This window comes from Streptomyces sp. NPDC048636 (assembly GCF_040650655.1).
In the GTDB taxonomy this organism is placed as follows: Bacteria; Actinomycetota; Actinomycetes; order Streptomycetales; family Streptomycetaceae; genus Streptomyces.
Genome location: NZ_JBEZHR010000015.1, coordinates 1 through 55635 on the forward strand (window position 1 = coordinate 1; position 55635 = coordinate 55635).

At 71.2% G+C, this 55635-nt stretch carries 51 protein-coding genes, 1 tRNA gene and 2 pseudogenes (1 of these 54 only partly in view); 23 read left to right on the forward strand and 31 right to left on the reverse strand.

The genetic code is table 11. The features are described 5' to 3' along the window. Nucleotides 1–91: 91 nt before the first annotated feature. A complete protein-coding gene (locus AB0C66_RS29730) occupies nucleotides 92–1321 on the reverse strand; it encodes a geranylgeranyl reductase family protein (protein WP_362445340.1) in 1230 nt (409 codons plus the stop codon). Nucleotides 1322–1475: 154 nt separating this feature from the next. Here AB0C66_RS29730 and AB0C66_RS29735 point away from each other — a divergent pair, with 154 nt between their 5' ends. Next, the gene (locus tag AB0C66_RS29735) at nucleotides 1476–2882 is read left to right on the forward strand and encodes a dipeptidase (protein WP_362445342.1); all 1407 of its coding nucleotides are present in this window, start codon (nucleotides 1476–1478) and stop codon (nucleotides 2880–2882) included. Between the two features lie 674 nt (nucleotides 2883–3556). On the opposite strand, the pseudogene AB0C66_RS29740 reads toward AB0C66_RS29735, so the two are convergent. The 4 genes and pseudogenes from AB0C66_RS29740 to AB0C66_RS29755 form a co-directional block, all read right to left on the reverse strand. Beyond that, nucleotides 3557–4588: pseudogene (locus AB0C66_RS29740) on the reverse strand (NUDIX domain-containing protein); the annotation flags it as partial. Between the two features lie 183 nt (nucleotides 4589–4771). Next, a complete protein-coding gene (locus AB0C66_RS29745; RefSeq protein WP_362445345.1) occupies nucleotides 4772–5698 on the reverse strand; it encodes a carbohydrate ABC transporter permease in 927 nt (308 codons plus the stop codon). Continuing rightward, nucleotides 5695–6609, reverse strand: a complete 915-nt coding sequence (locus AB0C66_RS29750) for a sugar ABC transporter permease (RefSeq protein WP_362445347.1) — start codon at nucleotides 6607–6609, stop codon at nucleotides 5695–5697. Before AB0C66_RS29750 ends, AB0C66_RS29745 begins: the two co-directional genes overlap by 4 nt. A gap of 12 nt (nucleotides 6610–6621) precedes the next feature. Further along, complete coding sequence (locus AB0C66_RS29755) at nucleotides 6622–7905, reverse strand: ABC transporter substrate-binding protein (protein WP_362445350.1); 1284 nt, start codon at nucleotides 7903–7905, stop codon at nucleotides 6622–6624. A gap of 386 nt (nucleotides 7906–8291) precedes the next feature. Here AB0C66_RS29755 and AB0C66_RS29760 point away from each other — a divergent pair, with 386 nt between their 5' ends. Further along, nucleotides 8292–10166: an NPCBM/NEW2 domain-containing protein gene (locus AB0C66_RS29760; RefSeq protein ID WP_362445353.1), complete on the forward strand. Its 1875-nt coding sequence runs from the start codon at nucleotides 8292–8294 to the stop codon at nucleotides 10164–10166. A 134-nt stretch (nucleotides 10167–10300) separates the two neighbouring features. Here the strand turns inward: AB0C66_RS29760 and AB0C66_RS29765 are convergent, their stop codons facing one another. Next, the gene (locus AB0C66_RS29765) at nucleotides 10301–11275 is read right to left on the reverse strand and encodes an ROK family protein (protein WP_362445356.1); all 975 of its coding nucleotides are present in this window, start codon (nucleotides 11273–11275) and stop codon (nucleotides 10301–10303) included. Between the two features lie 133 nt (nucleotides 11276–11408). On the opposite strand from AB0C66_RS29765, the gene AB0C66_RS29770 reads away from it, so the two are divergent. After that, nucleotides 11409–12473, forward strand: a complete 1065-nt coding sequence (locus tag AB0C66_RS29770; protein WP_362445359.1) for a LacI family DNA-binding transcriptional regulator — start codon at nucleotides 11409–11411, stop codon at nucleotides 12471–12473. A gap of 186 nt (nucleotides 12474–12659) precedes the next feature. Beyond that, nucleotides 12660–13112, forward strand: coding sequence for a hypothetical protein (locus AB0C66_RS29775; RefSeq protein ID WP_362445362.1), 453 nt, complete (start codon nucleotides 12660–12662; stop codon nucleotides 13110–13112). Between the two features lie 6 nt (nucleotides 13113–13118). On the opposite strand, the gene AB0C66_RS29780 is transcribed toward AB0C66_RS29775, so the two are convergent. Continuing rightward, nucleotides 13119–13502, reverse strand: a complete 384-nt coding sequence (locus tag AB0C66_RS29780; RefSeq protein ID WP_362445365.1) for an SHOCT domain-containing protein — start codon at nucleotides 13500–13502, stop codon at nucleotides 13119–13121. Nucleotides 13503–13685: 183 nt separating this feature from the next. Between AB0C66_RS29780 and AB0C66_RS29785 the strand changes: the two genes are divergently transcribed. After that, nucleotides 13686–14315, forward strand: a complete 630-nt coding sequence (locus AB0C66_RS29785) for a GAP family protein (protein WP_362445368.1) — start codon at nucleotides 13686–13688, stop codon at nucleotides 14313–14315. 44 nt (nucleotides 14316–14359) lie between these two features. On the opposite strand, the gene AB0C66_RS29790 is transcribed toward AB0C66_RS29785, so the two are convergent. The 6 genes from AB0C66_RS29790 to AB0C66_RS29815 all read right to left on the reverse strand — a co-directional run bounded on the left by AB0C66_RS29790 (nucleotide 14360) and on the right by AB0C66_RS29815 (nucleotide 20633). Then, nucleotides 14360–15682, reverse strand: a complete 1323-nt coding sequence (locus AB0C66_RS29790) for a hypothetical protein (RefSeq protein ID WP_362445371.1) — start codon at nucleotides 15680–15682, stop codon at nucleotides 14360–14362. A gap of 408 nt (nucleotides 15683–16090) precedes the next feature. Continuing rightward, on the reverse strand, nucleotides 16091–17380 hold the full coding sequence (locus tag AB0C66_RS29795; RefSeq protein ID WP_362445374.1) for an aldolase/citrate lyase family protein: 1290 nt from the start codon (nucleotides 17378–17380) through the stop codon (nucleotides 16091–16093). A 181-nt stretch (nucleotides 17381–17561) separates the two neighbouring features. Beyond that, nucleotides 17562–18524, reverse strand: coding sequence for an electron transfer flavoprotein subunit alpha/FixB family protein (locus AB0C66_RS29800; RefSeq protein WP_362445376.1), 963 nt, complete (start codon nucleotides 18522–18524; stop codon nucleotides 17562–17564). 54 nt (nucleotides 18525–18578) lie between these two features. Then, nucleotides 18579–19364 (reverse strand): electron transfer flavoprotein subunit beta/FixA family protein, encoded by a 786-nt coding sequence (locus AB0C66_RS29805; protein ID WP_362445379.1) that lies wholly within the window; start codon nucleotides 19362–19364, stop codon nucleotides 18579–18581. 200 nt (nucleotides 19365–19564) lie between these two features. Continuing rightward, entirely contained in the window at nucleotides 19565–20110 is a 546-nt protein-coding gene (locus AB0C66_RS29810) for a flavin reductase family protein (protein ID WP_362445382.1), read from the reverse strand. A 196-nt stretch (nucleotides 20111–20306) separates the two neighbouring features. Next, the gene (locus AB0C66_RS29815) at nucleotides 20307–20633 is read right to left on the reverse strand and encodes a thioredoxin family protein (RefSeq protein WP_362445385.1); all 327 of its coding nucleotides are present in this window, start codon (nucleotides 20631–20633) and stop codon (nucleotides 20307–20309) included. 219 nt (nucleotides 20634–20852) lie between these two features. On the opposite strand from AB0C66_RS29815, the gene AB0C66_RS29820 reads away from it, so the two are divergent. Next, a complete protein-coding gene (locus tag AB0C66_RS29820) occupies nucleotides 20853–21584 on the forward strand; it encodes a lysophospholipid acyltransferase family protein (RefSeq protein ID WP_362445388.1) in 732 nt (243 codons plus the stop codon). A gap of 72 nt (nucleotides 21585–21656) precedes the next feature. Here the strand turns inward: AB0C66_RS29820 and AB0C66_RS29825 are convergent, their stop codons facing one another. The 3 genes from AB0C66_RS29825 to AB0C66_RS29835 are packed head-to-tail and all read right to left on the reverse strand — an operon-like array spanning nucleotide 21657 to nucleotide 24960. Next, entirely contained in the window at nucleotides 21657–22721 is a 1065-nt protein-coding gene (locus AB0C66_RS29825) for a low specificity L-threonine aldolase (RefSeq protein ID WP_362445818.1), read from the reverse strand. Beyond that, nucleotides 22718–23503, reverse strand: coding sequence for an SDR family NAD(P)-dependent oxidoreductase (locus AB0C66_RS29830; RefSeq protein ID WP_362445391.1), 786 nt, complete (start codon nucleotides 23501–23503; stop codon nucleotides 22718–22720). Before AB0C66_RS29830 ends, AB0C66_RS29825 begins: the two co-directional genes overlap by 4 nt. A gap of 59 nt (nucleotides 23504–23562) precedes the next feature. Then, on the reverse strand, nucleotides 23563–24960 hold the full coding sequence (locus AB0C66_RS29835) for a DUF6421 family protein (protein WP_362445394.1): 1398 nt from the start codon (nucleotides 24958–24960) through the stop codon (nucleotides 23563–23565). 252 nt (nucleotides 24961–25212) lie between these two features. Between AB0C66_RS29835 and AB0C66_RS29840 the strand changes: the two genes are divergently transcribed. Both AB0C66_RS29840 and AB0C66_RS29845 read left to right on the forward strand, forming a co-directional pair. Next, on the forward strand, nucleotides 25213–25896 hold the full coding sequence (locus AB0C66_RS29840) for a glycerophosphodiester phosphodiesterase family protein (protein WP_362445397.1): 684 nt from the start codon (nucleotides 25213–25215) through the stop codon (nucleotides 25894–25896). A gap of 51 nt (nucleotides 25897–25947) precedes the next feature. Continuing rightward, nucleotides 25948–26340: a VOC family protein gene (locus AB0C66_RS29845; RefSeq protein WP_362445400.1), complete on the forward strand. Its 393-nt coding sequence runs from the start codon at nucleotides 25948–25950 to the stop codon at nucleotides 26338–26340. A gap of 338 nt (nucleotides 26341–26678) precedes the next feature. Here the strand turns inward: AB0C66_RS29845 and AB0C66_RS29850 are convergent, their stop codons facing one another. The 3 genes from AB0C66_RS29850 to AB0C66_RS29860 form a co-directional block, all read right to left on the reverse strand. Continuing rightward, entirely contained in the window at nucleotides 26679–27155 is a 477-nt protein-coding gene (locus tag AB0C66_RS29850; RefSeq protein ID WP_362445403.1) for a hypothetical protein, read from the reverse strand. A gap of 320 nt (nucleotides 27156–27475) precedes the next feature. After that, a complete protein-coding gene (locus AB0C66_RS29855; RefSeq protein ID WP_362445405.1) occupies nucleotides 27476–27697 on the reverse strand; it encodes a hypothetical protein in 222 nt (73 codons plus the stop codon). Beyond that, nucleotides 27690–28073, reverse strand: coding sequence for a recombinase family protein (locus AB0C66_RS29860; RefSeq protein ID WP_362445408.1), 384 nt, complete (start codon nucleotides 28071–28073; stop codon nucleotides 27690–27692). Before AB0C66_RS29860 ends, AB0C66_RS29855 begins: the two co-directional genes overlap by 8 nt. A 108-nt stretch (nucleotides 28074–28181) precedes the next feature. On the opposite strand from AB0C66_RS29860, the gene AB0C66_RS29865 reads away from it, so the two are divergent. Further along, complete coding sequence (locus tag AB0C66_RS29865) at nucleotides 28182–28922, forward strand: DUF5919 domain-containing protein (RefSeq protein ID WP_362445411.1); 741 nt, start codon at nucleotides 28182–28184, stop codon at nucleotides 28920–28922. Nucleotides 28923–29763: 841 nt separating this feature from the next. Here the strand turns inward: AB0C66_RS29865 and AB0C66_RS29870 are convergent. Further along, nucleotides 29764–29836, reverse strand: a tRNA-Pro gene (locus AB0C66_RS29870). 72 nt (nucleotides 29837–29908) lie between these two features. Between AB0C66_RS29870 and AB0C66_RS29875 the strand changes: the two genes are divergently transcribed. Further along, nucleotides 29909–30523, forward strand: coding sequence for a DUF4352 domain-containing protein (locus AB0C66_RS29875; RefSeq protein WP_362445414.1), 615 nt, complete (start codon nucleotides 29909–29911; stop codon nucleotides 30521–30523). A gap of 803 nt (nucleotides 30524–31326) precedes the next feature. On the opposite strand, the gene AB0C66_RS29880 is transcribed toward AB0C66_RS29875, so the two are convergent. After that, a complete protein-coding gene (locus AB0C66_RS29880; protein ID WP_362445417.1) occupies nucleotides 31327–31920 on the reverse strand; it encodes a recombinase family protein in 594 nt (197 codons plus the stop codon). A gap of 27 nt (nucleotides 31921–31947) precedes the next feature. On the opposite strand from AB0C66_RS29880, the pseudogene AB0C66_RS29885 reads away from it, so the two are divergent. Next, a pseudogene (locus tag AB0C66_RS29885) lies at nucleotides 31948–32028 on the forward strand (VOC family protein); the annotation flags it as partial. A 47-nt stretch (nucleotides 32029–32075) separates the two neighbouring features. On the opposite strand, the gene AB0C66_RS29890 reads toward AB0C66_RS29885, so the two are convergent. Continuing rightward, a complete protein-coding gene (locus AB0C66_RS29890) occupies nucleotides 32076–32495 on the reverse strand; it encodes a PPOX class F420-dependent oxidoreductase (RefSeq protein WP_362445420.1) in 420 nt (139 codons plus the stop codon). A 238-nt stretch (nucleotides 32496–32733) separates the two neighbouring features. Here AB0C66_RS29890 and AB0C66_RS29895 point away from each other — a divergent pair, with 238 nt between their 5' ends. From AB0C66_RS29895 to AB0C66_RS29925, 7 genes are all read left to right on the forward strand, one after another. Beyond that, nucleotides 32734–33327: a DUF5134 domain-containing protein gene (locus AB0C66_RS29895; RefSeq protein ID WP_362445423.1), complete on the forward strand. Its 594-nt coding sequence runs from the start codon at nucleotides 32734–32736 to the stop codon at nucleotides 33325–33327. Between the two features lie 86 nt (nucleotides 33328–33413). After that, nucleotides 33414–34349 (forward strand): M56 family metallopeptidase, encoded by a 936-nt coding sequence (locus AB0C66_RS29900; RefSeq protein ID WP_362445426.1) that lies wholly within the window; start codon nucleotides 33414–33416, stop codon nucleotides 34347–34349. Nucleotides 34350–34527: 178 nt separating this feature from the next. After that, a complete protein-coding gene (locus AB0C66_RS29905) occupies nucleotides 34528–35211 on the forward strand; it encodes a phosphatase PAP2 family protein (RefSeq protein ID WP_362445429.1) in 684 nt (227 codons plus the stop codon). Nucleotides 35212–35501: 290 nt separating this feature from the next. Continuing rightward, nucleotides 35502–35873, forward strand: a complete 372-nt coding sequence (locus AB0C66_RS29910; protein WP_362445432.1) for an STAS domain-containing protein — start codon at nucleotides 35502–35504, stop codon at nucleotides 35871–35873. Nucleotides 35874–36207: 334 nt separating this feature from the next. Continuing rightward, on the forward strand, nucleotides 36208–37758 hold the full coding sequence (locus tag AB0C66_RS29915) for a GAF domain-containing SpoIIE family protein phosphatase (RefSeq protein WP_362445821.1): 1551 nt from the start codon (nucleotides 36208–36210) through the stop codon (nucleotides 37756–37758). Next, complete coding sequence (locus AB0C66_RS29920; RefSeq protein WP_362445434.1) at nucleotides 37755–38156, forward strand: STAS domain-containing protein; 402 nt, start codon at nucleotides 37755–37757, stop codon at nucleotides 38154–38156. The genes AB0C66_RS29915 and AB0C66_RS29920 overlap by 4 nt, the downstream gene beginning before the upstream one ends. A 259-nt stretch (nucleotides 38157–38415) precedes the next feature. Then, nucleotides 38416–39042, forward strand: coding sequence for a helix-turn-helix domain-containing protein (locus tag AB0C66_RS29925; RefSeq protein WP_362445437.1), 627 nt, complete (start codon nucleotides 38416–38418; stop codon nucleotides 39040–39042). Nucleotides 39043–39058: 16 nt separating this feature from the next. On the opposite strand, the gene AB0C66_RS29930 is transcribed toward AB0C66_RS29925, so the two are convergent. After that, a complete protein-coding gene (locus tag AB0C66_RS29930; RefSeq protein ID WP_362445440.1) occupies nucleotides 39059–40540 on the reverse strand; it encodes a hypothetical protein in 1482 nt (493 codons plus the stop codon). Nucleotides 40541–40706: 166 nt separating this feature from the next. Here AB0C66_RS29930 and AB0C66_RS29935 point away from each other — a divergent pair, with 166 nt between their 5' ends. The 3 genes from AB0C66_RS29935 (at nucleotide 40707) to AB0C66_RS29945 (ending at nucleotide 44904) form a co-directional block, all read left to right on the forward strand. After that, on the forward strand, nucleotides 40707–41381 hold the full coding sequence (locus AB0C66_RS29935) for a DUF305 domain-containing protein (RefSeq protein ID WP_362445443.1): 675 nt from the start codon (nucleotides 40707–40709) through the stop codon (nucleotides 41379–41381). 183 nt (nucleotides 41382–41564) lie between these two features. Beyond that, the gene (locus AB0C66_RS29940) at nucleotides 41565–42923 is read left to right on the forward strand and encodes an FAD-dependent oxidoreductase (protein WP_362445446.1); all 1359 of its coding nucleotides are present in this window, start codon (nucleotides 41565–41567) and stop codon (nucleotides 42921–42923) included. A gap of 550 nt (nucleotides 42924–43473) precedes the next feature. After that, complete coding sequence (locus tag AB0C66_RS29945; RefSeq protein ID WP_362445449.1) at nucleotides 43474–44904, forward strand: nucleobase:cation symporter-2 family protein; 1431 nt, start codon at nucleotides 43474–43476, stop codon at nucleotides 44902–44904. On the opposite strand, the gene AB0C66_RS29950 is transcribed toward AB0C66_RS29945, so the two are convergent. From AB0C66_RS29950 to AB0C66_RS29970, 5 genes are all read right to left on the reverse strand, one after another. Further along, nucleotides 44815–45192: a helix-turn-helix domain-containing protein gene (locus tag AB0C66_RS29950; protein WP_362445452.1), complete on the reverse strand. Its 378-nt coding sequence runs from the start codon at nucleotides 45190–45192 to the stop codon at nucleotides 44815–44817. The two genes, AB0C66_RS29945 and AB0C66_RS29950, sit on opposite strands and share 90 nt — an antisense overlap. Nucleotides 45193–45329: 137 nt before the next feature. Further along, nucleotides 45330–45590 (reverse strand): hypothetical protein, encoded by a 261-nt coding sequence (locus tag AB0C66_RS29955; RefSeq protein WP_362445455.1) that lies wholly within the window; start codon nucleotides 45588–45590, stop codon nucleotides 45330–45332. Further along, the gene (locus AB0C66_RS29960) at nucleotides 45587–46843 is read right to left on the reverse strand and encodes an ATP-grasp domain-containing protein (RefSeq protein ID WP_362445458.1); all 1257 of its coding nucleotides are present in this window, start codon (nucleotides 46841–46843) and stop codon (nucleotides 45587–45589) included. The genes AB0C66_RS29955 and AB0C66_RS29960 overlap by 4 nt, the downstream gene beginning before the upstream one ends. Before the next feature lie 20 nt (nucleotides 46844–46863). Next, nucleotides 46864–48081 carry a hypothetical protein gene (locus tag AB0C66_RS29965; RefSeq protein ID WP_362445461.1) on the reverse strand — a complete coding sequence of 406 codons (1218 nt, stop codon included), beginning with the start codon at nucleotides 48079–48081 and terminating at the stop codon, nucleotides 46864–46866. A 15-nt stretch (nucleotides 48082–48096) separates the two neighbouring features. Further along, the gene (locus tag AB0C66_RS29970) at nucleotides 48097–49332 is read right to left on the reverse strand and encodes an ATP-grasp domain-containing protein (protein ID WP_362445463.1); all 1236 of its coding nucleotides are present in this window, start codon (nucleotides 49330–49332) and stop codon (nucleotides 48097–48099) included. Nucleotides 49333–49719: 387 nt separating this feature from the next. On the opposite strand from AB0C66_RS29970, the gene AB0C66_RS29975 reads away from it, so the two are divergent. Further along, a complete protein-coding gene (locus tag AB0C66_RS29975) occupies nucleotides 49720–50487 on the forward strand; it encodes a class II aldolase/adducin family protein (protein ID WP_362445824.1) in 768 nt (255 codons plus the stop codon). 42 nt (nucleotides 50488–50529) lie between these two features. Here AB0C66_RS29975 and AB0C66_RS29980 read toward each other — a convergent pair whose 3' ends face one another. Beyond that, the gene (locus AB0C66_RS29980; RefSeq protein WP_362445466.1) at nucleotides 50530–51753 is read right to left on the reverse strand and encodes an MFS transporter; all 1224 of its coding nucleotides are present in this window, start codon (nucleotides 51751–51753) and stop codon (nucleotides 50530–50532) included. 47 nt (nucleotides 51754–51800) lie between these two features. On the opposite strand from AB0C66_RS29980, the gene AB0C66_RS29985 reads away from it, so the two are divergent. Further along, nucleotides 51801–53222, forward strand: coding sequence for a PLP-dependent aminotransferase family protein (locus AB0C66_RS29985; RefSeq protein WP_362445469.1), 1422 nt, complete (start codon nucleotides 51801–51803; stop codon nucleotides 53220–53222). On the opposite strand, the gene AB0C66_RS29990 is transcribed toward AB0C66_RS29985, so the two are convergent. Continuing rightward, nucleotides 53205–54503 (reverse strand): ATP-grasp domain-containing protein, encoded by a 1299-nt coding sequence (locus AB0C66_RS29990; RefSeq protein WP_362445472.1) that lies wholly within the window; start codon nucleotides 54501–54503, stop codon nucleotides 53205–53207. The two genes, AB0C66_RS29985 and AB0C66_RS29990, sit on opposite strands and share 18 nt — an antisense overlap. Further along, on the reverse strand, nucleotides 54500–55635 hold the 3' portion of the coding sequence (locus AB0C66_RS29995; protein ID WP_362445475.1) for a methylaspartate mutase. 232 nt of this gene lie beyond the right edge of the window; 1136 of the gene's 1368 nt are visible here — the last part of the coding sequence; its start codon lies beyond the right edge, outside the window — the gene reads right to left on this strand; the stop codon is at nucleotides 54500–54502. The genes AB0C66_RS29990 and AB0C66_RS29995 overlap by 4 nt, the downstream gene beginning before the upstream one ends.

The following is a 55635-nucleotide window of genomic DNA, read 5'->3' on the forward strand; positions in this document are numbered from 1 at the left end:
CCGCGAGGACGACCCTCCGCCTTGCGATCGCACGCCCCAGACGCCGCGGGGCCCGCCCTCCGGGCGAACGGCGCTACTTTCGAAACACGCCCTAGCCGCGGTCCATGGCCGCCAGGGCGCGGCGGGCGGCCGGATGGGTGCGGACGAGGTCGGCGAGGGTGGCGGTGCCGCGCGTGATCTTGGTGAACGCGCGCCATGCCGGGCGGAATCCGGTGATCGCGGCGTGGAACATCCCGGGGCGGCGGGCGAAGGCCGCGTACATCCGGCGTCCGACGCCCATCTCCACGCCCAGCCCCGCCTTGATCGCGAAGGCGTAGTTGAGGGCCTGGCGGCGGGCGTCGACCGCGTCATGGGCCTCCGCGACGCGGACCGCCCACTCCCCCGCCAGACGTCCCGAGCGCAGGGCGAAGGAGATGCCCTCACGGGTCCACGGCTCCAGCAGCCCGGCCGCGTCCCCGCACACCAGCACCCGGCCCCGGGAGAGCGGGGAGTCGTCGGAGCGGCAGCGGGTGAGGTGGCCCGAGGAGATGCTCGGCTCGAATCCGGCGAGGCCGAGCCGGGCGATGAAGTCCTCGAGGTAGCGCTTGGTCCCGGCGCCCTCGCCGCGCGCGGAGATGACACCGACCGTCAGGGTGTCGCCCTTGGGGAAGACCCATCCGTAACTCCCCGGCATGGGGCCCCAGTCGATGAGCACCCGGCCCGCCCAGTCCTCCGCGACCGTCGCCGGTACCGGGATCTCGGCCTCGAGACCGAGGTCCACCTGGTCCAGCTTCACACCGACATGGGCTCCTATGCGGCTGGCGCTGCCGTCCGCGCCGATCACGGCGCGGGCGAGCACCGTCTCGCCGTCGGCGAGCACCACGGCGACGGTGCGGCGGTCCGGTACCGAGGGGCCGTGCTGTTCGACGCGGGTGACGGCGACGCCGGTACGCACCCGGGCGCCCGCGTCCTTGGCCGCCTCGACCAGACCGGCGTCGAACTCCGGCCGGTTGATGAGACCGAAGAGCACCTGCTTGGACCGGCGGGTGCGGGTGAGCTTGCCGTTCATCGAGAAGGTCACCGCGTGCACCCGCTCGCGCAGCGGCAGTTCGAAGCCGGGCGGCAGCGCTTCCCGGGACGGACCGATGATGCCACCGCCGCAGGTCTTGTAGCGGGGCAGTTCGGCCTTCTCCAGCAGCAGCACCCGGCGGCCCGCGCAGGCGGCGGCGTGGGCGGCGGAGGCGCCCGCGGGGCCCGCGCCGACCACCACCACGTCCCACACCGACTCGTCGCCTGGCGCTGCCGGGGACTCTCCGTTCCGGTCCGTGTTGTCGCTGCTCACGTGTGCTTCCGCTCCCAGTCGGCCGACCTGATCACCCTGCGTCCCCCCACCGTCCGCATCCTACGGCGCGGTGGTGGGTGACCCCGCTGTGGGATGATCGCGGCACCGGATCAAGCCGTACACACGTGCCCATCACAGCACAGGAGTGTCCCCCATGGAGCAGGCACCACACGTCCCGGCCACGGACCGCGCCGACCGCGCCGAGCACACGGCCCTCGCCGCGACCGTCGCCGCCCTTCAGCCGCGTGCCAAGCGGGAACTGGCCGAATTGGTGGCGTTCAAGTCGGTCGCGGACCCGGCGCAGTTTCCGCGCAGTGAGTGCGAGGCGGCGGCGCGATGGGTGGTGCAGGCCCTGGAAGCCGAGGGTTTCCGGGATGTCGCGGCGCTGGACACCCCGGACGGCACCCAGTCCGTCTACGGGCTGCTCCCCGGCCCGGCGGACGCGCCGACCGTGCTGCTCTACGCGCATTACGACGTGCAGCCGCCGCTGGACGAGGACGCCTGGATCTCCCCGCCGTTCGAGCTGACCGACCGCGGCGGCCGCTGGTACGGACGTGGCGCGGCGGACTGCAAAGGTGGCTTGATCATGCACCTCACCGCCCTCCGTGCGCTCAAGGAACACGGCGGTGTCCCGGTCAACGTCAAGGTGATCGTGGAGGGTTCGGAGGAGCAGGGCACCGGCGGCCTCGAGCGCTACGCGGAGGCCCATCCTGAACTGCTGGCCGCCGACGCGATCGTGATCGGTGACGCGGGGAACTTCCGGGTCGGGCTGCCGACGGTGACGGCCACGCTGCGCGGGATGACACTGCTGCGGGTGTCGGTGGACACCCTCGAAGGCAATCTGCACTCCGGCCAGTTCGGCGGGGCGGCGCCGGACGCGCTCGCCGCGCTGATCCGGATGCTGGACTCGCTGCGCACCGAGGACGGTTCGACGGCGGTCGAGGGCCTCGCGTCGGACGCGGTGTGGGAGGGGTTGCAGTACGCGGAGGAGGACTTCCGCAAGGACGCCAAGGTGCTGGACGGGGTCGAGCTGATCGGCTCGGGCACGGTCGCGGACCGCATCTGGGTGCGCCCGGCCGTCACGGTACTCGGCATCGACTGCCCGCCGGTGATCGGCGCGACCCCGTCGGTACAGGCGAGCGCGCGGGCGCTGGTGAGCCTGCGCGTGCCGCCGGGGGTGGCCGCGGGCGAGGCGAACCGACTGCTGACCGAGCACCTCCGGGCGGCGGCGCCGTGGGGGGCCAGGGTCGCGGTGGAACAGATCGGCGAGGGCCAGCCGTTCCGCGCGGACACCGGCAGCCCGGCGTACGAGGCCATGCGGTCGGCGATGCGCGTGGCGTACGACGGCCAGGAGATGGCGACCGCGGGTCAGGGCGGCTCGATTCCGCTGTGCAACACGCTCTCCTCGCTCTATCCGGAGGCGGAGATCCTGCTGATCGGGCTGAGCGAGCCCGAGGCGCAGATCCACGCGGTCAACGAGAGTGTCTCGCCGGAGGAGTTGGAGAAGCTCTCGCTCACCGAGGCGCTCTTCCTGACCTCCTACGCGGCGGGCAAGGGCTAGGGCGGGTCCGCAGAGTACCGCCGGGCCCGCGACGCCTGGCACGCACGCTCGCCGCGTTGTGGGGATCATCCGCGGAGCCCCTCCCCGGACTCCGTCCGGGGGTGCCCCCGCGAGAACGACCCTCCGCCTTGCGATCGCACGCGCCCCCGGCCACCGCCGGGAGGTGCCTCCGCGCCGGACACCGCGGACCGCCCCACAAAGATCCACACCCCACCGGCCGGGCCCGGCCGCGCCCTTCAGCGAGCGGCCGGGCCCGCCGGACCCGCCGAGGGCCGGGCCCCGGCACTCAGCGGATCCCGGCGCTCGGCCCACCCCGGGGCTCGCGCGGGCGCAGGCGCTCGGCCCGCCCCGGCACTCGACGGGCCGCGGCGCTCAGCCCGCCCTGGCGCTCGCCGGACCCGCCGCTCGTCCGGCCCCGCACTCGTCCGACCGGGCCGCCCCTCCGGGCGGTCCGGGCCGGGAGGCGGCCGGGGCGAGGGCCCGCCGGGGACCGGCACTCGGCCCGCCCCCGCACACGGCGGACCCCGCCGCTCGTCGGCCCGGCCGGGCCGATGGGCGGCTGGAGCGAGGGGCGGGGGCGGTCAGTCGTCCGGGGGGCCGCCGCCCACACCGCCCGCCGCGGCGGTCCGGCGGTCGGACAGCGTGGCTTCCAGGGCGTCCGCGTCCAGGGGGCGGCCCGCGGGGACGCCCGCCTCGAGGTAGAGGGGGCGGCCCTGTTCCCGGGCGCGCAGCGCCCAGCGCAGCCGGTGCAGCCGTACCGGGGGCAGCAGCCCGGCGGCCTCGGCCTCGGTGACGAAGCGCCAGCCGCGCAGTTCCGAGCCGGGCAGCAGCAGATCGCGCGCGGCCTCCGTGGTGAGGCGGCCACCGTCGAAGAGCAGGCGCAGACCGCCGAAACCGGGCGGCTGGGGCCGTTCCCAGTCGGCGACCAGCAGCCGCAGCGGGGCGTCGAGCCGGAGCCCGAGTTCCTCGGTGACCTCCCGCACCCCGGCGTACATCGGAGCCTCTCCCGGCTCGACCACTCCGCCGGGGAACTCCCAACCGGGTTTGTAGGTGGGGTCGACGAGCAGCACCCGGTCGTCCTCGTCGAAGAGCAGCACCCCCGCCGCCAGCGTCGCGGCCGTCGGCTCGGGTGTCTGCACGATGTCGCAGTGCCCGGCGCCGTCGCGGACGGCGTCCGCGATATGCGCGGCCGTCTGGCGCGGGGTGAGCCCGGTGGTGTCCACGACATGGGCGTCGGTGGTCAGCCAGCCCAGGGCGGCACGGTAGGGCGCGAGGTGATCCAGGCACCAGCGGCGTACGGACTCATTGGCGTCCGCGTCGCCGGGGATCTCCTCGCGCTCGGCTATTCGCTCGCGAAGGATCGTTTCATCGGTGTGCAGCAGAACATGCCGGACCGGTATCCGACGGGCGGCGAAGCCACCGAAGATCTCATCCCGGTACTCCTGTCTGAGGACTGTCATCGGGACCACCAACGCGCCCCCGACCTCCGCGATCAGGGCCGCCCCGGTGTCCACGACCAGCCGTCTCCAGGAGGGCAGGTCCTGATAGTCGGACACCTCCTCCAGACGCTTGCGCGGCAGCAGCCTCCGCAGACCGTCGCCGACCAGCACCGGGTCGTAGAAGGTGCTGCCGGGCATGACGTCCACCAACTCGCGGGCCGCGGCGGTCTTGCCCGCGCCGAACGCACCGTTCAGCCAGACGATCACATTTCCCCCTATTCCATCGCCTCCTGACAGTTGCCCGCATCACCCTGCCATGGAAACGCGCGATCGCACCGGAGTGCGGGATCCCGCCGGATCCCGCCCGATCCGGCCGTACCCCGCCCCCTCGCACACCACACACGCTTCGCGCCGCCGCGGGACCCGCGGCGGCGCGAAGGGGGTACCGGCTCAGCCCTTGCTGGCGCCGAGGGTCAGTCCGGCGATGAAGTGCCGCTGGAGCAGCAGGAAGACCAGCACCGTGGGCAGTGCCACGATCACCGAACCCGCCGCCAGCAGGTTGTAGTCGGTGAAGAACTGCCCGCGGAGGTTGTTCAGGGCGGAGGTGACCGGCAGCTTGTCCCCGTTGGAGATGAAGACCAGCGCCCAGAGGAAGTCGTTGTACATCCAGGTGAACTGCAAGGTCGCCAGGGCCGCGAGCGCCGGCCGGCACAGCGGGAGGGTGATCCGCCAGTACTGCGTCCACACCCCGGCGCCGTCCACCCGTGCCGCCTCGACGATCTCCATCGGCAGTGTGCGCATGAAGTTGGCGAGGACGAAGACGCAGAAGCCGACCTGGAAGGCCACCTGGACGGCGAGCACCGCCCAGTAGGAGTCGTACATCGTCATCGAGTCCGACATCCAGTACGGCAGGTCGATCTTGTTGAAGAACACATAGAGCGGGGTGACGATGACCTGCTGCGGCAGCAGATTGCCCGCCGTGAACACCATCAGCAGTACCAGTCCGCCGCGCATCTGGAGCCGGGTGACCGCGAAGGCCACGAACGAGGCCAGGAAGAGCGTCACCACCACCCCGGGCACCGCGATGATGAGCGAGTTGACGAAGTACTTGCCCATACCGGAGTCGCTGAACGCCTGCTGGTAGTAGTCGAACGACAGATGGCGCGGCAGCGAGAAGTAGCCATGTTCGGCGGTCTCCTCGTACGGGCGCAGCGAGGCGTAGACGGCGAGCAGCAGCGGCGCGAGGAAGGCCAGCGAGACGGTCATCAGAAAGGCGTGCACACCGAGCCTGCCGAGGCGCACCCGGGGACGTGTGCGCTTGGCGGGTTCCATGGGGGCGGTGGGCCGTACGGCGGCCGACCGCGTGGTGACGGTCATCCCTTCTTCTCCCCTCGCAGCTCCTGGACCAGATAGGTCACGATGAATCCCAGGGACACGGTGAGCAGGACGACGGCGATGGCGGATCCGAATCCGATTCTGCTGGCCTCACCGATGATGTTGTCGGTGACCAGGACGGAGAGGAGTTCAAGTCCGTTGCGGCCGTGGTTGATGGCGTAGACGATGTCGAAGGCGCGCAGCGCCTCGATGACGGTGATGACCAGGACGATCACATTGACCGGCCGCAGGGTGGGCAGCACGATCCGGAAGAACGTCTGGACCTCATTCGCCCCGTCGATCGCGGCGGCCTCCTTGAGTGAGGCGTCCACGGATTTCAGCCCGGCCAGGTAGAGGATCATCACATACCCGGTGTGCCGCCACGCCGCGGCGATCAGCACCATCCAGATATTGAGGTCGGGGTCGCCGAGCCAGTCCACCGGAGCGTCCTCGTTACCGAGTACGGCGTTGAGCGCGCCCTGGTCCCGTGAGAAGACCAGCTGCGCCATAAAGCCCACGATGGCGAGCGAGAGCACCACCGGCATATAGATGGTGGACTGGTAGAACCTGCTGAAGCGGACGCCGCGGTCGATGAGGACCGCGAGCAGCAGCCCGAAGGGCGTGGCGACGAGACCGAGGAAGGCCAGCCAGAGCAGATTGTTGCGGACGGCGGGCCAGAACGGCGGATAGTCGCTGAAGAGAGCCTGGTAATTGTCCGCGCCCACCCACTTGATATCGCCGATCCCGTCCCAACTGGTGAAGGACAGGCCGATGGAGGCCAGGGTCGGGCCCCAGATGAGGGCCAGATCGATCAGGACGGGTATGCCCAGCAGCACACCGATGACGGCGAGGTCGCGGCCCGTGAACTTCCGCGGCCCCGTCCGTCCGGCACGCCGCGCGGTCTTGAGCGGCACTGCGTGACTCCCCTAGCTGGCGGCGAAGATGGTCTTCTTCTGGGACTCGATGTCCTTGGTGAGACCGTCGATGTCGTCGGGCTTGTTGATGAACTGCTGAATGGCCCGGATCATGACCTGGGAGGCGAAGTCGGGGCGGGTGTCACGGTCCATGAACTGCGATATCTGCTTGGCGCCGGAGACCAGTTCCGCCGCCTTCTTCTGGAGCGCGTTGTAGGAGTCCGTGGACGCGCCCTTGTGGACCGCGACATTGTTCGGGTCCCGCATCAGGTACTTCTCCTCGGCGGCCGGAGTCGCGAGGTACTTCAGCAACTCCTTGGCGTCCTTCTGCCGCTTGGACTTCTTGGAGAGCAGAAAGCCGTCGATCGGGGCCTCGACCGCGTCCTGGCCGTAGGCGGAGTCGATCTCCGGGAACGGGAAGAAGTCCAGATCGCTGCGGTCGGCGTCGGAGAACTGCTGACCGGGGTGGGGCAGTCCGAACACCGCCATCCCGGACTTCTTCTGCGCCAGGCTCTGCGCCGCCTCCTGCCAGGTCCGTCCGTTGGCGCCCTGCTGGTGGTACGGCATCAGCCCGCGCCACAGGTCGAAGACCTGCTTGACCTTGGGATCGGTCCACGACTCCTTGCCGCTCATCAGGGAGATGTGGAAGTCGTAGCCGTTGGCACGCATGTTGAGGTAGTCGAAGGTGCCCATGGCCGGCCAGCCGTCCTTGTCGCCGAAGGCGAAGGCGTCGAGGCCGTCCTTGTCCATGCGCTTGGCGAGGGCCCGGTACTCGTCGAAGGTCTTGGGTATCTCGTAGCCGCGCTGCTCGAAGACGCTCTTCCGGTAGAAGACCGCCCACGGGTAGTAGTAGTACGGCACGAAGTACTGCTTGCCGTCCTTGCCCGTGGACTGCGCCTTGAGCGCCCCGGAGAACCCGTCGAAGCCCTCCCAGAGGTCGCTGATGTCGGCGAGCAGACCCTGCTGGGCGAAGAACTGCATGCGGTATCCGGCGAACCACATGAAGACGTCGTCCGGAGTGCCCTTGAGGTAGCGGTTGATGTTCTCCTGGAACGACTCGTGGTCAACGGTGTTGACCTTGACGCTCTTGTCGGACTTCTTCTCGTAGGCCTTGAACACCTCGGCGAACGCCTTGCGCGGTACGGCGTCCGAGGCGTTGGAGCCGATCTTCACTTCCTTGCTCGGACCACCGCAGGCGGCGAGCAGCGTCGGGAGGGCGACCGCCCCGGCTCCGGCCGCGGTGCCCCGCAGCAGCGCACGGCGGGAGATCCGATGTTCTGACGATGACTGTGCCATGTCCCCCTCCACAGAGGTTAAATCCAACACAAACGCACGTGAGTGAATGGATCACACTCCCCAGAAGCCCCACCGTCAAGGGTTTTGCCGAGCTATCGCACAACTGTTATCAGTTCGCTTCCAACAGACTCCAACATGCTCTACCGTAAACGCTCGTAGCTGTTGCGGCCATGACAGGCCGGAACAGACGCCGAGAGCAGAGGAGTCGCACGGTGCGCCATTCGTCTCTTCGTACGGCCCGGTCAAGATTCCTAGGATGTCTGGGAGCAGCCCTCCTCGCCGCGGTGGGCCTGACCGTCCCCGCCGCCGCAGATACATCCCCTGCCACCAAGGACACGGCCTCAACGTCCGCACCAACCAAGGGCGGGCTCGCACTCACCCCTCCGATGGGTTTCAACAACTGGAACTCCACCCAATGCGGGGCGGAGTTCAACGAGGACATGGTCAAGGGCATGGCCGACCTCTTCGTCTCCAAGGGGCTGAAGGAGGCGGGCTATGAGTATGTGAACCTCGACGACTGCTGGGCGCGGCCCGAGCGTGACACCGAGGGAAAGCTGGTCCCGCACCCCGAGCGCTTCCCGCACGGCATCAAGGCCGTCGCCGACTACGTCCACTCCAAGGGCCTGAAGATCGGCATCTACACCAGCGCGGGCACCAAGACCTGCGATCGGATCGGCTTTCCCGGGGCGCTCGGCCATGAGGAGTCCGACGCCCGGCAGTTCGCCGGCTGGGGCATCGACTACCTCAAGTACGACAACTGCAATAACCAGGGCATCGACGCCAAGCAGCGCTACCGGACCATGCGCGACGCACTGAAGAAGGCGTCCGGGGCCACCGGCCGCGAGATCGTCTACAGCATCTGCGAATGGGGCGAGAACAAGCCATGGGAGTGGGCCGAGGGCGTCGGCCAGCTCTGGCGCACCACCGGCGATATCAGCGACACCTGGGGCAGCATGCTGAACATCGCCAAGCAGAACCTGCCGCTGGCGAGGTACGCGGGCCCCGGCCACTGGAACGACCCCGATATGCTCGAGGTCGGCAACGGCGGGATGACGGACACCGAGTACCGCAGCCACTTCTCCCTCTGGTCGATCATGGCCGCGCCGCTGCTGATCGGCACCGATCTGCGCAAGGCCACCCCCGAGACCTACGAGATCCTCGAGAACCGCGAGGTCATCGCGGTCGACCAGGACCCGCTGGGCAAACAGGGCGAGGTGCTCTCCACCAAGGACGGGCGCTGGGTCATCGCCAAGGAGATGAAGGACGGCAGCCGGGCCATCGCGCTGTTCAACGAGACCGACCAGCCACAGCACATCTCCACCACCGCGGCCGCGGCCGGGCTGCCCGAGGCCGAGGCGTACCGGCTGCGCGATCTGTGGCAGCACCGCAGCTACCAGACCGCCGGTGCCGTCTCGGCCACCGTCCCGGCCCACGGCACCGTGCTCTACCGCGTCTCCGCCGACCGGAAGTGGGCCTCCTACCCGCCCGCCGCCGACCTCGGCCTCAAGGGCACCTCGATGACCGAGGCGACGTCCCCGGCCACGCTGGACACCGCCTTCACCAACCTCGGCCGCGGCGCGGCCCGTTCGGTCAAGGTACAGCTCACCGGGGCGGCGGGCTGGAGCGTCGGGGCCACCTCACCGTCCCGCGCCACCTCGCTCGGCTCCGGCCGGACGCTGACCACGCACTGGCGGCTGACCCCGCCCGCCGACGCCGAGCCCGGGGCGTACGACCTGAAGGTGGGCGCCGACTACCGCTCTCCGCGTGGCGCCAAGGCCCGTACGGCGCTGTCCTCGACCGTCCATGTGGTGGTGGCCCCGCCCGCCGGGGGCTCCTCCGCGGGCGATGTGCCATGGGTGAGCGCCAGCAACGGCTGGGGGCCGGTGGAGCGGAACACCAGCGTCGGTGAGGAGGCGGCGGGCGACGGCCATCCGCTGACCATCGGCGGCACGACCTACGCCAAGGGCCTGGGCGCCCATGCCCCCAGTGAGGTCACGTACTACACCGGCGGCCGGTGCGAGACGTTCACGGCACAGGTGGGCGTGGACGACGAGAAGGCCGCGGTCGGCACCGTCACCTTCGAGGTGTGGGCCGACGGCCGGAAGGTGGCCTCGACCGCCACCCTGACGACCGCCGACTCCGCCGAGACGGTCTCCGCCAAGATCGACGGTGCCATGTCCGTACGGCTCGTGGTGACCGACGCCGGGGACGGCAACAACAGCGATCACGCCGACTGGGCCGACGCGGGGTTCAGCTGCTGACGTCACCCCCACCGGACGGGCCCCTCCCCGCCCCTGCCCCGTCTCCGCACCCGGGCAGCACGGGAAGGGGCCCGTCGTTCTCGTCAGCTGGCAGAAGCAGTGGATCCGGGCGGCTGACGGCGGGGCTGTGGGCCTCAACTCCCCGTCGGAGTCGGACTGGTGAGGCGGAATCCCTCCAGTGGCAGTGCCTGCGCCGCCGCGGCGGCCGCGCCGACCAGTCCCGCGTCCGTGCCCATCTGCGCCGGGACCACTTCGAGGCCCTGGACGTACGACAGGGTCGCGTAGGAACGCAGGGCGCGCCGCAGGGGCGCGAACAACACCTCGCCCGCGCCCGCCACTCCGCCGCCGACCACCGCGAGCTCGATCTCGACCAGGGTGGCGGTCGCGGCGATCCCGGCGGCCAGGGCCTGTGCCGCGCGCGCGAACGAGCCCTGCGCGACCGGGTCCCCGGCCCGCGCGGCCACGGCGACGGCCTCGGCGGTGGTGTCCCCGTCCGGGCCCGGGCGCCAGCCGCCGTCCAGCGCCCGGCGGGCGATATTGGGGCCGCTGGCGATGCGCTCGACACAGCCGCGCGCCCCGCACGGACACAGGTCCCCGTCGAGGTCGACGCTGATGTGGCCGATATGCCCGGCGTTGCCGGTGGGGCCGGGGTGCACCCGGCCGCCCAGCACCAGCCCGCCGCCGACACCGGTGGACACCACCATGCACAGGGCCGCGGTCCGGCCGCGGGCCGCGCCCTGCCAGTGCTCGGCGGCGGTCATCGCCACCCCGTCCCCGACGAGGGTCACCGGCAGCTCACCGGTGGTCTCCCGGACCCCGGCGACCAGCGGGAAGTCACGCCAGCCGGGGATGTTGACCGGGCTGACGGTCCCCACGGAGGCGTCCACCGGGCCCGCGCTGCCGATCCCGACGGCGGCGACCCGGGCCCAGTGCCCGCCAGCCGACAGCTCCCGCAGCACCGCGGAGACCTCCCGCATCACCGTGGCGCCGTCCTCCCGCGCGGGGGTGGCGCGGCGGGCCCGTACGACCGGGTTGCCGCCGCCGTCCACCAGTGCGCCCGCGATCTTGGTGCCGCCGATGTCCAGTGCGGCGATGAGGTCACATGGCATGGATGTCGACTCTCCTGGTGGGCCCGGCGCCTAGGGTGTGTGCGGGACCAGTCTTCCTGCCGCTGACAACGTTGTCCAGAGGCTATGCTCGACACCCCTCCGCCACCACGACCAGCGACGGGACGAGCGCACCGTGACCGACACCGCCCCGGGCTCCGCCGACCGCACCACCGCACACCGCTACGGCACCCGGCCCACGATGAAGGATGTCGCCGCCCGGGCCGGGGTAGGGCTGAAAACCGTCTCACGCGTGGTGAACGGCGAACCGGGGGTCACCCCGGACACCGAGCGGCGCGTCCGGGAGGCCATCACCGCGCTCGGCTTCCGCCGGAACGACAGCGCCCGCATCCTCCGTAAGGGCCGTACCGCCAGCATCGGCCTGGTCCTGGAGGACCTGGCCGACCCCTTCTACGGACCGCTGAGCCGCGCGGTGGAGGAGGTCGCCCGCGCCCACGGGGCGCTGCTGATCAACGGCTCCAGCGCCGAGGACCCGGACCGGGAGCAGGAGTTGGTGCTCGCCCTGTGCGCCCGGCGGGTCGACGGTCTGGTGGTCATCCCGGCCGGGCACGACCACCGCTATCTGGCTCCCGAGATAGCGGCGGGGGTCGCCACGGTCTTCGTCGACCGCCCGGCGGGCCGGATCGACGCCGACGCCGTGGTCTCCGACAGCTTCGGCGGGGCGCGGGAGGCGGTCGCCCATCTGATCGCCCACGGCCACCGCAGGATCGGATTCCTCGGTGACCAGCCGAGCATCCACACCGCCGCCGAGCGGTTGCGCGGCTATCGCGCCGCGATGGCCGAGGCCGGGCTGCCGGTCAAGGACTCCTGGGTCTCGCTCGGGCCGACCGATCCGGTACGGGTGCGGGCGGCGGCCACCGCGGCGCTGGAGGCCGCGGAACCGGTCACCGCGCTCTTCGCGGGCAACAACCGGGTGACCGTCACCGTCGTCCGGGTGTTGGCGGAACGGCCCGCGCCCGCGCCCCCGGTGGCCCTCGTCGGCTTCGACGACTTCGAGCTGGCCGATCTGCTCTCCCCCGCCGTCACCGTCGTCGCCCAGGACGCCGCCCAGCTCGGCCGTACCGCCGCCGATCTGCTCTTCCGGCGGCTGGACGGTGCGGGTGGCGAGCCCCGACGGGTGGTGCTGCCGACCCGGCTGATCCCGCGTGGCTCCGGCGAGCTGCCCCCGGCCGCGTCCTGAGCCCGGCCGTACGCCGCACTCGCCCGCACCCTGGACCCCGGCCGTACGCTCCCCCGCCCGCGCGCTGCACCCCGGCCGTTTCCTCTCCTCTCCTGAACGGACCCGCCCCGGTTGCCCCGTCCCCGGGCCGCCCGCAGGGTGATTGCGGAGGACCGGGACCCCGGCCGCCGGGACGAGGGAGACGCGATGAGCGGGCGCCGAACGCGGACGATCTGCGCGGTGAGCCTCATGGCCGCGCTGGCGCCGGCCCTCGCCGGCTGCTCGGACGAGAGCGGCACCCCGTCGTCCGCGGTGTCCCGGGCCTCCGCCGCCGTGGCGTCCTCGACCGCGTCGGCCAAGGCCCAGCTGGACAAGATCAAGGGCGGGTCGAAGGCCACCCGGGACGTGACGGCGGGCCCCGTGTCGTTCAACGGCCAGGGCCGGGCCGTCGCCCGGCTGACCGTGACCAACTCCGCGAAGCGGACGGCCTCGTACACGATCCTGGTCAACTTCCGCGACGCGCACAAGGACCTGGTCGACGCCGTGGTGGTCAACGTCCGCTCGGTCGCGCCGCGCACCCCTGTGAAGGCCACCGCGCGCAGCCACCGTGAACTCTCCGGCAAGGTCACCGCGCAGATCGGCACCGCGGTACGGTACTGAGCTCTTTCAGGCGGCGAGCACCTTGGCCTTCGCCTTCTCGTACTCCTCGGTCGTGATGTCACCGTGGTCCTTGAGCTCCACCAGCCGTGACAGCTCCTCCGCGCGGCCCGTTCCGGCCGTCGTGCGCACGAACTCCCGGAAGTCCTCCTCGGCCTTCTCCGCACGGGCCATCTGGCGGCTGCCCATGCCCCGGCCCCGCGCCATCAGGTACACGAAGACGCCCAGGAAGGGCAGCACCACCACGAAGACGGACCAGCCCGCCTTGGCCCAGCCGCTCAGCGAGTCATCGCGGAAGACATCCCCGAAGACGTGGAACAGCAGCATCAGCCACAGCACCCAGAGAAAGATCCACATCGTGGTCCAGAACACATTCAGCAGTGGGTAGTCCATCGTCTGCCTCCCGTCGGACACGCCCGGCGGGACCCATGTGAGGGGCCCACCCGGGCCCACGTCCCAAGCCTACGTCCGCGGACCGGACCGCCCCGGTCGGCGCAAGCCCGCGTGCCGGACGGACGCGGGTGCGCGGCAATGGAGCCAGGGAGAAGAAGAGGACGGACGGCGCGAAGGGCGGCCATGGAGCTCCAGATCCTTCCGCTCGCCGTCACCATGATGGCGGGCCCGCAGATCGTGGCCGACGTGATCCTCGTGACCACGCGGCGGCCGGTCCGTACCTCGCTGGCGTTCCTGCTGGGCGTGGCGGTCGCCACGACGGCCGGAGTCGCCCTCACCCGGGGGATCTTCGCGCTGCTGGGCGCCGCGGTCTCCCCGGGCAGTCCCGGGGACCGCGGCGCGGCCGCGACCGTGCTCCAACTGGTGCTGGTCGGGCTGCTGGTGGCGGTCGCGGTGAAGAACTATGTGCAGCGCGAGACGGTGGAACCGCCGAAGTGGCTGGGCTCGCTGATGGAGGCGGGCCCCGGCAAGGCGCTGGTCACCGGGGTCCTGATCGTCCTGCTGATGCCGTCGGACATCCTGGTCATGCTGACCGTGGGGGCCTCGCTGGAACAGCATGGCGCGGGGCTGGTGGAGGCGTTGCCGTTCATCGGGCTCACCGTGCTGATCGCCGCGCTGCCGCTGCTGGTCTATCTGCTGTTCGGCAGCCGGGCGCGGCAGGCCATGCCCCGGTTGCGGGAGTGGCTGAACAGCCATAGCTGGGTGGTCAATATCGCGGCCTGCCTGATCTTCATCGTGCTGATCCTCACCTGAGCCGGGGGCGAGCCGGAGCCGGGTCGTGGCCGGGGGCCGGGGTATCAGCCCTTGAGGCGACCGCGGTCCGCGGGGCCGGTGCGGCCCGTCGCGGCCAGCAGGGCGATCACCGCGAGCGCGGCCAGCAGGATCAGCGCCAGGAACACCACGGTGAGCACGGTGGGGTGGTTCCACAGGGCGAACACCGCGACCGGCACCAGCAGCGCGGCTACGGTCAGCCCGCGCCGGTGGTCCGCCGTCCAGGTACCGGCCCGCCCGGTGCGCATCCCGTGCGCGGCGCCCCAGCGGGCGGCCGTGTCGGCGGCGCGGTCGGCGGCGCCGCGCGCCGCGCGCGGCAGCCGTCCGGGCCCGGAGAGGTACGCGCCGAGGGCGACCACGAGGGAGAGCACCAGCACGGTGACCACGGTGACCCGCAGGAAGCGCACCACCGTGTCGAAGATGACCGAGGCGGCGGTGCGGGAGAGCACGCTCGGCGGTACGTGGTCCAGGTAGTAACGGCGGCCCACGACCAGGGCGAGCGCGAGCAGGACCGAGGCGGCCGCGGCACCCAGGGCGGCCCGCGCCAGGGCGCGGCGGCGCCGGTGGGCCAGCAGGACACCGGCGCCGCCGAGGACGAAGGTCAGCAGTGGGAGCCAGTTCCCGGCCAGGTCCAGCAGCCGGGCGGAGCGCCGGATGGTGTCCAGTTGGTCGGAGTGGAAGAGGATCAGCTTCTGGTTGAAGTCGGGGATGCCGTCGGCGGACGGGAACCCGGCGGCCACCAGCTGGTGTTTGACCCGTTCCACGGCGGGGCCGACGTTGAGGACGACGGTGTCGCCCTCGACGCCGACCGGGCCCTGGCGCTTGCCCGTCAGGGCGTCCACGACGGCGGTGTGGGCGGCCCGGTTGGCGCCGGTCCACACCGCGGCGAACTGCTCGCTGTGCACGATGTGCGCGGCGACCTTCCGCACCGCCTGGTCGAGGGCGGAGTCCAGCTGCGGGGCCAGCCCCTCGACGGTGTCGGCGGCCTTCGGCGGAAGGCCCTGGGCGCGCATCCAGTCGGCGATGTCGGCGGTGAACCTCCGGCTGTCGCGGCGCATATCGACGGCCTCACCGACCCGCTGTACGGCGGTGTCCTGGATGGCCGGGTCGTTGGCGAGCGGGGCGACGGTCGCCACGAAGCGGTCGGTGTTCAGGACGTTGTCGTGGACCCACACGGTCAGCACGGACACCGGGACGAGCAGACAGGCCAGCACGATCAGCAGGGCCGAGAGGGCGCTTCTGACAAGCCGTCCGGGCCCGCCCGGCCACGCCCCATGGCCGTCCCGCCCGGCCGGGGCGAACGGCTGTGGCGGGGGCGTACCCGGCGGCTCGTCATGGGCGCTCGCCATGCCACCATCTCCCGCCCTCCCCGGCCCCACCGCATCCCGGGTGACACGTCCGGGTGAGCCGATGTGACCGCCCGGCTCAGGCACCCACCGGGACGCCCCCGGCGAGCGCGTGGAGCCCGGCCCGTCCCGCCCGCGACGGCGGGCGCCGCACCCCGGGCAACCCGTCCCGGTAAGCGGATACGCCCCAGCGGGTCAGACACCCGGACAACGAACAGACGGGGCGCGCGGAAGCATGCCGGGGCCGGACAGCGGGACGGCCGGACGGCGAGCGGCCGGGACGCGCGGACAGCGGGCGTGCGGCGGGGCCCCGGACACAGCGCGCCGAACCCGCCGGGGCGCCCCCCGGCGAACGCGTCGAGCCCGGCCGCGGGTCAGCCCCTTCGGTGGGAAGGCGGGCTCCCCCCGGGCTCAGTTCGGGGGGCCGGCCGGGGGGCGGCCGGCCAGGGCGTCGAGCTGGGTGCGGGGGACGCCGGTGAGGTGTTCCACCTCGGCGGGGTCCAGCGCTCCGCAGTCCAGACCGCGCAGCAGATGGCCGCTGAGCGCCCGCGCGGTGGCGGGCTCGTCCATGACGGCGCCGCCCGCGCGCCGTACGTAGGCGGACAGCCGGGCCGCGGCCGTCTCCAGGCCCTCGCGGTAGAAGCCGTAGACGGCGGCGTAGCGGGTGGGGAGATGGCCCGGGTGCATATCCCAGCCCTGGTAGTAAGCGCGGGCCAAGGAGCGCCGGACGAGGCGGTGGTGGAGCCGCCAGGCGTCGTGGACACGCTCGGTGGGGCCGACGGGGAGGACGTTGGTGGAGCCGTCGGAGAGCCGGACACCGGTACCCGCGGCGGCCACCTGCATCACCGCCTTGGCGTGGTCGGCCACGGGGTGGTCGAGGGACTGGTGGGCGGGGCTGACACCGCACGCCGCGCTGTAGTCGAAGGTGCCGTAGTGCAGCCCGGTGGCGCGGCCCTGGGCGGCGTCGATCATCCGGGCGACGGTGGCGCGGCCGTCGGGGCCGAGGACGGCCTGGGTGGTCTCGATCTGGATCTCGAAGCCGAGCCGGCCCGGTGCCAGCCCGCGGGCCCGCTCGAACTCCTCGCACAGCCGCACCATGGCGGTGATCTGCTCGGGATGGCTGACCTTGGGCAGGGTGAGCACCAGGCCGTCGGGGAGACCGCCGGAGTCCAGCAGCCCGGTGAGGAAGATGTCCAGGGTGCGGATGCCGCGGTCGCGGACGGCGGCTTCCATGCACTTCATACGGATGCCGACGGATGGCGGCGCGGTGCCCTCCGCGTGGGCGGCGGCGACGAGGGAGGCGGCGCGGGCGGCCGCCGCGTCCTCCTCGGCGTCGGGGCGCGGCCCGTAGCCGTCCTCGAAATCGATGCGCAGATCCTCGACCGGTTCGCGCTCCAGCTTGGCGCGCATCCGCCGGTGGACGGGCTCGGCGAGGTCGTCGGGAAGGCCGAGGACCGCGGCGAGGGAGGCGGCGTCCGGGGCGTGCTCGTCCAGGGCCGCCAACGCCTGGTCGCCCCAGGAGCGGACGGTGTCGGCGGTGAAGGCGTCGGCCGGGACGTAGACGGTGTGCACCGGCTGCCGGGTGCCGGGGTCGCCGGGGTAGCGGCGGGCGAGTTCGGCGTCGACGGCGGCGAGGGAGGCGGCGATACCGTCGCGCACGGCTCCCGGAAGGCTGGTCTCCACCGTTTCGCGCCGGACCATTCCCGCACCTCCACGTCATGTACCGACCGCGCCGGATCCAATTTCAACAATTCGTTGAATGAACGTATCCGGGCGCCGGGGGCGGGTCAACACCCGCGCCCGGCGGGCGGGAAGGCGCCATGACGGCCGTGGGGCCCGTACGCGGTGTGCGTACGGGCCCCACGGACGGGCTCGGCGGAGATCAGCCCTTGCGGGTCTTGACCTCTTCGGTGAGCTGCGGGACGACCTCGAAGAGGTCTCCGACCACGCCGTAGTCGACCAGGTCGAAGATCGGGGCCTCGGCGTCCTTGTTGATGGCCACGATGGTCTTCGAGGTCTGCATACCGGCGCGGTGCTGGATCGCGCCGGAGATGCCCGCCGCGATGTACAGCTGCGGGGAGACCGACTTACCGGTCTGGCCCACCTGGTTGGTGTGCGGGTACCAGCCCGCGTCCACCGCGGCGCGCGAGGCACCCACGGCGGCACCCAGCGAGTCGGCGAGCGCCTCGACGACGGGGAAGTTCTCCGCGCCGCCGACACCGCGGCCGCCGGAGACCACGATCGCGGCCTCGGTCAGCTCCGGGCGGCCGGTCGACTCGCGCGGGGTGCGCGAGGTGACCTTGGTGCCGGTGGCCTGGTCGCCGAAGGAGACGCTGAGCGGCTCCACGGTGCCCGCGGCCGGAGCGGCCTCCGGGGCGGCCGAGTTGGGCTTCACGGTGATGACCGGCGTGCCCTTGGAGACCCGGGACTTGGTGGCGAACGCGGCGGCGAAGACCGACTGGCTCGCCACCGGACCCTCGTCACCCGCCTCCAGGTCGACGGCGTCGGTGATGATGCCGGAGCCGATGCGCAGCGCGAGCCGCGCCGCGATCTCCTTGCCCTCCGCGGAGGACGGCACCAGCACGGCGGCCGGGGACACTGCCTGGTACGCGGCCTCCAGCGCGTCCACCTTCGGGACCACCAGGTAGTCGGCGAACTCGGGGGCGTCGGCGGTGAGGACCTTGACCGCGCCGTACTCGGCGGCGGTGGCGGCGGTGGCCTCGGCACCGGAGCCGAGGGCCACGGCCACGGGCTCGCCGATCCGGCGGGCCAGGGTCAGCAGCTCCAGGGTGGGCTTGCGGACGGCACCGTCCACATGGTCGACATAGACGAGGACTTCAGCCATGGGAATCGCTCTCCTGCGAAATGCGAGATGTCGGGGGCGGTAGGACGGCGCGGCTCAGATGAACTTCTGGCCGGCCAGGAACTCGGCGAGCTGCTTACCGCCCTCGCCCTCGTCCTTGACGATCGTGCCCGCGGTACGGGCCGGGCGCTCCGTGGCGGAGTCGACCGCGGTCCAGGCACCCTCGAGACCGACCTCGTCCCCGTCGATCTCCAGGTCGTCCAGGTCCCAGGAGGTCACCGGCTTCTTCTTGGCGGCCATGATGCCCTTGAAGGAGGGGTAGCGGGCCTCGCCCGACTGGTCGGTCACCGACACCACCGCCGGGAGCGACGCCTCCAGCTGCTCGGTGGCCGTGTCACCGTCGCGGCGGCCCTTGACGGTGCCGTCCTCGACCGAGACCTCCGACAGCAGGGTCACCTGCGGCACGCCCAGCCGCTCGGCCAGCAGCGCCGGCAGCACGCCCATGGTGCCGTCCGTGGACGCCATGCCGCAGATCACCAGGTCGTAACCGGTCTTCTCGACCGCCTTGGCCAGCACCAGCGAGGTGCCCAGCACGTCGGTGCCGTGCAGATCGTCGTCCTCGACATGGACGGCCTTGTCCGCCCCCATGGACAGCGCCTTGCGCAGCGCGTCCTTGGCGTCCTCCGGGCCCACGGTCAGCACCGTGATCTCGGCCTCGTCGGCCTCGTCGGCGATTTGCAGCGCCTGCTCGACCGCGTACTCATCCAGCTCCGAGAGCAGGCCGTCCACATCGTCGCGGTCGACAGTCAGGTCTTCGGCGAAGTGCCGGTCGCCGGTGGCGTCGGGCACGTACTTCACACAGACAACGATCCTCAAGCTCACGCCGGCTCTCCTACTGCATCGTCTCTTCCGAGCTGCCTTGTGCTGGCAGCATAGGCGCCCTCGGGGGCGGTATCCGTTCGGTTCCCGGTCGGGGCGGCCCATGCACCGAACCAAATATTACTCGCCAGTACACCCACCACTTTCCCCGTTCGCAACCCACGTGAACTGTGACGTTGCCAACGGCGGCGCGGCGGGACTTCTCAGTCGCGCAGCGCGTTGAAGCGCCCCTGGTGGTACAGGAGCGGGCGGCCCGCCGCCGCCGGGTCTCCCGCGGTCACCTCGCCGATGACCACATGATGGTCCCCCGCCGGTATCCGTGCCACCACCCGGCACACCAGCCACCCCAGCACCCCGTCCAGCAGCGGCACTCCCTCCGGCCCCGAGCGCCAGCCGGTGCCCGGTCCGAAGCGGTCCGCACCGCTGCGGGCGAAGGTCGCGGCCAGCTCGCGCTGGTGCTCCCCCAGGACATGCACCCCGACATGGGCGGCCTCGGCGATCACAGGCCAGCTCGAGGAGGCGGTGCCCACACCGAAGGAGAGCAGCGGGGGCTCGGCGGCGACGGAGACGAGCGAGGTCGCGGTGAACCCCACGGGCCGCTCGCCCTGCGCGGTGATCACGGCGACCCCGGCCGCGTGCCGCCGGAAGACCGAGCGGAGCAGGGCGGAGGGGTCGACGGCGGCGGAGGGGCGGGAGGAGGGTTCGGACGCGGCGAGCCGGGGGGTGCCCAGTTCGGGCGATGCCGTCATGGAGGTGCCCTTCTGCGGGAGAGTACGAGCGGGGGGAGCCATGGGGTCGTCGTCGCTCACCCGCCCGGACAGCGTGCGCTCGCGGTCCGCACCGGATCCACGTGCACGCGTCCGTAGAGAAGGAGTCCAGGCCGCATGCCGTTCACCCTGACGAGGCCCGGAGCACACCGTCAAGTCCGGGCGGGGATGGGGGTCGTCACACCGCATCACCCAGCGCGGCGATGACATCGGCCCGGCGGGGCTGTCCGGCGGCGCGGCGGACGATCCGGCCGGAGCCGTCCAGCACCAGCACGGTGGGGGTCCGGTCGATCTCCAGCGCCCGCACCAGCTCCAGCCGCGCCTCGGCGTCAACCTCCAGATGGGCGACACCGTCCACCATCGCGGCGACCTCGTGCAGGGTGCGCCGGGTGGCCCGGCAGGGCTGACAGAAGGCGCTGGAGAACTGTACGAGCGTGGCCCGCCGCCCCAGCTCCCCGCCCAGGTCGGCGGCGCTCAGCCGGCCGCTCCGCTCACCGTCGCGCACGCGTGTCCCCCTGCCTTTCGCCGTCCTTCAGTCATCCTTCGTACAGCGTTCCCGGAGCCGTGGGGATTCCCGACGTGATGAGGATCTCCCGGCACGGGGGTGTCGGGCGGTAGCCCCAGGTGCCGACATCGGGCAGCATCTGGCAGAAGCCGCATACCTACGGCCGCGTAACTTCCGCCGGGAGAGCCCTCCCCGGGAACATCGACGAAGGGTCCCTCTATGGCAGAGCTCGTCTACCCGCCGGTCATCGGCGTCGCCCGCACCATGTTCAAGGCGCTGGATCTGCGCTTCGACATCAAGGGCACCGAGAATGTCCCGCAGCGGGGCGGCGCGGTTCTGGTCAGCAATCACATCGGCTATCTCGACTTCGTCTTCTGCGGGCTGACCGCCCTTCCGGCGAAGCGGCTGGTGCGGTTCATGGCGAAGGAGTCGGTCTTCCGGCACAAGATGTCCGGGCCGCTGATGCGCGCGATGAAGCACATCCCGGTGGACCGGGCGGCGGGCATGGACGCGTACAAGCACGCCCTGAAGGCGCTGCGCTCCGGCGAGATCATCGGGGTCTTCCCGGAGGCCACCATCTCGCGCTCGTTCGCCCTGAAGAACTTCAAGTCGGGCGCGGCCCGGCTGGCCCAGGAGGCGGGCGTTCCGCTGCTGCCGATGGCGCTGTGGGGCACCCAGCGGCTGTGGACCAAGGGCCATAAGCGGGCGCTGGGCCGCAACCACTTCCCGATCACCATGCGGGTCGGCGAGCCGATGGAGGCCGACCCCGCCGAGCCGTCGGACTCCCTGACCGAGCGGCTGCGGGGCCGGGTCCAGGAGCTGCTGGAGGCGGCGCAGCGGGCGTATCCGGTGCGGCCGAAGGGTCCGGAGGACACCTGGTGGGTCCCGGCCCACCTCGGCGGTACGGCGCCCACCCCGGCGGAGGCACTGGCCCTGGACCGCGGCCGTTAGCCACCCACACACGACGACGGACGGGGGCGGGCCGCCTGAGCGGTCCGCCCCCGTCCGTCGGTCGGCCTCCGGCTACGCCTTGCCGAGCTCTTCCTTCAGCGCCGCGATGAAGCCGTCGACGTCCTCCTCCGTGGTGTCGTAGGAGCACATCCAGCGCACATCTCCGGCCGTCTCGTCCCAGAAGTAGAAGCGGTACCGCTTCTGGAGGCGTTCGCTCACGTCGTGCGGCAGCCGGGCGAAGACCGCGTTGGCCTGGACCGGGTAGAGGATCTCCACCCCGTCCACCCCGCGGACGCCGTCGGCCAGCCGCCGGGCCATGGCGTTGGCCTGGCGGGCGTTGCGCAGCCACAGATCGCGCGCGAGCAGCGCCTCGAGCTGGACGGAGACGAACCGCATCTTGGAGGCGAGCTGCATGGACAGCTTGCGCAGATGCTTCATGGCGCGCCCGGCGTCCGGGTCGAGCACCACCACGGCCTCGCCGAACAGCATGCCGTTCTTGGTGCCGCCGAACGACACGATGTCCACGCCCGCCACATTGGTGAACGACCGCATCGGCACATCCAGGGACGCGGCCGCGTTGGATATCCGCGCCCCGTCCAGGTGGACCTTCATCCCCCGCTCATGGGCGTGGTCGCAGATGGCCCGGATCTCGTCCACCGTGTAGACGGTGCCCAGCTCGGTGTTCTGGGCGATCGAGACGACCTGCGGCATCGCCCGGTGCTCGTCGTCCCAGCCCCACGCCTGGCGGTCGATGAGGTCGGGGGTGAGCTTGCCGTCCTCGGTGGGGACGGTGAGCAGCTTGAGCCCGCCGACGCGCTCGGGGGCACCACACTCGTCGACGTTGATATGCGCGGTCTCGGCGCAGATGACGGCGCCCCAGCGGTCGGTGAGGGCCTGGAGCGCGACGACGTTGGAGCCGGTGCCGTTGAACACCGGGAACGCCTGGGCGTCGGGGCCGAAATGGCTACGCATGATGAACTGGAGGTGCGCCGTGTAGTCGTCCTCGCCGTAGGAGACCTGATGGCCTTCGTTGGCGAGGGCGAGCGCGGCGAGGATCTCCGGATGCGCGCCCGCGTAGTTGTCGCTGGCGAATCCGCGTATCTCGGGGTCGTGATGGCGACGGGCGTCGGTCCTCACGGCTTGGGGGTCAGCCACAGGCGGGTTCCGTTCACTTCCTGCGCGGGCCGGTCCCAGACTCCGGTGATGGCCTCGGCCAGCTCCTTGACGTCCGTGAAGCCCGCGAACTTCGCGTTGGGGCGTTCCGCGCGCATGGCGTCGTGCACCAGCGCCTTGATCACCAGGATGACAGCGGCGGCCGACGGTCCGCTCTCGCCCCCCAGTTTGCGGAAGGAGTCGCCGAGCGCGAGCGTCCAGGCCTCGGCGGCGGCCTTGGCGGCGGCGTACGCGGCGTTGCCCGCGGTGGGCTGGGACGCGCCCGCCGCGCTGATCAGCACATAGCGGCCCTTGCCGCCGCGCTGGAGGGCGTCGTGGAAGGCCAGCGAGGTGTGCTGGGCGGTACGGATCAGCAGGTTGTGCAGGGTGTCCCAGTCGGCGAGCGGGGCGTCGGCGAAGGTCTTGCTGCCGCGCCAGCCGCCGACCAGATGGACCAGTCCGTCGATCCGGCCGAACTCCTTCTCGGTGCGGTCGGCCCACTCCCGGGCCGCGCCGAGGTCCAGCAGGTCCACGGTCTCGCCGGTGACGGTGGCGCCGCCATGGGCGTACCGCGCGGCGTCCACGGCCTCGGCCAGCCGTACGGGATCGGCGTCGGAGGCCACGACGGTGGCTCCGGCCTCGGCGAGCCGGAGCAGTGTGGCGCGGCCCGCGGGGCCCGCCGCCCCCGCCACCGCCACGACCGCACCGTCGAGCGGGCCCTTGTCGCCCGGCTCGTTGGGGGTCGGGCTCGACGTCGGTGTGGTCATGGTCGTTGCCTCCTCGGTCTTGGCTGCCTGATGTCCGTCCGCCTGTGCCCCGAAGGGGCTCACGCGGCCGCCCGCACGTCGGCGTCGGCCGTGATCCCCTTGGTGGAGGCGACCACGTCCCGCAGCTTCTTGGCGAGCGCCTCGTAGAACATGCTCAGCGGAAACTCGTCGGGGAGCACATCGTCGACGAGCTTGCGCGGCGGCTGGGTCAGGTCCAGGGCGTCGGGGCCCTTGGCCCACACCGAGCCGGGGTGCGGTGACAGATAGCTGGACACCAGCTCGTACGCCTTGAACCAGTGGACCAGCTTGGGACGGTCGATGCCGTCGCGGTAGAGCTTCTCGATCTCACCGCACAGCTGATTGGTGACCTGCGAGGCGCGGGACCAGTCGATGTGCAGGGTGTTGTCCGTCCAGCGTACGACGTCGTGCTGGTGGAGGTAGGCGAAGAGCAACTGGCCGCCGAGGCCGTCGTAGTTGCGGACGCGGTCGCCGGTGACCGGGAAGCGGAACATCCGGTCGAAGATCACGGCGTACTGGACGTCACGGGCCTGGGCGACCCCCTCGGCCTCCAGCTTCACGGCCTCCTTGAAGGCGGTGAGGTCGCAGCGCAGCTCCTCCAGGCCGTACATCCAGAACGGCTGCCGCTGCTTGATCATGAAGGGGTCGAAGGGCAGGTCACCGTGGCTGTGGGTGCGGTCGTGGACCATGTCCCACAGGGCGAACGCCTCCTGGCAGCGCTTCTGGTCGGCCAGCATCTCCGCGATGTCCTCGGGGAGTTCGATGCCGAGGGCGCTGACGGCGGCCTGGCTGACCCGGCGGAAGCGGGCGGCCTCGCGGTCGCAGAAGATGCCGCCCCAGCTGAACCGCTCGGGGGCCTCGCGCACGGCGATGGTCTCGGGGAAGAGCACCGCGGAGTTGGTGTCGTACCCGGCGGTGAAGTCCTCGAAGGCGATGCCGATGTAGAGCGGGTTGTCGTAGCGGGTGCGCTCCAGCTCGGCCAGCCAGTCCGGCCAGACCATACGCAGCACGACGGCTTCCAGATTGCGGTTCGGATTGCCGTTCTGCGTGTACATGGGGAAGACGACCAGGTGCTGAAGGCCGTCGACCCGCGCCTGGGCGGGCTGGAAGGCGAGCAGCGAGTCCAGGAAGTCGGGCACCTCGAAGCCGCCGTCGGCCCAGCGGCGCAGATCGGCGACGAGCGCGCGGTGGTACTCGGCGTTGTGCGGGAGCAGCGGGGCCAGCTCCTCGATCGCCTTCATCACCCGATCGGCGGCGGCCACGGCGGTGGCGCGGGAGGGCGCGCCCGCCGCGTCGAAGTCGATCGAACCGTCCTTCGACTGCCAGGGCCGAATCGTTTCGACAGCATCCTTCAGGGTCGGCCACGCCGGATGCTCGACAACACGCTCCGCAGGCAGAACGCCACCGTCCGCTATGGCGGACGAAAGGATTTCCGTCATGACCTCTCCTTCGCCGAAGAAACTATCGTGATGACACCGTATCTGCGGACGCTTCTTTCACTCAAGGGGCGGTACGGGAAATTATCCTGCCTCACACCCACACCGCCGCTGTTTTTCCTGCCCCATCCGGGCCAAGCCATGCCACGGCCGTGGCTTCAGCCTCCTGACACGGTCGGCCGTTAGGCTGTGCGCCCGTCCGGGCAGCCTGCCGCCACCACCTCCGACAGCGGCCGACAGAAGAGCGAGACAGCGTTGACTTTTCTCACCATCGGACACCGCGGAGTGATGGGCGTCGAGCCGGAGAACACCCTGCGCTCGTTCGTCCGCGCCGATCACGAGGGTCTGGACGTCATCGAGCTGGACCTGCACCTCAGCAAGGACGGCGCACTCGTGGTGATGCACGACGCCGAGGTGGACCGGACGACCGACGGCACGGGGCCGATCAGCGACCGCACCCTCGCCGAGCTGCGTGAGCTGGACGCCGGGGAGGGCGAGCGGATCCCGGTCTTCGAGGAGGTCGTGGACGCCGTGCGGGCGCCGCTCCAGGCCGAGATCAAGGACGTGGCGGCCGCGCGGGCGCTGGCGGAGGTCATCACCCGGCGCGATCTGCTGGGCCGGGTGGACATCCTCTCCTTCCATGACGGGGCCCTGGCCGAGATCCGCACCCTGCTGCCGGAGGCGCGCACCGCGCTGGTCGCCAGCCGCTACGGGCTGGACGTGATCGACCGGGCACGGGCGGTGGGCGCCGGAATGCTGGTGCTCAACCTCCGCAGGCTGACCCTGGAGCTGGTGGAGCGGGCCCATGCCGCCGACCTCAAGGTCATCGGCTGGACGGTGAACACCCCCGATCAGCTGAGGCTGGCCCGCGGCCTCGGGCTCGACGGCGGCACCACCGACTTCCCGGAGATCCGGCGGGCGACGCGCTACACGGCGTGACATTCTCCCGCGCCCCCGGACCCACCGGGCGGGGTGCGTAGGGTCGCGGACATGGTGCACGTACTGAGCAGCCGCACACTGCTGCGGCCGACGGACCCCGAGCGCTCCCGGGCGTTCTACGGCGAGGCGCTCGGGCTCGCGGTCTACCGCGAGTTCGGAACCGGGCCCGAGCGCGGCACGGTCTATTTCCTGGGCGGTGGCTTCCTGGAGCTCTCCGGCCGCTCCGACACCCCGCCCGCGCCGGGCCTCCAGCTGTGGCTCCAGGTCGCGGACGCGGCGGCGGCGTACGAGGAGCTGGCCGCGCGGGGCGTGGAGGTGCCGCGCCCGCCGAAACAGGAGCCCTGGGGACTGATCGAGATGTGGATCGCGGACCCGGACGGACTCAAAATCGTCATCGTGGAGGTCCCAGAGGATCACCCGATCCGCTATCGGCCAGGGATCTAACAGCGTGCAGACATGACGAAGCCCCGCCCGGCGCCACTGGGGAGCGCACGGACGGGGCCGCTATCGGGTTGCTGACCTACGGGACGGCGCCCTTACCGCCGCAGCTATTACACGGAACGGCATACGCGATGCCCCCATGGACGACGACCGTCGCCACCATCCGCGGGCCGCGCTTCCGCGTGCACCCGCAAGCGCTCTCGCGCTGAGGGTCCGATGCCCGCTGTAGCTTGTCAACGAGCGCCACCAGCCCCGCTCGCTTTGGGTCTACCCACTGTGTCGACATGACCACCTCCCGTGACGATGGTAGCTACGGTCGGAACTGCCCGTTCAGGTCTTCCTCAGTTCGGTCCACTCGGGCCGTCGCCGTCCGGGTCACCCGTACAGGTGCCCTCCGGGTCGGCGGGTCGGTGCTGGCAGCTCGCAGCAACGGGGATGTTCGCGTCCGTCGGAGCCAGCCACAGCGCGTCATCGACGGTGAACCCCTCCGCGACGATCCGCGCCTGAGTCTTCGTCAACGACTTGGGGTCGCGGTTTTCGGGGTCCGGACGCTCAGGAGTGTGGTGGACGAAGCGGCCGATCTTCTTGCACAGCCGCTCATAGATGCGGGTGTTCAGGATCAGTGCGTGCCACCCCTCGTCGACGACGCGCGACGGTGCGAGCGGTTCCGGAGTGTTCGCGACGGCCGCCACAAACTTCGTGGCCTCGTCGACGATGCGGGCCGCCAGATCAGCCCCCATATCGGGGTTGTTCGTCATGACCGTGTCGGCGACGACTGCGCGATCCTCGTCGGACAGCAGGACTGTACCGTTGCTCATGCGCGTACCTCTTCTGTGTTGGTGGTGCGCCGTCCTCGCCCCGAGCCGCACCGGCCTCCAACCACGTGCCTCGGGGTGAGGTCATTCGATTTACCGGACGGGGCCCCAGCGGATGTGACCTCCGTGCCGGGGCCCCGCCGTCCGCCCGCCTCCCCGGGATGCCGACCTCAGACGGCGGACGGAGCTTTTGGGGTGGTGAGGGCCCGGTAACAGGGCGGGAGATCGGGCCCTCACCGTCGGCCCGGGTGGGAGTACGCAGATGCGACCGGGCCGCGCCTGTCTGCCGTCACGCCCCCATGACGCCGACAGACAGGGGTCTTCTACTCGGGGGGCTGTGCGGGGCCGTGGCGGTCGAGCTGCCGCTTCCGGTCCTCGGCGACCCTGAGCACATCGTCCAATGCGCGCTGAACGGTAATCAGCGCGGCTCGGATGTCGCCGAGGGAAGTCATCGGGTTGGCGAGTGCCAGCGACGCTGACCGACTGGCCACCCGCGCCTCTTCTTCGAAGGTCCGCGCATCGTCCGTCGTCAGTACGTCAGCCACGGTGCACCGCCGACGGGATGACATCGGACTCGGGCACCCGGTCCGCCACGGAGACACACACGCCGTTGATCTTGCTCACCATCTGACGGAACTCGGCGCGGAGCGAAGCGTCCCGGGCGATGCGGTCCCAGCTAGCGACGAGGCACACCGGCTGACGACCCGGCGTCTCGAAATCCATAGCCGCCAGCATCCCCACCCACTGCATGCGACGCGCGCTGACGGCGTTGTCCCCACGATCCACCCACTGACCGGCCACGTTCCAGCCCATCCGCGCGGCGTAATCGCGACAGACGGCAATCCGTTCATCTGCGTTGTCCGCGCTGGTGGTTTCCCGGTCGTAGATGTACGCGGATGCTGCTGTCTCGTCGCTCTTCATGCTCACACTGTCGACCACCCATAGGGACGTTTGAACTCCCATGGACGGGACAGACAGGACGCCCTCGCGCTATCGTCCTAAGCGTCCCAAACGTCCGGGGGAGGAATCTTGAACGAATCGCTTCGGGATGCTATGGACGAGGCCGGCGTCACCACCGGCAGACTCGCCCGTATGGTGGGGGTGACCCCCAAGACCGCGGAACGGTGGCTGAGCAACCCTAGTCGGGCTCCGCATCCCGACACCAGGGCCGCCGTCGCCAAGGCGTTAGGAGCAGATGAGGGCATGCTGTGGCCACGGGCAGCCAAGTCGGTTGTCAAGACCGGAGCTAGCCGAGAGATCGTTCAGGCGTACCCCTACCGCAACGCCTGCCCGACGTCGGTGTGGGGACAGTTGATCGACGCAGCGGCGCATCAAATCACCTTCGCCGGCTACACCAACTACTTCATCTGGCAGGAGCAGCCGCGACTCATCGACCGCTTGGCGGCGAAGGCTGCGGCCGGATGCGCGGTGCGCTTCCTCGTCGGTGATCCAGACTCAGAGGTCACCAGGCGAAGGGAGGAAATCGAAGGTGTTCCGCTCACCGTCGGAACACGCATTCGCATCACGCTGGACGCGTTGTCGAAGCTGCGGCAGCACGAAGGCATCCAAGCCCGTTTCAGCGACGAGCACATTGCATTGTCCGTCTTCAGCTTCGATTCCGAAATGCTCGTCACCCCGCACTTGTCCAGCCTTCTCGGCCACGAGTCGCCCATGCTGCACCTGCGCAAGCTCGGTGACGATGGGCTGTACGACCGATTCGCGGGACACGTAACTGCACTGTGGCAGGGCGGACGCCCCGTCTGGGGATGAGGTCAGTGCGTCGCCCCGAACTCGAACGACGACGCACCCCTCGAACACGGTGGTGCAGCGGTACCCATCACGACGCTTGATCCGGCGCACGATGACCGGCCAATTTCTCGGCAGGCTCTGTCGTCGGTTGCTGTTGGCCCACGCCATGGCGCCTCCCTAGGAATGGATCAATCTCGCTCCCGGGAACTCCCCGACGGGGCCGGGATCTAATCTGCGGCGCTTTCAGAACAGGCTGTAGTGGGCAACTTAGCGCGGAAGCTGGACAGCATCAGGGCGCAATGTGTCCTCACCCATGCACAGGATGTTGCACCGGTCGGTGAGCGAGACACGCAGGTCAGTGGCGTGACCCGACCCGCTCTGACCTGCGCCATTCCTCGTCAGCGCTTGTGCCCAGCACATGGCGGTTCTTCCGCATCACGGGGGACCGCAGACGGCGACGACACACCCCGTTGAGCTTGTGTTCTAACACCCATCGAGGCAGCCACAGCGCCCCTACCTGCATCTTTCAAGGCGCTGACAGCTACCCACCATCGAAGAAAAGCTTCAGATCAATCGCCCAGTTCCGGTGCACTGCGTCAGAACCACCGTGACATACTCATTTCGCGCTGCGCACCCCACATATCACCCCAACTTCCGTTTACTTTTGCGGGTGTTCCTCAACTGGCGGGATGGTTGTTTGCATGTCGCGCACTTCGGAACAGGTCAAGTCACCGTCCGACGCAGGGCCTTACCTTGAGTTCCGCATCGGTGGTTTCCGCATCACTGCGGACCGCGTCCCCGTCCGTCTCCTAGCGGCACTGTCTAGCGCTGCCTCAGGGCTTCTCACGTGGTGGCTGACGCGCTGAGATAGCAGGTCTCGAACCTGCGGCCTCCCGCTCCCAAAGCGGGCGCTCTTCCTACTGAGCTACATCCCGTCGCACTTCCGTGCATACTGAGCGCTCTTGGGCGTCGTACGTCGACGCTCACAGGATCCATGGGGGGATTCCATGCGCACGTCCCGTTACGCCGTCAGAGCGGCGTCTGTGGCCGTTCTCGGGGCCGTTCTGGTTGGCTGCTCGTCGGACGATGGAGATGACTCGTCAGCGTCCGCTCCATCGGCGCCGGCTACGGCTGAGAAGGCGGCGAAGGAGTCCCCGAAGCCCAAGCCGCCCGCGACCCCGGTGATCGGCGTCGGAGAGTCGGGCACGTTCGCGACCGGCAAGACGGACGAGTACGGCGAGAACTACAGGGTGACGTCGAAGCTGCGAGTGACGGCCGTCAGCGCGAAGTACGTGACCCCGGCTGAAGTCGGCACGACGAACAAGCCGGAGCAGGGTCAATACGTCGTCCTCGCCCTGACGATCAAGAATGTCGGGAAGGCATCCGCGGAGTTCTCCTCCTACGGGCTGATGAAGTGGGAGGACGACCAGACGGCCGCGCAGGACGCAACCACGCTGGAAGGCGTTGGCGAAGGGCCGGACCTGGATGCGACGTACAAGCCGGGCCAGTCGCTGACGGGGAAGCTGGTGCTCGATGTCGCCCGCCGTGGTGGGCGAGTGAGCTACGTGGGTGGCGATGATCCGGCACCGGGGCCGGTGTTCGTGGTGAATCTGCCCAAATAGGGCGTCGCGCCACGGTGACAGCACCGAGGCCACGCCCTCTCCGCAGTGTCAGCCGCCGTTGCCGGTAGCGCGGAGCGATGCTGCCCGGGTCCCGCCGTCGGACAGCCGCAGCACGATGCACCGCACGGGCCACGAGCGCGAAGCATCGTGGGCGCTACTACGTCGGGCGCGCGCTGCGCAGTTCACCGTCGGGACGTCCCAGGACTCCTGACGGGGTATCCTGCTGTGTGAGCGCTGCTCACCCTGCCAAATAGAGGTGGCTACAAGACAGTTCACCTCCACCGGTTAGTCGAAGCGGATCAAAAGGATCCGCCGTCACCCTAGGTGGAGTGTGCCTAAATGCCCCTCTCGACGTCCCGGCAACTTCTCGTCGCGGTACGCGTCTTGCCCGTCATGCTTGTAGTTGTGCTGTCTGCACCTGCGTGGCTGACCTGGCCGTTTCTCTCTGAGCAGCGTCAACGGGTGGTGCTCGTCATGGTCGGGAAGCTTTCGCGCTGGACACACGGCCCATCCACGCGGCTCTAGCCCGCAGCCTTGGAGCATCCGGCGCCGCTCGACCGCGCTTCTACCCGGAGGAGAGGACGGGGAGCGCAGGAACGGCGCCGGACGCCGACCGGGGGACGGGGCGCACGCTACTCGCTACGCTCGCGCATCCCTCCCGGTACTTCTGTTATGGGTATGGCGTTTCGGTCTGGGGCTCCGCGGCCGTCGAACGGGCCGCCTCCGCCTCTACCTGCGGAAAGTCAGACTGAGGGTCAGAGTAGACCCCTATTTTCATTCTCTCTAACACGCGTTAAGGAGAGTTAGAAATAGGGGTCTAGTTTGACACTTTGGCGCCCCGCCCCGTCGGGCATAGGAGCCGGCATGTATCCGTACGGGGGACGCGCGCCACGCCAACGAAGTGCCATGGTGCGCATGGCGGCCGTGGCTCCCTGTGCGCGCTCCCGAATCGCCTGAGCCTCCATCTGGGCCGCGAATGCCAGGAGCGTTACCATGATTTCCGCTATGGGATCAAGCGGATTACGAAAGTCGAGCTTCAGCATCCCGCCGGGCCCCTCAGCGAAGACGAGCATCTTCCGATAGGTGCGTGCCCACTTCGCCAGATCGTGCATGTCCGCCATGGACCGCACGGCTCGATCCAGGCGCCACCAAAGGATCATGTCGAATCGCGATGGTTCGGCCAGCCACTTGCTCAGCTCCGGCCTTTCGAAGGGCGTCGTCTTCGATGCGGATACGTCGAGGTCTTCCGCCTCACCGACGATGCGGGCTCCAAGCGCCTGTGCCGACTGCTGGTTGGCACCCCGCTGACGTCCCGGCGATGTCGTTTCGTCTGTTCGAACGCTGAGACGAATAGCTGACAGGGCCTCTAGCCGCTCGGCACCGAGTAGAAGGGTCATGGCACCAGTGCTCTAATAACAAAGTCGTTGTGGCCTGGAGACCCCGACGGCGTCCGTATCGCGGTCGTGGAGGTCCCCGAGGACCATCCGCTGCGCTATCGGCCCTGAGGCGCCGCACCCGCGTCCCCGGTGAGGGACGCGGGTGCGGGGCCGGGTCAGCCGGCCTGGTCGTTCTCCTTCATCTCGCCCCAGCCGTGCCAGCGGTCGATCTCGATCCAGGCGCTGACCCGGTCCCGGTCGCGCCGCGGGTAGTCCCGGTCGATGTAGTGCCGGGCCAGCCGGTCGATATCGGCCAGGCCCTCGTCGTCCCGGAGTTCGGTGACCCGGCCGATGACGCTGATGTGGGTGTACCAGCTGCCCTCGTCCAGCACGGTGAGCGTCACCCGGGGGTTCTCGCGGATGTGCGCGAGCCGCTTACGCCCCTCGTCCATGTTGACCAGGATCCGGCCGTCGTCCCACAGGTACCAGGTGGCCGTGGAGACCGGCTGACCGTCGGGCCGGAGCGTGGCGATGACGGCCGGGTTGGCCTTCTTCAGCATGGCGACGGCGGCCTCGGGAAGCGGGGGATTCGACACGGTCTCTCCTCTTGGGTGATCCATTTCGGTGATCCATGGACTGCGTGATCACCGTGCCACATCCGGGCGGCATGGCACCGCCCTCATCCGGACTCCACCGGCGGCCGCTCTCCCGCCGCCGCACCGAAGCGGGTAGGGCGGATGCTCTCGGCGCGCTCCCCCACTGCGCCCGTGCGCTGCCATAGTCCGGCGCGAGCGGGGAATCCTGCCGGTACCCGTCCGTCCCGGGAGGTGTGCCGTGCACGGACCTCCGCTTGTCGGCTGGCTGCTGGTGGCGCTGTGCGCGGCGAGCGGGACGTACTGCCTGGTGCGGATGCGGGGCGAGCCGCCGGGCGCGGGCCGGCGCGGCGCGGGCGCCGAGGCGCTGATGGGGTGGGGGATGGCGGTGATGGCGGTGCCGTCCGGTGCGCTGGACCCCGGGCCCTGGGCACCGCCCGCCTTCGCGGCGGTCTTCGGCGTCGCGGCCGTGGGAGCGCTCCTGCCGGTGCGCGGCGGCGCGGGGTGGTCCGGGCACCATCTGCACCACGCCATAGGGGCGTTGGCGATGGTCTATATGGCGCTCGCGATGACGGCGGGCACGGCACACGGCCATCAGCACACCGGTGTCACGGCACAGGAGCGGATGGCGGCGGGCGTACCGCTGCTCACCGGAGCGCTGCTCGCCTACTTCGCCGTCTATGTGGTGCGCTGCGGGCTGCGGCTGGTGCCGCTCACCGACGGCGGACCGGACCGCGGCGCGCCTCCCGTCTCCTGGTCGCGGCGGCCCGAGCTGTGGCATGCGTGCAGGCTGTCGATGGCGATCGGGACGTTCGCCATGCTCCTGACGCTCTGACCCCGCACCCCGACACGCCGTGGTGTGCGTCACTTCGCCCGCGGGACCGTACCCCGGCCCGACGCCGCGCCCATAGGCTGGCGGCCATGATGGTCCCGCTCGTGCTGATGGGCCTGGGCGCACTGGCGGCGGCGATGGCGCCACGCCTGTTGTCCCGCTCCGACTGGGTCGACCGCGAACCCGTACTCGCCCTCTGGGTGTGGCAGTGCGTCGTCGTCGCCGTGCTGCTGTGCTGCGCGCTCACCATGGCGCTCACCGCCGCGGCCGCCTCGGAGGCCGTCCGCGGGAACGTCTTCGCCCCCGCGCCCCACGGCGTGGTCGAGGCGTACGCGCTCACCGGCTACGGGCCGTGGGCCGCGCCGGTGGCCCTCGCGCTCGCCTCCGGAGCCGTATGGAACGTGGTGATGCTCACCCGCGAGATCCGCCACGCCCGCGCCTGGCGCAAGCGGCACCGGGAAGAACTGCTCGTACGCTCCCCGGTGTTGCCCGGTGAGGAGCCCTCCGGGGAGCGACTCGTCGTCCTCGAGGGCGACAAGCCCGACGCCTGGCTGCTGCCGGGCGCCACTCCCCAACTCATCATCACCACCGCGGCGCTGCGCCGCCTCAAGGGCCGTCGGCTCGACGCGGTCATCGCCCATGAGCAGGGCCACGCGCGCGCCAGGCACCACTGGCTGCTGCACTGCTCCGGGGCGCTGGCCAGCGGCTTTCCACAGGTGCCGGTCTTCGAGGCGTTCCGCGACGAGGTGCACCGGCTGGTGGAGCTGGCCGCCGACGACTCCGCCTCGCGCCGTTTCGGACGGACCACCACCGCGCTGGCGCTGTTCGAACTCAACGAGGACCGCGGGGTGTTCGGCCCCTGCCCCAGCGGTCTGGCGCAGGTGCCGCAGCGGGTGGACCGGCTGCTCGCCCCCGCCTCGCGCCTTCCGGTGGGGCGCCGCTGGCGGCTGACGGCCGCGGCGGTGCTCGTACCGGTCGTCCCGCTGCTGGTGACGCTGGTTCCGGCGCTGCGGGTGCTGGGCTGAGGCTCCGGCCCGATGGCCCCGGCCGGTAGGCCCCGTAGGACCGGCCCGGCCCGAACGTCCCGCAGCTCGCTCCACGCCCCGTAGGCCCGGCCCCGGCCGCTAGGGCCTCGTGGTTCCCGGGCGGCCCGCTCAAGCGCCCTCCTGGCACCCGGCCCCGCCCGTCAGCGATCATCGGTGCATGCAGCCGCCGATCCGCCACCCCGCCCGCACCTCGGCCGTGCTCCTCGCGCTCTTCCTCCTCCTGCTCGCGCTGGTGGCCGCCTCATGGGGGCCCCTGGACCGCGCCGACCGGGACATCGTGGTGTCCCTGCACCACTCCGCCGTGACCCACCACGGCAGGACCGAGACCGCCCGGGTGCTCTCGGACTGGGTCTGGGACCCCTGGACGATGCGTGCCCTGCTGGCGGTGGTGGTGGGCTGGCTGCTGTGGCGCCGGGAGCGGCTGCTCGCCGGATGGGTCGCGGCCACGGCGGCGCTGGGCACCCTGCTCCAGCAGGGGATCAAGGGGACGGTCGGCCGTGCGCGTCCGCACTGGCCCGATCCGGTGGACTCGGCGCACTACAGCGCCTTCCCGTCCGGCCACGCGCTCACCGCGGCCGTCGCCTGCGGGCTGGTGGTGTGGGTGATGGCGCTGCACGGGGCGCGGACCCGGTGGCTCGCACCGGTGGCCGTGGCCGGTGCGGTGTCGGTGTTCGGAGTGGGGTTCACCCGGCTGTACCTCGGGGTGCACTGGCCCAGCGATGTGCTGGGCGGCTGGCTGCTGGGGGCCGCGCTGGTGTACGCCGCGGTCGCCGCGTATCCGTACGTGGCGGCCCGCGACGGCGGACGCGCACCCGCCGACCAGGGAAGCGTGCGGTCCTGAGCGGATCGCGCGCCCGGCACGAATGGGCCGGGGGTGCCGGGGGCAGACGGCGGTGAGTCGGAGGATCGTCCGGGAGAGGATCGTCCGGGAGAGGATCGTCCGGGAACGGACAGGAGAAGCCAGGAGCAGACGCGGAAGGCCGGTCACCCTGCCGCCGCATTGTTGACGGGCCCTCGCAGCGGGGGCACCGGAACACCCCGCCGTCAGGGCGGCCGACGAGAGGCGAGGGCACTCATGCAAGCCACGCACCCGGGTGTACCGCGAGGACAGGAGCGCGCGGGAGCCGCCGTATGACCACGCTCGAAGGACCGGCGGGCGTCGCACGCTCCGAACGGGCCGGGGACATCTGGCTGATCTCCCTGTTCGGCGACTTCGACATCAACACGACCGAGAGCGTCAGCCACGCCATCGCCGAGGCACGGCGTCATCACGGCAGGGCGGTGGTGTTCGACCTGCACGAGGTGACCTTCTGCGACTCCTCGCTGCTCAACCATCTGCTGCACACCGCCCGTTCCGATCGGGTGGTGCTGGTCTCGGCGCCCGGCGAGGTGCTGCGGCTGCTGGCCGTCACCGGTACCGAGGGGGTGCTGCCGCACTATCCGGACCTGGCGACCGCCCGGGCCGCGATCGGCGGCGGGGAGGGGCCGGGGAACAGCCGTTGAGGCGGCGGTCGTTGCCCCTCGTCGCGGCCGGGACACAGCGGCCCTTTCGGGTGAATCAGAGCAAAGCGGCTTTCGAGCCGTCCAGGGGCGCCGTTTTCATGGCGGGGGCGGCGTAGCGCTCAGCGGAGCCCCGCGCATTGCGCCGTGTGACAGGGGTGAGGGATGGTGACTGCGAGGGACCAACCGCCGTCAGCGCGACCGCCGTCGAGACGACCGGCCGTCGATGAAGAGGTGACGACCCGCGGGAGTGAACGTGGCAGCCAACCGATCCCACCCGGGAGAGATCGCACCGGACCTCGGGGTGGACGCAGGGGCGTCCACCGCGCCGTATCCGATGCTGATCATCGATGGGGACGGTCGCGTCGCCGGGCACAACGCCGCCGCGGCGGCCGTGCTGCCCGAGCTGCGGCCGGGCACGGCGGCGGCCGGGACCGTTCCGCCGTGGCTCACCGAGCCCATGGCCGGGGCCGAGGTGCGCGGGCGGATCGGCGAGCGCCTCTTCGCCGCGCACCCCACCACGCTGGAGAACGGCTCCACCGCCTGGTGGCTGGTGGACGACACCGCGTACCGGCTGGCCGTCGACGAGCTGGCCGTGGAGCGCGAACGGGCCCGGTTCCTCATCGAATCCTCCAACGCGCTGCTGTCCACCCTCGATCCGGAGCGGTGCATGGAGGTGGCGGCCCGGCTGGCCGCACAGCATCTGGCGGACGCCGCCGTGGTCATCGCCCCCGCCGCGGGCCGTCTGCTGCCGATGGCGCTCTGTGCGCGCGGTGGGCAGGTGGAGCGGCGTTCGATCGCGGTGGACCCGGTGCGGGTCCCCGGTCTGGAGGAGGCACTGCGCGGCTTCCCGCCGGTGCCCGCACGCTGGATGGACCCCGCCGCGGCGCCCGAGTGGCTGGTGCCCGAAGGCTGCGGCGCGGTCGGCTCGGTCGCCGTCACCCCGCTGCCGGGGCACGCGGCCCCGGCGGGTGCGCTGGTGCTGCTGCGCACCGGCGACCGCGCGGGATTCAGCGACAGCGAGGACGAGTTCGCGGCGCTGTTCGCCGCGCGGGTGGGCGCCGCGATGTCGGCGGCCCGGCTGTACGCGGAACAGTCGTCCATCACCGATGTGCTGATGCGCGATCTGCTGCCGCCCCGGCTGCGGCAGGTCGAGGGGGTGGAGCTCGCCTCGGGGTACCGTCCCGCCGGGGACGCCGCCCGGGTCGGCGGCGACTTCTACGACATCCACCCCACCGAGGACGCCGGTACCGCGACCCGTGCGCTGGTGGCGCTGGGTGATGTATGCGGCAAGGGTCTTGAGGCCGCGGTCATCACCGGCAAGATCCGCAACACCCTGCACGCCCTGCTGCCGATGGCCGACGACCACCAGCGGATGCTGTCGATGCTCAACCGGGCCCTGGTCACCTCCGATCACACCCGGTTCGCCACGCTGGTGCTGGCCTCGATCGCCCGGATCGGCCCCCAACTCTGTCTCCAGCTGACCAGCGCCGGGCATCCGGCGCCGCTGATCGTGCGCCGGGACGGCGGTGTGGAGGAGGTGGAGACCCGCGGTTCCCTGGTCGGGGTGTTGCCGGCGGTGCGGTCGACCACCGCGCACACCACCCTGGCCCCCGGGGAGACCTGTCTGCTGTTCACCGACGGCATTCCCGACGCCAGGGGCGGGCCGACGGGCGATGAGCTGTTCGGAGTGGCCCGTCTCGAGCGGGCGCTCGCGGAGTGCGCCGGGATGCCCGCCGAGGGGGTGGTGGAGCGGGTGCGGCAGCTGGCCGTCGAGTGGGTGGGCGAGGGCAAGCACGACGATATGGCCCTGATCGCGATCACCGCTCCGCGCGGTGCGCATCTGACGGCGGTGGACGGCACCACGGCGGGCAGGTACACCGCATGACCGCCGCCGCCGACCGCTCCCCCTCCCCCCTCACCCTGCTCACCTCCGCCCCCGCGCCGGGCACCGTGCGTATCACGGTGGTCGGCGACCTGGAGTACGACACCGTCGAGGATCTGCTGCTCGAGGTCGCCGACTGCCTCGCCCGCCACCCGCACCTGGGCCATCTGCGGCTGGACCTCGCCGAGTTGGCGATGTGCGACTCGATGGGTCTCTCGGCACTGCTCCAGATCCGCCGCTTCACCGGCGGCGTCGGCGCCCGCCTCCACCTCGACCACCGGCCGCCCGCCCTCGACCGCCTGCTGGACCTCACCGGAACCCTGGACCATCTCCTGGCACCCCCGTCGGAGGCGGACCGCCCGGCCCCCGGCCGGACCGGCGCACTCGACGTACCGGACTAGGCCAGGTCGTGTGGATCTTCGCGGGCCCGCGACACCGGCTGTTCCCGGGCCGCGCCGGGCCGCTGGCGAGGGGCGGCGGCCCGCGCCGGTCCACTGGTGAGAGGCTGCGGCCCGCGCCGTGGTACGCGAACCGCCGGTTCGGGCGATCCCCCGCGTCGCCCGAACCGGCGGAGACAACGAGCCATCCTTTTACGATCACCGGACAGCCGGATGCGGCTCTGAGTATATTGGCTCCGAGCCAGCCAACGCAGGAGTAAGCATGTCCCCCCGCAGCGCATCGGTCAATGAGGAGTTGCGCCGTCGTTCCCAGGCCCGTCTGCTGGAGGCGACGGTCGACCTGGTCGGCGAGCACGGGTACGAGGCGACGACACTGGGCGATATCGCCGACCGCGCCGGGGCGGCCCGCGGGCTGGTGTCCTACTATTTCCCGGGCAAGCGGCAGCTGTTCCAGACCGCCGTGCACCGGCTGATGCACACCGAACTGGCCGCGGCGCTGGAGCGCGAGCCGGTGCCGGAGGGCGAGGGGGCGGGGCGGGAGCTGCTGGCGCGGGCGATCGACGCGATCCTCGGGCTGGCCCGGGACCGGCCGCGGCTGATGCGGACGCATATGGCGGGGATACTGGCGGCCGAGGGGTTCATCCAGTGCCCCGAACAGCAGCGGCTCGCGGGCCTGTTGCGGGACACCGTGGTCCGTTACGGCTCCGAGGACCCCGACAGTGACTACCAGCTGCTGCGTGCGTTGCTGATGGGCGCGGTGGTGGCGGTGCTGCTGCCGGGTGCGCCGATGCCCGCGGAGAAGCTGCGGGCGGAGCTGTTCCACCGCTACGGACTGGGCTGGGAGCTCGGTGACCCGCCGGGCGAGGAGCCGCCCGGCGGGCCGGTCTGACGTCCGGGGCGGACCGTCAGCGGTAGTCGGGCTGGGTCTGCACATTGAGCTCGTGCAGCCGGACCTTCCGGGCGCTGTCGGTGCGCTTGTCGTCGATCTTCAGGACATCGAGCCCCTTGGCGATGTCGTTGGAGTAGATGTAGCCGTTGTAGTAGTACGCGGACCAGGCGCCGCCGCCGATGAGGGTGTCGGCGGAGAGCGGGCCGCGCTCGAAGTAGCCGATCTCCTCGGGGCGGCTGGAGTCGGTGAAGTCCCAGATGGACACGCCGCCCTGGTACCACGCCTGGACCATGATGTCGCGGCCCTTGGCCGGGATCAGCGAGCCGTTGTGGGCGACGCAGTTCTCGGTGTCGGCCTGGTGGCGCGGGATCTTGTAGTAGCCGCGGAACACCAGCTTGCGCTTGTCGCCCTTGCCGGTGATGTCGTAGATGCCGTCGGCGCCGCGGTCCGGGCCGATCCGGTCGTTGCAGGTGGCGGCACCGCCACCGCCCAGCTCATCGGTGAACACGACCTTGGTGCCGCGTTCGTTGAAGGTCGCCGAGTGCCAGAAGGCGAAGTTGATGTTGTCCTCGACGCGATCGATCACCCGGGGCTTCGCGGGATCGGCGATGTCCAGGAGGATGCCGTCGCCCATACAGGCGCCCGCCGCCAGCTCCAGGTCGGGGAAGGTGGTCAGGTCATGGCAGCCGGTGGTCTGGGAGACACCGGGGTTGGTGGGGCCGCCGGGGTTGCCGCCGTCCGGGAAGAGCACCGGGAAGTCCACCACCGCGGCCTTCTCGGGGGCCGTACGCGGCACCTTGATCACGGAGATGCCGTCATGCGGCGGCTGGCAGTCCGGGAAGGTCTCGCTGGGCGAGTACGAGGAGACGTAGACGTAGACGTTGCGGCGCTCGGGCACCAGCGTGTGGGTGTGCGAACCGCAGGAGGTCTCGACCGCGGCCACGTACTTGGGGTTCCGCTTGTCGCTGATGTCGAAGACCTTCATGCCCTCCCAGGAGGACTTCTCGGTCGCGGGCTGGGTGGTGCTGGTGCAGGAGTTGTCGCTGCGCGAGGAGTCGGTCGACAGGAAGAGCAGATCGCCGGAGACCGAGACATCGTTCTGCGAACCGGGGCAGAGCACCTGACTGACGATCTTCGGGGTCTTCGGCCGGCTGATGTCGTAGATGACGAAGCCGTCGTAGTTGCCCGCGAAGGCGTAGTGGCCCTGGAAGGCCAGGTCCGAGTTGGTTCCCTTGAGGTCCTGCTTGGGGATGTTGGTGAGGTGGCTGACGTTGTCGCTGTGGACGATCTCGTCCACCCCGGGAATCTCACCGTTCTCGATGGCCGTCCGGGTGTCGTTGGCCTGACCCTTCGTCACCCGCTCGCTGCGCGGGGCGTCACCGGGGTCGGGGGTCGCGGCCGCCGGTCCGGCCACCAGCAACGAGCTCACCAGGCCGATGGCCGCGAAGGCCGCTCCGAGGTATCTGCGCCGGTGCGGGGATCTGTCCCACCGCTTCACTGCGTCCTCCCATGTCCTGTGTCTCCGTTCGGGGTTGAACGGTTCGCGGACGAGGGCAGTATCGCGCTTTCCATGTACACCACAACAGGGAGCAACATAATCGTGGGAAAGAATTCCCACCGCCCCGGGAGGCAGCGTGTCGCACCGCCGTACGTCGCTCCGCACCGTGTCCCTCACGATCGCGGCGGCCACCGCCGCCCTGGCGCTCGCCCTCACCGGGTGCGATGGACAGGGCGGGGGCAGGGCCGACAGCGGCAAGGGGAAGGACGGCGGCCCGGCGGTCATCGCACCGGGCACACCCGGTGAGTCGGCCCGGACCCTGACCTCCGACGAGGCCGCGAAGGCGGGGGACGACGACTCCCCCAACTCGGCGGACCGGGCGTACGTCCGCATGATGATCGAGCACCACCGGCAGGCGCTGGTGATGACCGCGCTGGCGCCGGACCGGGCCGGATCGGGGAAGCTCAGACGGCTCGCGGAGCGCATCGCCTCCGGTCAGCGGCCGGAGATCGACGCGATGAAGGGCTGGCTGAAGACCAGCGGCGGCGGCCGGTCCGGCGAAAGCTCGGGCGGGCACTCAGGCGGGCACTCCGGCGGCCACGAGGAGCATGGCGCGATGCCCGGGATGGCCACCCCGGAGCAACTCGACGCGCTGCGTGCGGCCGAGGGCGCCGACTTCGACCGGCTCTTCCTCAAGCTGATGATCGCCCATCACCGGGGCGCCGTCTCCATGGCCACGGACGTGCTCGCCAAGGGCAACAACGTACGGGTGGAGGAGATGGCGGGCGATGTCATCGCCCAGCAGAGCAGTGAGATCCGGCGGATGCGGGGGCTGAGGTAGCCGGGGCGTACGGAGCGTACGCGGCCGGGCGCGGCTGACGGCCGGGGCATCTCACCGGCCGTCAGCGAAAGGCGCCGCCCGGCCGTGCCCCGTCACCCGTGCCGGTCACAACGGCGCACGGGTACCTCACACCGGGCACCGCCCGGTGCGATGCTGGAGACATCCTCCGGAAGGAGCTCCTCCGTGCTGCGTGTCGCGGTCGTCGGATCCGGACCGAGCGGGGTGTACACGGCCCAGTCGCTGGTCCAGCAGAACGTTCCCGAGGTGGCGGTCGATGTACTGGACCGGCTGCCGTGCCCGTACGGGCTGGTGCGCTACGGCGTGGCCCCGGACCACGAGAAGATCAAGTCGCTCCAGAGCACCCTGCGCGCGGTGCTGGAGCACCCCCGGGTGCGCTTCCTCGGCCATGTGCCGGTGGGGCCGCCGCCGCTGACGCCCGAGCGGCTGCTCGGGCTCTACCACGCGGTGGTCTACTGCGTCGGTGCGGCGGCCGACCGGCGGCTCGGCGTCCCCGGTGAGGATCTGCCGGGCTCCGCGTCCGCCACCGACTTCGTCTCCTGGTACAGCGCCCACCCGGACGCGTCGGGCGACACCTTCGGACCGGGTGACGCCTTCGCGCTCGGCGCCCGCTCCGCCGTGGTGATCGGGGTGGGCAATGTGGCGGTGGACGTGGCGCGGATCCTGGCCCGCGGAGCGGAGGAGCTGCGGCCCACCGATGTGCCGCACGCCGCGCTCGGGGCGCTCGCCGACAGCCGGGTGACCGATGTCCATATGGTCGGCAGGCGCGGCCCGTCACAGGCGAAGTTCACCACCAAGGAGCTGCGCGAGCTGGGCGCGCTGACCGGCGCCGAGGTGCTGGTACGCCCCGGGGAGCTGGCGCTCGATCCGGCGTACGGCGATCCGTCGGCGCTGCCGGGGCACGGCCGCCGCAATATCGAGGTGCTGCGCACCTGGGCGGAGCGGGCGCCACTGGGCCGTCCGCGCCGGATCCATCTGCGGTTCTTCCTGCGCCCGGTGGCCCTGCTGGGCCGGAGCGCGGTGCACGCCGTGCGCTTCGAGCGGACCGCCCCGGACGACGGCGGCGGGGTCGCGGGCACCGGGGTGTTCGAGGAGATCGAGGCGCAGTTGGTGCTGCGGTCGGTGGGCTACCGGGGGGTGGCGCTGCCGGGGCTGCCGTTCGACGCCGACCGCGGCACGGTGCCCAACGCGGCGGGGCGGGTACTGCGCGACGGGGCGCCCTCGCCCGGTGAGTACGTGGCGGGGTGGATCAAGCGGGGGCCGACCGGGGTGATCGGCACCAACCGCCCCTGCGCCAAGGAGACCGTGGCCTCGCTGCTGGCCGACGCGGCGGCGCTGACGGCCCGCCCGGTGGCCGGGGACCCGCTGCGGGAGCTGCGCGCGATCGGGCTGGAGCCGGTGGAGTGGCCGGGATGGCTGCGGATCGAGGCGGCGGAGGCGGCGCTCGGGGAGACGCTGGGGCGTCCGACGGTGAAGATCCCGGACTGGACGGGGCTGCTGGGGGCCGCGCACGGCCGGGACTGACAGCGGGCACACCGCTGACGCTGACGACGGCCACGCGGCCGGAGCCGACCGGGCACACGGCCCGGACCGACGGGCAGACGGCCGGGACCGACGGCACGCACAAGGCCGGGCCGGGACCGGCCGGGCGCAGGCCCGGACCCGACCGGGCAGACGGCCGGGACCGACGGCGCATACGCGGCCGGGCCAGGACCGACCGGGCGCACCGGCGCGGCTGACAACAGGCACAACGCTGGGGCTGACGACGGGGCACACGGCCCGGACGGACGGCGGCCACACGGCCCGGAAGGACCGGGCAGACAGCCCGGACTGACAGCGCGCGCAACGCTGGGGCTGACTGCGGCCCCCCGGCCGGGGCCTACCGGGCGCACGGCCCGGAGCGACGGCGGCGGCGGGGCGGTCACGGGCGCCTTGGGTCCGGGCTCGGCTGCCCCGGATCCGGTCGCAGGGGTTGACACAGGTCGGCAACGGCCCTGAAATCAACAGACTGTTGAATCCTTCTGCGTCGAGTCCGCCCTCCCCACTCCCCCGCCGTACCGCGCAAGGAGCAGCCATGACCTCCGTACGTCCCGCACGCCACCCCGTGGACGAGATACCACCGACCGGCCGCCTCGCCGCCCTGGGCCTCCAGCATGTGCTGGCCATGTACGCGGGGGCGGTGGCCGTGCCCCTGATCGTCGGCGGCGCGATGAAGCTCTCCCCCACCGATCTGGCCTATCTCATCAACGCCGATCTGCTGCTGTGCGGGATCGCGACCGTGCTCCAGTGCGTGGGGCTGTGGCGGTTCGGTGTCCGGCTGCCGATCATGCAGGGCTGTACCTTCGCCGCGGTCACCCCGATGGTGCTCATCGGCACCGAGGGCGGCGGGCTGCCCGCGATCTACGGTTCGGTGATCGTGTCCGGTCTGGCGATGATGCTGCTCGCGCCGGTCTTCGGGCGGCTGCTGCGGTTCTTCCCGCCGCTGGTGACCGGCACGGTGATCCTGGTCATCGGGCTGTCGCTGCTGCCGGTCGCGGGCAACTGGGCGGCGGGCGGCCAGGGCGCGCCGGACTTCGGGGAGCCGAAGAACATCGGTCTGGCCGCCGGGGTACTGGTCCTCGTGATCGCCGTCCAGCGCTTCGGGCCCGGTTTCCTCGGCCGGGTCGCGGTCCTGGTCGGCATCGTGGCCGGGACCGCGATCGCCGTACCGCTGGGGTTCACCGACTTCTCCGGCGTGGGCGGCGCCCACTGGGTGGGGGTCTCCACCCCGTTCCACTTCGGTACGCCGACGTTCGAGGCGGCGGCCGTGGTGTCGATGCTGATCGTGGCCCTGGTGACGATGGTCGAGACCACGGGCGACTTCATCGCGGTGGGCGAGCTGACCGACCGCCCGGTGGACGGGCGGCGGCTGGCGGACGGGCTGCGCGCGGACGGTGCGGCGACCGTGCTCGGCGGTGTCTTCAACACCTTCCCGTACACCGCCTTCGCGCAGAACGTGGGGCTCGTGGGGATGACCCGGGTGCGCAGCCGGTGGGTGGTGGCGGCCGCGGGCGGATTGCTGATGGTGCTCGGGCTGGCGCCGAAGCTGGGCGCGGTGGTGGCGGCGATCCCGGCGCCGGTGCTGGGCGGGGCCGGGCTGGTGATGTTCGGTACGGTCGCCGCGAGCGGGCTGCGGACGCTGGCGGGTGTCGACTTCCGGGACAACCACAACCTCACGGTGGTGGCGGTGTCCGTCGGGGTCGGACTGCTGCCGGTGGGGGTGCCGGGGATCTACCGGGAGTTCCCGGACTGGTTCCAGACGGTGATGAACAGCGGGATCAGCGCGGGTTGTGTGACGGCCATCGTGCTCAATCTGCTCTTCAACCATCTGCCGGGCGGGCGGCCCCCGGCCACCGGCCCGGCCGCCGCCGCGGACTCAGCCCCGGTCGTCGCCGCCGACGCGCCCGTCCTGGAGGGTGGCGGCGCCCAGCACGCTGTCGAGCAGACCGGGGAACAGCGCGTCTAGGTCCTCCCGGCGCAGGGCGTTCATCTTGGCGGTGCCCCGGTAGATCTGGTGGATCACCCCGGCCTCGCGCAGCACCCGGCAGTGGTGGGTGGTGGTGGACTTGCTGACGGGCAGGTCGAGGACCGAACAGGACACTTCGCCCGGCTCCTCCGCCAGCGTCCGCACCACCCGCATCCGCATCGGGTCGGCCAGCGCGTGCAGTACGTCCTCGAGACGGATCTCGGCACGCCGCGGATGCTCCAGCGAGCGGCCGGTCGCCGGGGCCTGGGGCGTGGTCTGCGCATGCACGGCTGCTCCTCGTCATGGTGCTGTTCACCCCCATGGTACGAGGCCCGTCGTAGTTTGACATTCTTCGTACGATGAGGGGTCGACGGGGTACGCGGAGGTACGCCCGGGGTCGGCCACCCCGGGCGGGTGGCGCCCTCTCACTCCTGGGCGCCGTCCCTGGCCATCTCCAGGAGCAGCAGCCCCAACCGGTTGCCCAGGGGTCCGAGTTCGGTGCGGTAGTGGCGCAGGATCTCGTTCTCCACGGCCAGTTCGGAGCGCGGTACGCCCATGGCACCGCGCAGCTTGCCGAGCTGTCGCGCCGCCGCGCCGCGCTGCTGGACCAGGGCGGCGATGGCCCGGTCCAGCTCCTCGACGATCGCCCGCTGTTCCTCCAGCGCGGAGGTGTCGGTGTGGTTCATGCGAACGGATCCAGTACCTCATGGGCCTGGGCGAGCACATCCCGCATCGACACCGCGGCCACGTCCGCCACCGGCTCGGTCCGGATGACGATCGACTCGGCCAGCTCCCGGCTGCGGCGGACGGCCTCCTCCCGGGTGGCCGCGTGGACCAGCACATAGCCGCGGCGGTCGTCCGACCACTGCTCCGGCCGCACCGTGTCCCCGATGTCCACGTACACCTTCAGCTCGGCCACGCCCCGGGCGGCCCGCGCCTCCTCGACCCCGCTCACCCCGGTGACCCGCCCCGGCGCGACCCGGAGGAAGCGGATGGCGGCCGCGCCCCGCGGCTCTGCGGGCGGCACGGTGAAGTCCTCGCGGACCTCCCGCCGGAAGGGCAGTTCCTCCAGGTCGACACCGGTGGCCAGCTCGACCAGCTTGCTGATCCGGTCCCCGCCGCAGCGGCTGTGCGACTCCACCACCCGCGGTCCGCTCTCCGTCAGCATGATCTCGGTGTGGGCCACCCCGTCCGCCAGGCCCACCGCGTCCAGCACCTCCTGGGTGAACGCGGCGACCTCCTCCGCGTCCGGCACCGGCAGCGCGGCCGGGATCACATGGCCACGTTCGATCACCCCGCCGTCGGTCTCCTTGCCGGTGATCGCGAGTACGGTGTGGAGACCGTCCAGGGTGAAGGTCTCGACGCTGATCTCCTCGCCCTCCAGCAGCGCCTCGACCATGAACTCGCCATGGCCGTAGCTCTCGATCCACTCCCACACCTCGTCCACCTCATCGGGTGAGCGCACCATGCGGACACCCAGGCTGCCGGAGCCCATGACGGGCTTCACCACCGCGCCGCCGTGCGCGGCGGCGAAGGCGTGCAACTCCTCGCGGGTGGTCCTGCGGGCTGCCGGGACCGGGCCGATGCCCTTGGCGTTGAGCAGCTCCCGCAGCGCCATCTTGTCGTGGAGGACGGCCGTGACCTCGGAGCCGTTTCCGGGGAGGCCGAGGGCGGTGTTCAGATGCCCGGCGATCACCTGGCCGATCTCGCTCTGGGTGATGATCCGGGAGAACGGGTCCTGGCCGTGCAGGGTCCGGGTCAGCTCCGTCACCAGTCCGATGTCCTGGTAGTCGAAGAGGTGGATCCGCTCGCAGTACTCCGTGACATCCGGGTCGAAGACCCCGGGCTTCTCGTAGTTGGTGATCCGCAGTCCGAGGGCGGCCGCCTTCTGGAGAATGCGGGGAATTCCGCCGAGGACGAGGATGTGCGGCATTGCCATGTCTACCCCAAAGACAGATATCAACGATGGGCTTCGGCCCGGCCCCTGATCCCGGGCGCCGGTGCCGGTCTGAAACGCGGGAAACCGGTGAGATAGAGGACGCATGCCACGGCGACCGCTGCCGTGGGCATCCATCCGCCGAAAGTGCCGCCCCGGTGCTCCGCGACATATCCGCACAGGGCACTGCCGGCGGCCACTCCGACATTGGCGCTGGAACCGGCCCAGGTGAACACTTCCTGGAGCCGGTCCTGCGTTTCACAGACACGACCGAGCAGAGTGAATTCCTCGATACCGATGGCCGCCATGGGAATGCCCGCCAGGAACAGCGCTCCCGCCAGCGCCCAGGGCCCGGACTGCGCGGACACCAGTGAGAACAGGACCAGCCACGCGGCCAGCAGCAGCCCGAAGCGGCGCCCCGGAACGCGCTCCGCGGGCAGCAGTCCGTAGACGGCACCGCCCAGCACACTCCCCAGGGCGGGCGCCAGCAGCACATAGCCCGCGGACTCCGCGGCGCCGGACTCGTCGAGCACCGACACCACGGCCACATCCATCGCACCCGCCACCGCCGCGGTGGTCGCCGCGACGCACAGCAGCCAGACCACCGGCGGCGACAGCGTCCGCGCCGCCCGCTTGCGCACGGCCGCGCCGGACGGGCCCAGATGGCGGCGGACGAGCCGGGTCGAGGCGAACCCGACACCGCCCACCACCACACAGCCGTCCGCGACGATCAGGCCAAGCCGCGGGTCGATCACGGCCAGGGCGCCGGTGGCCGGCGGCGCGGCGATGAAGAGCAGCTCGGTGACCACGGACTCGAAGGAGTTGGCCGGGGTGTGCAGCCGCTCCGGCAGCTCCGTCCTGGGCCAGAGCGCCCGCATGGCCGCGCCGATGGGAGGTGTGGTGAAGCCGAGGACACACGCGCCGGCGAGGAAACCCGGTACGGAGCGGGCCTCGGCGCCGGACAGCGCCAGCGCCGCACCGGCCGTCCCGGTGGTCGCCGCCGCCGCGTAGACCGGCGAGGTGCCGAACCGCGAGCTGAGCCGTCCGGCGACCGGGCTGCCCAGTGCCACTCCGATGGTGAGCCCGCTGGCGCCCAGCCCGCCCACGCCGATACCCAGCCGCGCGGTGCCCAGGAAGAGCACGCTCAGTCCGCAGGCGACATAGCCGAACCGTCCGATCAGCGCGAAGAATTCGGCCGGTTTCGCCCCGGGAACGCGGAAGAGCTCCGCATACTGCCTCACCGCGAGCTCCGCCTGCTAGGGGGCGCTACGCGGGGGAACCGGGGCGAGCTCCAGTGTGATGGCGTCCTCGATCGCCTTGAGCTGGGCGAAGAAGTCGGCGAAATTCCGGCTGGTGGCCAGCACCCGGAACGGATGGGCGATCGTTCCGTCGTCCGCCGCCATCCGGTCGCCGCGCGACTTGGCCCGGACCACCTCCAGCACCCCCGGCAGCGCGGCGAGTTCCTCCTCACCGCCGATGTCGGTGATCTCGAACTCACCCTCCGGTGCCTGCGGGGTGTAGTAGAAGGCGTGACCGGTGAACTCCGGGAACTCCTCGATCTGGTGGCCGAGCGCCGCGAGCCCGAGCTGCCGCAGCACGTCGTAACCGGCCGCGGCCCGCAGCAGTTCGGCGACTCCGCCGCCGATCCGCCCGTTGACCTCGATCACCACGGGGCCGGAGGGGGTGAGCATCAGCTCGGTGTGGGTCGCGCCCCAGGTGACACCGAGGGCCCGCAGGGCGTCCGTGGTGACCTCGCGGACGCGGTCGATACGTCCCTCGGGCAGCCCGGACGGCAGCACATCCCCCACCTCACGGAACGGGGGCGCCAGCGGCAGCTTGTCGGTGACCGCGAGATGGTGGACCGCGCCGTCCGCCACCAGGGACTCGACACTCACCCGGGTGCCCATGCGTTCGTCGTCGTGCCAGTTCTGACCGGCGATGACCTCTTCGACCACGAAGAGGGGCCGCGCCCCGGCCACCCGGCGATCGATGGCATAGCGCGCCAGGGCGTCCGCGTAGGCGTTGGCCAGCTCCTCCGGGGTCTCGGTGCGGGTGACGCACAGACTGCCCATCCCCACGGCCGGTTTGAGCATCAGCGGGAACGTCAGCTCCGCGGCGGCCCGCAGCAGCTCCTCCTCGCCGGACACCACGGCGAAGGCCGGGCAGCCGACTCCGGCGGCGCTCAGGGCCAGCCGCTGGAGGTCCTTGCGCCGCAAGCGGATCGCGGTCAGCGGCGAATTGCCCGGCAGTCCGAGCGCGGCGGCGGCGACCGAGGCGTGATAGCTGACCAGCTCGCTGAGGGCCAGCACACCGTCCACGGGGGTCCCACCGGCGGCCGTCCTGAGCACCTCGTCGATCACCTGGTCAGGGCGGTCCACGGTCTCCACCGGCCCCAGCGCGCCCAGCTGTTCATTGCGGAGCGCCTGCTCCTCCTCCGACCCCCAGCGCAGGGTGACAACCGTGTACGTGGCCAGGCCACACAAGGAGGTCACGATATCGCGCAATCCCGGCCCGGGAGGCGCATCCACCAGAACGAGGTGCGGTTTGGACGACGGTAACACGCGCTCTCCCCCCATTTTCGGCCACGTGCCCACACACAAGGCGGCACTCTCTTCTCAGAGGTGCCGTTCAGTCAATTTCACACCGGGTTACGCACCGGGTTACAGAAAGACACAGGAAGCCTAACTCAGAACTGATCGAAGTCAATACCCCACAGGTCTCCTGACAGGTGCTCACCTCCGGTGGCAGCGTGTGATATTGGCTGGTCAGGACAGGCGCTTGACATCAACGGCAGCGGGTGCGAGAAAATCGGGAGTCTCCATCGCTCGTCAGCACGTTTCGAAGTGGAGTATTGAGTGAGTCTTTCCGATCTCAAACCCATACCGAGAGACCAGCTCGGCTTACGGCTGCCGCAGGTATTCGACGACATCGAGGAAGAGCGGCGACACCGCCAGGAGAGCCTGGTTATCGCATTCCGCTTGTTCGGCCGGTTCGGCTTCGAAGAGGGAATCGCCGGTCACATCACGGCACGTGACCCGGAGCACACCGATCACTTCTGGGTCAATCCGTACGGCATGTCCTTCAAGCACATCCGGGTCAGCGATCTCTGTCTGGTGAACCACCGGGGCGAGGTGGTCCACGGCCGCTATGACATCAACGAGGCGGCGTTCGCGATCCATTCCCGGATCCACGCGGCCCGCCCCGAGGTGGTGGCCGCCGCCCACAGCCACTCCGTCCACGGCAAGGCGTTGTCCGCCCTGGGCGAGCTCCTGGAGCCCATCACCCAGGACGTCTGTGCCTTCTACGAGGATCACGCGGTGTACGAGGAGTACAACGGGGTGGTGGACGACACCGAGGAGGGGCGGCGCATCGCCCAGGCCCTCGGCGGCCACAAGGCGGTGATCCTGCGCAACCACGGACTGCTCACCGTCGGGCGGTATGTGGAGGCCGCCGCCTGGTGGTTCATCACCATGGAGCGGTCCTGTCAGGCGCAGTTGCTCGCCAAGGCGGCGGGCGAGGTGGTGCACATCGACCACCACACCGCCCTGATGACGCAGAAGGACATCGGCACCGACGATATGGCGTGGACCAACTTCCAGCCGCTGCGCGACCAGATCGTCAGAAGCGAGCCCGATCTCTTCGACTGAGGCCGGAGCAGGAGTGCCCGGGGCCGAGGGCGCCGCGCCGTGTCACGTCGACGCGGCCGCGGCGGCGCGCTCGGCCACCCGGTCCCGCCACGCGGGGAGGAAGGCGATGAGCATCAGCAGGGCGGTCAGGGCGAAGGCCCACGGATAGCCGACCGGGCCGGCCAGCACCCCGAAGCCCACGGCGCCCACGCCCATCCCCGCGTCGTAGGCGAAGTTCCACAGGGCGCTGACGGTGCCGTACCCGGAGGCCGTGACCCGGGCGTACATCAGGGTGAGGGTGGCGTTCTGGGCCACTCCGAAGCCGATACCGAACAGCGCCACTCCGGCCACCACGGCCACCGGGTTGCCGGTCAGCGCGGTGACGAGGATCCCGGCGGCCGACGCGAGCAGTCCGGGCATCACCAGACCGGCGGGCCCGTGCCGGTCGCCGTGGCGCCCGGCGGCCCAGCGGGCGGCGGTCGACGCCGCGGGCTGGACGAACAGCGCCACCGCCACCAGCCCGGTGTACTCCGACGGCACGGCCAGCGGCAGGAAGGTGACCACGATCCCGGCGCCGAGCGCGGTGGTCGCGAACACCAGGGTGGGCCGCAGCAGTCCGGGGGTGCGGAATCCGGCGACGATGCCCAGCGGCTGGTCCGGCGTGGGCTCCCGGGCGGGCAGCCCCGGCACCACGACGATCGCGGCGAGCGCCACCACCGCACCGGTCACGGCCACCTGGGTGTAGCCGATGTGAGTGGCCAGCCATACGCCCGCGGGCAGCCCCACCAGCGAGGGCACCCCGGCCACGATGCCGGTCAGCGCCAGCCCCTCACCGCGCCGCTCCGGCGGGATCAGGGAGACCGTCAGCGCACCGCCCGCCACCACCGTCAGGGCGAAGCCGAGACCGCGCAGCAGACAGACGGCCACGATCCACGCGATGCTGTCGAACGCGGTGAGCACCAGCGCGGGCGCGCCGAGCAGCACCAGACCCACCGCCAGCGAGACGCGGTAGCCGAAGCGGATGACGAACCGCGGGGTGATCAGCTCCCCGGCCACCGTGGCCAGCATCAGCGCCCCGGTGGCGAGGCCCGCGGCGTTGCTGCCGCCGCCGGAGGACTCCTTGGCGTACAGCGGGACGACCGACAGCAGCAGGAAGAAGCTGGCCGAGGCGCCGATCACCGTGACGAAGCGGAGCAGCAGCGGCCGGGTCACCAGTGGCGGCCGGGCGGCGGCCGTGCCGGTGCCGGTGTCGGTCTCGGGGAGCTGCGGGTCGGTCGATGAGGTCATACCGGGAACGGTAGAGACCGGGCGGGCCACCGGTAAGCTCCATTTCCATGCCGCTGGAGTGGTCCGGTCTGTCGCCGGATCTGTTGTTGGTCCTCGACCGGGAGGGCGGCGAGCCCCTGCGGTCCCAGCTGGAGCGTCAGATCCGTGACGCCATACGGTCCGGACGGCTCCAGGTCGATGAGCGGCTGCCGTCCTCGCGTGAACTGGCCCGCCGTCTGGGGCTGTCCCGGGGGCTGGTGCAGGACGCGTACGCCCAGCTCCAGGCCGAGGGCTATCTCGTCACCCGGGTCGGCTCGGCCACCCGGGTCGCCGCGGGCGCGTGCGCCCCGCCCGCCCCGGCCCGGCCCTCCCCGGAGCGCTCCCGGCTGGTGGCGGACTTCCGGTGGGGCGTCCCGGAGCTGAGTGGCTTTCCGCTGTCCGACTGGCTGTGGGCGATGCGGGACGCGGGGCGCACCATGCCGGTGGCGGCGCTCGGCTACGGCGATCCGCGGGGCAGCGCGGTGCTGCGCGAGGTGCTGGCCGGATATCTGCGGCGGGTGCGGGCGGCCTCGGCGGATCCGGAGCGGATGGTGATCTGTTCCGGCTATGCGCAGGGCCTCGGGCTCGCCCTGCGCGCGCTCGCGCAGTACGGGGTGGGGACGGTGGCCTACGAGGATCCGGGCTCGCCCGCGGCCACGTCCTCGGTGGTGTCCTGGGCGGGTCTTGAGGCGGTGCCGGTGCCGGTGGACGAGCACGGCCTCGACGTCACGGCGCTGGAGGCCACCGGCGCCCGCGCGGTGGTCGTCACCCCGGCGCACCAGTGGCCGACCGGGGTGGTGCTGGCTCCGGAGCGGCGGCGGGCGCTGATCGCCTGGGCGCGGCGGCGGGACGCGTTTGTCATCGAGGACGACTACGACGCGGAGTTCCGCTACGACCGGGAGCCGGTCGGCGCGCTCCAGGGGCTGGCCACCGACCGGGTGATCGCCATCGGGACGGTCAGCAAGTCGCTGGCGCCGGGGCTGCGGATCGGCTGGCTGCTGTGCCCGGCCGGGATCGTGGAGCGGATCACCGAGCACAAGTACCTGAACGACCGCGGCTCCCCGGTGCTCGATCAGCTCGCGCTGGCGCGGATGGTCGAGTCCGGCCGTTTCGACCGCCATCTGCGCCGGATGCGCACGCTGTACGAGGCCCGGCGCTCGGCGCTGGTCCGGGCGCTGGACTCATACGCCCCCGATGTGAAGGTGACCGGGCTCGCGGCCGGTTTCCACGCGGTGGCGCATCTGGGCGGGCAGACCGACGAGGGGGCGGTGGTCGCCGCCGCGCGGGCCCGGTCCGTGGGGCTGTACGGGATGAGCGGGTGCCGTGCGGACCGGGCGGCGGAACCGGTGCAACTCGTCCTCGGCTTCGGCAATGTGGGCGAGCGGGCCATCGCCGAGGGCATCGCCGCGGTGGGCGATCTGCTCTCGGGGTGTTCACTCGGCCACGGATGACCCGGCCGACCCGGACGACCCGGATGAGGCTGAGGTCCCGGCGGGCCGGGTGCGGACGGTGAGCTTGCCGAGGGTGGCGCGGCAGCGGTCGACGGCGGTGTCGGTGTCGGGGCCGCGGACGGCCACATGGCCCAGACCGTCCCACTGGCCGTCGAAGGACCGCACCGTATCTCCGGGGCCCACCCACAGGTCGACGGCCAGGGTGTCCGGCTCGGCGTGCACCGCGTCCAGGCCCTCGACGCGCTCGACGGTGCCCTCCTCGGCGGTGATCAGCCAGCTCGCGGCGGCGCCGTCGGCCGCCGGGCGGCCGGGCAGCGCCGCCACCAGGCCCATCGGCCAGCCGATCGCCATGGACATCGGGTCATGGCCGTGGACGGCCTCGATCATGTCGGTGAGCAGGGCGCCGCCCACCCGGTTCTGGGATTCGCAGATGACCGGGCCGGCGGGGCCGAGGATGAGTTCGGTGTGGGTGGGGCCGTCGCGGAACCCCATGGCGTCCAGGAACCGGGTCGTGGTGGCCACCAGCGCCCGTTCGTCCTCCTGGGTCAGACGCCCGGGGACGGCGTGGCCGACATGCACATGGTTGCGCTTGTCGGTGATCGCCTCGGTCACGGCCATCACCACATGGCGGCCGCCGAAGCTGAAGGACTCCGCGCTGTAGAGCGGCCCTTCGATGTACTCCTCCATGATGAAGCGGTCGACGTCATAGCTGTCGATGAGGGGGTGGCCGGAGCCGCCGCGCAGCCGCTGGACATGGCGCCACGCGGTCTCGGTGGCGCTTTCGTCGTGGACCCGCGTCACCCCGAAGCTGGCGGTGCCGTTGACGGGTTTGACGATGAACGGATAGCCGTGCGCGGCGCCGAACGCCGTCAGACTGTCCCGGTCGGTCACCAGGGCGGCACCGACACGTGGCAGGCCGTCCGGTGTGTGCTCGGCGAGCCGGGCGCGCATCAGCCACTTGTCGGTGAAGCGGTGGCTCACCTCGTAGGACGTACCGCCCAGGCCCAGCAGGTCGTTGACCCGCGCGGCCGGGTCGAGACCGGGCTCGGTGAGCGAGACGGCGGCCGTGAACCCCCGCTCCTGGTACGCCTTTTCCACCAGGGGCCGCAGCGTGTCCCAGTCGGTGTAGTCGGCGAGGATCGCGGTGTCCACCAGGGGGCGCTGCTCGGGCCGGAAGTCCTCCTCGAACTGGCAGTAGACGACGTCCAGTCCGAGGTCCTTGGCCTTCTGGAGCTGGTATCCCGGACCTCCGATGAGCAGTATGCGGTCGGGGCGCGTCATGTCGGTTCCTCGCAGAATAGGTTCGGAAAGTAGTGGATGTCGCGGGTGAGGTCGGCGAGCAGTGAACCGGGCGGTGCCCCGGCGCCGTCGGGGCCGTACAGCAGATCGTGGTGGCGGCGCAGGGTGGCACGGGACAGTGGCAGGGCGCCGGCGGAGAGATAGCGGATGGCGCCCTCGGCGTCACGCTTGGGCACGATCTCGGAGCGGGCGAAGCGGCTCGCGCTGAAGGGGATGTCCAGAGTGCCGCGGGCGAACGCCTCGACGATCGCGGCGGCCGGATCGCCCTCCCGCGCCAGCACCGGTTCGACGATCTCGGCGACCTCGGCCAGGATCCAGCCGCGCTCCTCCCGCACCCGGTCCCGGTCCACCGAAAGGAAGTCCAGCAGGGGGGAGTTGGCGCGGTCGGCAAGGCGCAGCCCGTCGATATTGGCCTGGGTGCCGGGGATCCCCGCGGCCTCCTCGTAGGTCTTGGTGATGAGCTTGGCGGCGCCGCCCAGCCGGGCGACCAGCGCCCCGTACAGGATCAGGTCCTCCGCGTGACCGCGCTGCCGCGGGAAGACGCCCATGAACGCGTGGAGGACCGGGTGGACCCGTACATCGGCGGGGAGATGGCGCCGGGCCAGCACCGGGATCGCCTCGAGCGCGGCCACGTCCTGGATCAGATGGCCGCCCTGCGGATAGGCGATGGAGACGCACTTCACCCCGGCGCGGGCGGCGAGGACCGCTTCCAGGACGCTCACCGCCAGGCTGATCGAGGGCGGTACGAGGACGGCGGTGAGGGTGCCGAACAGCTCGCGGTCGACCACCACTCCGAGATCGGCCAGCGCCCCGCAGCGCCGGTCGACGGCCTCCCACGCGGTGAGCGAGGTACGCAGCGGCACCTCCTTGGAGTAGGGCAGGTTGTACGAGATCCCGCCGCCTTCGAACGAGGTGATCCCGGCTGCGACCGCCACGTCGAACAGCGCCCGCGGGTCCGGTGAGCCGTGCCGGATCTCCAGCGGTGCCCGCACCGCCTCGTTGAGCTCCCGGCCGCGCCGCCAGCCGTGGCTGACCAGCGGGTAGCCGTTGAGGTCCTGCGGCCGGGTGGCCAGGGTGCGGGCCGCCCGGTCGAAGCGCCGCAGCCGGGTGTGGG

Bases quoted from the DNA above. Each gene is read 5' to 3' on its own strand.
- AB0C66_RS29735 (WP_362445342.1), top strand. From the start codon at position 1,476: ATGGAGCAGGCACCACACGTCCCGGCCACGGACCGCGCCGACCGCGCC.
- AB0C66_RS29745 (WP_362445345.1), bottom strand. From the start codon at position 5,698: ATGACCGTCACCACGCGGTCGGCCGCCGTACGGCCCACCGCCCCCATG.
- AB0C66_RS29755 (WP_362445350.1), bottom strand. From the start codon at position 7,905: ATGGCACAGTCATCGTCAGAACATCGGATCTCCCGCCGTGCGCTGCTG.
- AB0C66_RS29760 (WP_362445353.1), top strand. From the start codon at position 8,292: ATGGGTTTCAACAACTGGAACTCCACCCAATGCGGGGCGGAGTTCAAC.
- AB0C66_RS29765 (WP_362445356.1), bottom strand. From the start codon at position 11,275: ATGCCATGTGACCTCATCGCCGCACTGGACATCGGCGGCACCAAGATC.
- AB0C66_RS29775 (WP_362445362.1), top strand. From the start codon at position 12,660: ATGAGCGGGCGCCGAACGCGGACGATCTGCGCGGTGAGCCTCATGGCC.
- AB0C66_RS29780 (WP_362445365.1), bottom strand. From the start codon at position 13,502: ATGGACTACCCACTGCTGAATGTGTTCTGGACCACGATGTGGATCTTT.
- AB0C66_RS29785 (WP_362445368.1), top strand. From the start codon at position 13,686: ATGGAGCTCCAGATCCTTCCGCTCGCCGTCACCATGATGGCGGGCCCG.
- AB0C66_RS29790 (WP_362445371.1), bottom strand. From the start codon at position 15,682: ATGGCGAGCGCCCATGACGAGCCGCCGGGTACGCCCCCGCCACAGCCG.
- AB0C66_RS29795 (WP_362445374.1), bottom strand. From the start codon at position 17,380: ATGGTCCGGCGCGAAACGGTGGAGACCAGCCTTCCGGGAGCCGTGCGC.
- AB0C66_RS29800 (WP_362445376.1), bottom strand. From the start codon at position 18,524: ATGGCTGAAGTCCTCGTCTATGTCGACCATGTGGACGGTGCCGTCCGC.
- AB0C66_RS29810 (WP_362445382.1), bottom strand. From the start codon at position 20,110: ATGACGGCATCGCCCGAACTGGGCACCCCCCGGCTCGCCGCGTCCGAA.
- AB0C66_RS29820 (WP_362445388.1), top strand. From the start codon at position 20,853: ATGGCAGAGCTCGTCTACCCGCCGGTCATCGGCGTCGCCCGCACCATG.
- AB0C66_RS29830 (WP_362445391.1), bottom strand. From the start codon at position 23,503: ATGACCACACCGACGTCGAGCCCGACCCCCAACGAGCCGGGCGACAAG.
- AB0C66_RS29835 (WP_362445394.1), bottom strand. From the start codon at position 24,960: ATGACGGAAATCCTTTCGTCCGCCATAGCGGACGGTGGCGTTCTGCCT.
- AB0C66_RS29845 (WP_362445400.1), top strand. From the start codon at position 25,948: ATGGTGCACGTACTGAGCAGCCGCACACTGCTGCGGCCGACGGACCCC.
- AB0C66_RS29850 (WP_362445403.1), bottom strand. From the start codon at position 27,155: ATGAGCAACGGTACAGTCCTGCTGTCCGACGAGGATCGCGCAGTCGTC.
- AB0C66_RS29860 (WP_362445408.1), bottom strand. From the start codon at position 28,073: ATGAAGAGCGACGAGACAGCAGCATCCGCGTACATCTACGACCGGGAA.
- AB0C66_RS29875 (WP_362445414.1), top strand. From the start codon at position 29,909: ATGCGCACGTCCCGTTACGCCGTCAGAGCGGCGTCTGTGGCCGTTCTC.
- AB0C66_RS29880 (WP_362445417.1), bottom strand. From the start codon at position 31,920: ATGACCCTTCTACTCGGTGCCGAGCGGCTAGAGGCCCTGTCAGCTATT.
- AB0C66_RS29900 (WP_362445426.1), top strand. From the start codon at position 33,414: ATGATGGTCCCGCTCGTGCTGATGGGCCTGGGCGCACTGGCGGCGGCG.
- AB0C66_RS29905 (WP_362445429.1), top strand. From the start codon at position 34,528: ATGCAGCCGCCGATCCGCCACCCCGCCCGCACCTCGGCCGTGCTCCTC.
- AB0C66_RS29910 (WP_362445432.1), top strand. From the start codon at position 35,502: ATGACCACGCTCGAAGGACCGGCGGGCGTCGCACGCTCCGAACGGGCC.
- AB0C66_RS29915 (WP_362445821.1), top strand. From the start codon at position 36,208: ATGCTGATCATCGATGGGGACGGTCGCGTCGCCGGGCACAACGCCGCC.
- AB0C66_RS29920 (WP_362445434.1), top strand. From the start codon at position 37,755: ATGACCGCCGCCGCCGACCGCTCCCCCTCCCCCCTCACCCTGCTCACC.
- AB0C66_RS29925 (WP_362445437.1), top strand. From the start codon at position 38,416: ATGTCCCCCCGCAGCGCATCGGTCAATGAGGAGTTGCGCCGTCGTTCC.
- AB0C66_RS29945 (WP_362445449.1), top strand. From the start codon at position 43,474: ATGACCTCCGTACGTCCCGCACGCCACCCCGTGGACGAGATACCACCG.
- AB0C66_RS29955 (WP_362445455.1), bottom strand. From the start codon at position 45,590: ATGAACCACACCGACACCTCCGCGCTGGAGGAACAGCGGGCGATCGTC.
- AB0C66_RS29960 (WP_362445458.1), bottom strand. From the start codon at position 46,843: ATGGCAATGCCGCACATCCTCGTCCTCGGCGGAATTCCCCGCATTCTC.
- AB0C66_RS29980 (WP_362445466.1), bottom strand. From the start codon at position 51,753: ATGACCTCATCGACCGACCCGCAGCTCCCCGAGACCGACACCGGCACC.
- AB0C66_RS29985 (WP_362445469.1), top strand. From the start codon at position 51,801: ATGCCGCTGGAGTGGTCCGGTCTGTCGCCGGATCTGTTGTTGGTCCTC.
- AB0C66_RS29990 (WP_362445472.1), bottom strand. From the start codon at position 54,503: ATGACGCGCCCCGACCGCATACTGCTCATCGGAGGTCCGGGATACCAG.